This is a genomic window from Rhodohalobacter sp. (genome assembly GCF_034521535.1).
Lineage (GTDB): Bacteria > Bacteroidota > Rhodothermia > Balneolales > Balneolaceae > Rhodohalobacter.
The window spans coordinates 565,289-622,959 of the sequence record NZ_JAXHMF010000005.1; the positions used below are offsets into that span (position 1 = coordinate 565,289).

Annotated in this window: 51 protein-coding genes (2 of these 51 running past the window's edge); 28 read left to right on the forward strand and 23 right to left on the reverse strand. The window is 43.2% G+C overall.

Annotated features, from left to right (window positions below; all coding sequences use genetic code 11):
- Window positions 1-279, forward strand: the end of a protein-coding gene (locus tag U5K35_RS09450; RefSeq protein WP_322571209.1) for a carboxypeptidase-like regulatory domain-containing protein. Its footprint begins 777 nt before the window's first position; the window shows 279 of its 1,056 coding nt (coding positions 778-1,056); its start codon lies off the left edge, out of view; it ends in the stop codon at window positions 277-279.
- A gap of 59 nt (window positions 280-338) precedes the next feature.
- Here U5K35_RS09450 and U5K35_RS09455 read toward each other — a convergent pair whose 3' ends face one another.
- A complete protein-coding gene (locus U5K35_RS09455) occupies window positions 339-893 on the reverse strand; it encodes a hypothetical protein (RefSeq protein WP_322571210.1) in 555 nt (184 codons plus the stop codon).
- Window positions 894-1,579: 686 nt separating this feature from the next.
- Between U5K35_RS09455 and U5K35_RS09460 the strand changes: the two genes are divergently transcribed.
- Window positions 1,580-4,033 (forward strand): zinc-dependent metalloprotease, encoded by a 2,454-nt coding sequence (locus U5K35_RS09460; RefSeq protein WP_322571211.1) that lies wholly within the window; start codon window positions 1,580-1,582, stop codon window positions 4,031-4,033.
- 87 nt (window positions 4,034-4,120) lie between these two features.
- On the opposite strand, the gene U5K35_RS09465 is transcribed toward U5K35_RS09460, so the two are convergent.
- From U5K35_RS09465 to nagB, 4 genes are all read right to left on the reverse strand, one after another.
- Window positions 4,121-4,459 carry a type II toxin-antitoxin system PemK/MazF family toxin gene (locus U5K35_RS09465; RefSeq protein ID WP_322571212.1) on the reverse strand — a complete coding sequence of 113 codons (339 nt, stop codon included), beginning with the start codon at window positions 4,457-4,459 and terminating at the stop codon, window positions 4,121-4,123.
- Window positions 4,446-4,679 carry a hypothetical protein gene (locus U5K35_RS09470; protein ID WP_322571213.1) on the reverse strand — a complete coding sequence of 78 codons (234 nt, stop codon included), beginning with the start codon at window positions 4,677-4,679 and terminating at the stop codon, window positions 4,446-4,448. The genes U5K35_RS09465 and U5K35_RS09470 overlap by 14 nt, the downstream gene beginning before the upstream one ends.
- A 286-nt stretch (window positions 4,680-4,965) precedes the next feature.
- Window positions 4,966-6,597, reverse strand: a complete 1,632-nt coding sequence (gene pruA, locus U5K35_RS09475; RefSeq protein ID WP_322571214.1) for an L-glutamate gamma-semialdehyde dehydrogenase — start codon at window positions 6,595-6,597, stop codon at window positions 4,966-4,968.
- A 771-nt stretch (window positions 6,598-7,368) separates the two neighbouring features.
- Complete coding sequence (gene nagB / locus U5K35_RS09480; RefSeq protein ID WP_322571215.1) at window positions 7,369-9,306, reverse strand: glucosamine-6-phosphate deaminase; 1,938 nt, start codon at window positions 9,304-9,306, stop codon at window positions 7,369-7,371.
- Between the two features lie 192 nt (window positions 9,307-9,498).
- On the opposite strand from nagB, the gene U5K35_RS09485 reads away from it, so the two are divergent.
- Window positions 9,499-11,019: an MFS transporter gene (locus U5K35_RS09485; RefSeq protein WP_322571216.1), complete on the forward strand. Its 1,521-nt coding sequence runs from the start codon at window positions 9,499-9,501 to the stop codon at window positions 11,017-11,019.
- A gap of 752 nt (window positions 11,020-11,771) precedes the next feature.
- Here the strand turns inward: U5K35_RS09485 and U5K35_RS09490 are convergent.
- Window positions 11,772-12,539, reverse strand: coding sequence for an enoyl-CoA hydratase/isomerase family protein (locus U5K35_RS09490; RefSeq protein WP_322571217.1), 768 nt, complete (start codon window positions 12,537-12,539; stop codon window positions 11,772-11,774).
- 80 nt (window positions 12,540-12,619) lie between these two features.
- Window positions 12,620-14,662 (reverse strand): thioredoxin domain-containing protein, encoded by a 2,043-nt coding sequence (locus U5K35_RS09495; RefSeq protein ID WP_322571218.1) that lies wholly within the window; start codon window positions 14,660-14,662, stop codon window positions 12,620-12,622.
- Between the two features lie 394 nt (window positions 14,663-15,056).
- On the opposite strand from U5K35_RS09495, the gene U5K35_RS09500 reads away from it, so the two are divergent.
- From U5K35_RS09500 to U5K35_RS09530, 7 genes are all read left to right on the forward strand, one after another.
- On the forward strand, window positions 15,057-15,746 hold the full coding sequence (locus U5K35_RS09500) for a hypothetical protein (RefSeq protein WP_322571219.1): 690 nt from the start codon (window positions 15,057-15,059) through the stop codon (window positions 15,744-15,746).
- A gap of 5 nt (window positions 15,747-15,751) precedes the next feature.
- Window positions 15,752-16,390 carry a hypothetical protein gene (locus U5K35_RS09505; protein ID WP_322571220.1) on the forward strand — a complete coding sequence of 213 codons (639 nt, stop codon included), beginning with the start codon at window positions 15,752-15,754 and terminating at the stop codon, window positions 16,388-16,390.
- A gap of 650 nt (window positions 16,391-17,040) precedes the next feature.
- Window positions 17,041-17,577, forward strand: coding sequence for a hypothetical protein (locus U5K35_RS09510; RefSeq protein ID WP_322571221.1), 537 nt, complete (start codon window positions 17,041-17,043; stop codon window positions 17,575-17,577).
- Between the two features lie 810 nt (window positions 17,578-18,387).
- The gene (locus tag U5K35_RS09515) at window positions 18,388-18,579 is read left to right on the forward strand and encodes a hypothetical protein (protein WP_322571222.1); all 192 of its coding nucleotides are present in this window, start codon (window positions 18,388-18,390) and stop codon (window positions 18,577-18,579) included.
- 196 nt (window positions 18,580-18,775) lie between these two features.
- Window positions 18,776-19,039, forward strand: coding sequence for a FitA-like ribbon-helix-helix domain-containing protein (locus tag U5K35_RS09520; protein ID WP_322571223.1), 264 nt, complete (start codon window positions 18,776-18,778; stop codon window positions 19,037-19,039).
- A 2-nt stretch (window positions 19,040-19,041) separates the two neighbouring features.
- The gene (locus tag U5K35_RS09525) at window positions 19,042-19,446 is read left to right on the forward strand and encodes a type II toxin-antitoxin system VapC family toxin (protein WP_322571224.1); all 405 of its coding nucleotides are present in this window, start codon (window positions 19,042-19,044) and stop codon (window positions 19,444-19,446) included.
- A 417-nt stretch (window positions 19,447-19,863) separates the two neighbouring features.
- The gene (locus U5K35_RS09530; RefSeq protein ID WP_322571225.1) at window positions 19,864-20,190 is read left to right on the forward strand and encodes a hypothetical protein; all 327 of its coding nucleotides are present in this window, start codon (window positions 19,864-19,866) and stop codon (window positions 20,188-20,190) included.
- A 119-nt stretch (window positions 20,191-20,309) separates the two neighbouring features.
- Here the strand turns inward: U5K35_RS09530 and U5K35_RS09535 are convergent, their stop codons facing one another.
- Together U5K35_RS09535 and U5K35_RS09540 are read right to left on the reverse strand one after the other, a co-directional pair.
- Window positions 20,310-20,753: a methylglyoxal synthase gene (locus U5K35_RS09535; protein WP_416221622.1), complete on the reverse strand. Its 444-nt coding sequence runs from the start codon at window positions 20,751-20,753 to the stop codon at window positions 20,310-20,312.
- Window positions 20,754-20,939: 186 nt separating this feature from the next.
- Window positions 20,940-22,778: an adenylate/guanylate cyclase domain-containing protein gene (locus U5K35_RS09540; protein ID WP_322571227.1), complete on the reverse strand. Its 1,839-nt coding sequence runs from the start codon at window positions 22,776-22,778 to the stop codon at window positions 20,940-20,942.
- A 111-nt stretch (window positions 22,779-22,889) separates the two neighbouring features.
- Here U5K35_RS09540 and ndk point away from each other — a divergent pair, with 111 nt between their 5' ends.
- The 3 genes from ndk (at window position 22,890) to U5K35_RS09555 (ending at window position 26,405) form a co-directional block, all read left to right on the forward strand.
- Window positions 22,890-23,321 (forward strand): nucleoside-diphosphate kinase, encoded by a 432-nt coding sequence (gene ndk, locus U5K35_RS09545; protein ID WP_322571228.1) that lies wholly within the window; start codon window positions 22,890-22,892, stop codon window positions 23,319-23,321.
- Window positions 23,322-23,843: 522 nt separating this feature from the next.
- Window positions 23,844-25,076: a DUF1343 domain-containing protein gene (locus tag U5K35_RS09550; RefSeq protein ID WP_322571229.1), complete on the forward strand. Its 1,233-nt coding sequence runs from the start codon at window positions 23,844-23,846 to the stop codon at window positions 25,074-25,076.
- A 114-nt stretch (window positions 25,077-25,190) separates the two neighbouring features.
- Window positions 25,191-26,405, forward strand: coding sequence for an SPOR domain-containing protein (locus U5K35_RS09555; protein WP_322571230.1), 1,215 nt, complete (start codon window positions 25,191-25,193; stop codon window positions 26,403-26,405).
- A 7-nt stretch (window positions 26,406-26,412) separates the two neighbouring features.
- Here the strand turns inward: U5K35_RS09555 and rlmB are convergent, their stop codons facing one another.
- Entirely contained in the window at window positions 26,413-27,162 is a 750-nt protein-coding gene (rlmB, locus tag U5K35_RS09560; protein ID WP_322571231.1) for a 23S rRNA (guanosine(2251)-2'-O)-methyltransferase RlmB, read from the reverse strand.
- Between the two features lie 76 nt (window positions 27,163-27,238).
- Here rlmB and U5K35_RS09565 point away from each other — a divergent pair, with 76 nt between their 5' ends.
- The 14 genes from U5K35_RS09565 (at window position 27,239) to U5K35_RS09630 (ending at window position 43,448) form a co-directional block, all read left to right on the forward strand.
- Complete coding sequence (locus U5K35_RS09565; RefSeq protein WP_322571232.1) at window positions 27,239-27,583, forward strand: hypothetical protein; 345 nt, start codon at window positions 27,239-27,241, stop codon at window positions 27,581-27,583.
- Window positions 27,584-27,776: 193 nt separating this feature from the next.
- Window positions 27,777-29,417, forward strand: a complete 1,641-nt coding sequence (locus U5K35_RS09570; RefSeq protein ID WP_322571233.1) for a CTP synthase — start codon at window positions 27,777-27,779, stop codon at window positions 29,415-29,417.
- Window positions 29,414-29,890 carry an NUDIX hydrolase gene (locus tag U5K35_RS09575; protein ID WP_322571234.1) on the forward strand — a complete coding sequence of 159 codons (477 nt, stop codon included), beginning with the start codon at window positions 29,414-29,416 and terminating at the stop codon, window positions 29,888-29,890. Before U5K35_RS09570 ends, U5K35_RS09575 begins: the two co-directional genes overlap by 4 nt.
- A gap of 45 nt (window positions 29,891-29,935) precedes the next feature.
- Entirely contained in the window at window positions 29,936-31,609 is a 1,674-nt protein-coding gene (locus U5K35_RS09580; protein ID WP_322571235.1) for an amidohydrolase, read from the forward strand.
- Complete coding sequence (locus U5K35_RS09585; protein ID WP_322571236.1) at window positions 31,609-33,294, forward strand: NAD+ synthase; 1,686 nt, start codon at window positions 31,609-31,611, stop codon at window positions 33,292-33,294. The genes U5K35_RS09580 and U5K35_RS09585 overlap by 1 nt, the downstream gene beginning before the upstream one ends.
- Window positions 33,295-33,393: 99 nt before the next feature.
- Window positions 33,394-35,373 carry a LysM peptidoglycan-binding domain-containing protein gene (locus U5K35_RS09590; protein WP_322571237.1) on the forward strand — a complete coding sequence of 660 codons (1,980 nt, stop codon included), beginning with the start codon at window positions 33,394-33,396 and terminating at the stop codon, window positions 35,371-35,373.
- 18 nt (window positions 35,374-35,391) lie between these two features.
- The gene (locus U5K35_RS09595) at window positions 35,392-37,014 is read left to right on the forward strand and encodes a S41 family peptidase (RefSeq protein WP_322571238.1); all 1,623 of its coding nucleotides are present in this window, start codon (window positions 35,392-35,394) and stop codon (window positions 37,012-37,014) included.
- 2 nt (window positions 37,015-37,016) lie between these two features.
- Entirely contained in the window at window positions 37,017-37,868 is an 852-nt protein-coding gene (locus U5K35_RS09600; protein ID WP_322571239.1) for a PHP domain-containing protein, read from the forward strand.
- 3 nt (window positions 37,869-37,871) lie between these two features.
- Entirely contained in the window at window positions 37,872-38,354 is a 483-nt protein-coding gene (gene ribH, locus U5K35_RS09605) for a 6,7-dimethyl-8-ribityllumazine synthase (protein WP_322571240.1), read from the forward strand.
- Between the two features lie 69 nt (window positions 38,355-38,423).
- Entirely contained in the window at window positions 38,424-39,251 is an 828-nt protein-coding gene (locus tag U5K35_RS09610; RefSeq protein WP_322571241.1) for an isoprenyl transferase, read from the forward strand.
- Window positions 39,252-39,324: 73 nt separating this feature from the next.
- Window positions 39,325-41,772 (forward strand): outer membrane protein assembly factor BamA, encoded by a 2,448-nt coding sequence (gene bamA, locus U5K35_RS09615; RefSeq protein WP_322571242.1) that lies wholly within the window; start codon window positions 39,325-39,327, stop codon window positions 41,770-41,772.
- An 11-nt stretch (window positions 41,773-41,783) separates the two neighbouring features.
- Window positions 41,784-42,317, forward strand: a complete 534-nt coding sequence (locus tag U5K35_RS09620; protein WP_322571243.1) for an OmpH family outer membrane protein — start codon at window positions 41,784-41,786, stop codon at window positions 42,315-42,317.
- 45 nt (window positions 42,318-42,362) lie between these two features.
- Entirely contained in the window at window positions 42,363-42,884 is a 522-nt protein-coding gene (locus tag U5K35_RS09625; protein WP_322571244.1) for an OmpH family outer membrane protein, read from the forward strand.
- 18 nt (window positions 42,885-42,902) lie between these two features.
- Complete coding sequence (locus tag U5K35_RS09630; RefSeq protein ID WP_322571245.1) at window positions 42,903-43,448, forward strand: OmpH family outer membrane protein; 546 nt, start codon at window positions 42,903-42,905, stop codon at window positions 43,446-43,448.
- Window positions 43,449-43,508: 60 nt separating this feature from the next.
- Here U5K35_RS09630 and U5K35_RS09635 read toward each other — a convergent pair whose 3' ends face one another.
- Window positions 43,509-44,618 (reverse strand): hypothetical protein, encoded by a 1,110-nt coding sequence (locus tag U5K35_RS09635; protein WP_322571246.1) that lies wholly within the window; start codon window positions 44,616-44,618, stop codon window positions 43,509-43,511.
- Between the two features lie 120 nt (window positions 44,619-44,738).
- Here U5K35_RS09635 and U5K35_RS09640 point away from each other — a divergent pair, with 120 nt between their 5' ends.
- Window positions 44,739-45,371, forward strand: coding sequence for a ribonuclease HII (locus U5K35_RS09640; protein ID WP_416221623.1), 633 nt, complete (start codon window positions 44,739-44,741; stop codon window positions 45,369-45,371).
- Here U5K35_RS09640 and U5K35_RS09645 read toward each other — a convergent pair.
- From U5K35_RS09645 to mutY, 12 genes are all read right to left on the reverse strand, one after another.
- Complete coding sequence (locus tag U5K35_RS09645) at window positions 45,351-46,601, reverse strand: FtsW/RodA/SpoVE family cell cycle protein (protein ID WP_322571248.1); 1,251 nt, start codon at window positions 46,599-46,601, stop codon at window positions 45,351-45,353. The genes U5K35_RS09640 and U5K35_RS09645 overlap by 21 nt on opposite strands.
- Window positions 46,588-48,450: a penicillin-binding protein 2 gene (gene mrdA, locus U5K35_RS09650; RefSeq protein ID WP_322571249.1), complete on the reverse strand. Its 1,863-nt coding sequence runs from the start codon at window positions 48,448-48,450 to the stop codon at window positions 46,588-46,590. The genes U5K35_RS09645 and mrdA overlap by 14 nt, the downstream gene beginning before the upstream one ends.
- 2 nt (window positions 48,451-48,452) lie before the next feature.
- Window positions 48,453-48,929 (reverse strand): rod shape-determining protein MreD, encoded by a 477-nt coding sequence (gene mreD, locus U5K35_RS09655; protein ID WP_322571250.1) that lies wholly within the window; start codon window positions 48,927-48,929, stop codon window positions 48,453-48,455.
- Window positions 48,926-49,753: a rod shape-determining protein MreC gene (gene mreC / locus U5K35_RS09660; RefSeq protein WP_322571251.1), complete on the reverse strand. Its 828-nt coding sequence runs from the start codon at window positions 49,751-49,753 to the stop codon at window positions 48,926-48,928. The genes mreD and mreC overlap by 4 nt, the downstream gene beginning before the upstream one ends.
- Window positions 49,754-49,768: 15 nt before the next feature.
- The gene (locus U5K35_RS09665) at window positions 49,769-50,839 is read right to left on the reverse strand and encodes a rod shape-determining protein (protein ID WP_322571252.1); all 1,071 of its coding nucleotides are present in this window, start codon (window positions 50,837-50,839) and stop codon (window positions 49,769-49,771) included.
- A gap of 104 nt (window positions 50,840-50,943) precedes the next feature.
- Window positions 50,944-52,515, reverse strand: coding sequence for a bifunctional phosphoribosylaminoimidazolecarboxamide formyltransferase/IMP cyclohydrolase (purH, locus tag U5K35_RS09670; protein ID WP_322571253.1), 1,572 nt, complete (start codon window positions 52,513-52,515; stop codon window positions 50,944-50,946).
- A 9-nt stretch (window positions 52,516-52,524) separates the two neighbouring features.
- On the reverse strand, window positions 52,525-53,103 hold the full coding sequence (gene purN / locus U5K35_RS09675; protein WP_322571254.1) for a phosphoribosylglycinamide formyltransferase: 579 nt from the start codon (window positions 53,101-53,103) through the stop codon (window positions 52,525-52,527).
- Between the two features lie 78 nt (window positions 53,104-53,181).
- A complete protein-coding gene (locus U5K35_RS09680; RefSeq protein ID WP_322571255.1) occupies window positions 53,182-54,291 on the reverse strand; it encodes an AI-2E family transporter in 1,110 nt (369 codons plus the stop codon).
- Entirely contained in the window at window positions 54,284-54,982 is a 699-nt protein-coding gene (locus tag U5K35_RS09685; protein WP_322571256.1) for a regulatory protein RecX, read from the reverse strand. Before U5K35_RS09685 ends, U5K35_RS09680 begins: the two co-directional genes overlap by 8 nt.
- Window positions 54,983-54,988: 6 nt before the next feature.
- Window positions 54,989-56,044: a recombinase RecA gene (gene recA, locus U5K35_RS09690; RefSeq protein WP_322571257.1), complete on the reverse strand. Its 1,056-nt coding sequence runs from the start codon at window positions 56,042-56,044 to the stop codon at window positions 54,989-54,991.
- A gap of 181 nt (window positions 56,045-56,225) precedes the next feature.
- Window positions 56,226-57,065: a TIGR02757 family protein gene (locus U5K35_RS09695; RefSeq protein WP_322571258.1), complete on the reverse strand. Its 840-nt coding sequence runs from the start codon at window positions 57,063-57,065 to the stop codon at window positions 56,226-56,228.
- Window positions 57,062-57,671, reverse strand: partial view of an A/G-specific adenine glycosylase gene (gene mutY, locus U5K35_RS09700; protein WP_322571259.1) — the 3' portion only. It continues 488 nt past the right edge of the window; only the last 610 of its 1,098 coding nucleotides appear in the window; its start codon lies beyond the right edge, outside the window; its stop codon occupies window positions 57,062-57,064. Before mutY ends, U5K35_RS09695 begins: the two co-directional genes overlap by 4 nt.

A 57,671-nucleotide genomic window follows, 5' to 3' on the forward strand; every position in this document is an offset into this window, starting at 1 on the left:
CGAATGATTCAAAGCTTGAGTTCTAACGGCCTAGATCCAAAACTGGCCCTACACGGCGTTAAGGGATTTATTCTTAAGGAACCTGTAGATATCTTGATAGGAAGAAGATCATACATTTATGATAATCGTAAAAGGGCGAGGCTGGTACCCGTAAGAAATGACAAATCATTTTTTGTTATGCCAAACGGTAACGTCCTGGATATTTTGTCGCTCGCCGTTACCGGGTATTGGTCATCATATAGGATGGCAGATATGGTTCCGATAAACTTTGAACCGTAAAGAAAATAAGTACTTCCCTCCCGGTGTTGATAAGGAGGGAAGTGGGCACTACCGCCTGTTTAACGCTCAATCTTGTTGATACTCCGTATTTTTCCATCCAGAATCTTTTCCACTTCGGAATAGGTCTTTGCTTCACTCAATTCCATTGCCTTTTGATTATTGATAAATCCTGCAGGAACGTGTACAGCACGAATCAATAGTCCGGAGTACTCATCGGCTGCGCCAAGATTGTAGTTGGCATCCATAAAAATCCGCACATCAACAACAGTATAGTCAAAATTGATTAATGCCGTGCCATTGCTGTTAAACTCGGTGAGAGGGAGCTGTCGCCACACTTCCAGATCCTCGTCGGCAATATAATCTTCAAGTACATAAGCCAGAACTACATCAGAATCAAATACTTCAATTCCGGTGGGAATATCCTGAAAAAATTCAAATCCATTGGACTGCAGCAGGTCTGCCTCAAATTCAAAAGAGGTGGGTATGACTTCAGGCCCGGCCGGTCCTTGAGGTCCCCTTGGTCCTTCGGGTCCTACAGGTCCGCGCTCACCGCATCCTGAAAGCATTAAAAACATTGCAATGGCGGTTATAAAAAATTTGAATAGCTTTTTCATAGCAAGAGAGTTTACAGGTTAAGTTGATGGTTACATTTTAAACGCCCTGCAGAGAAAAGGGTTGCTGTGATCAATATTTTATCAAATAAAATAAAATCAATAACTAAAGGTTGTTTTCGGGAATCACATATTCATGTTAGGTGGAGCTTAATCTGTGCGTGAAAAGATGAGCCGTGCCTCCGGCACTTGTGAGCTTGTGGTCAACCTGTAAACCACCACAATGAATTGTGGTGTTACAATATTTTCCGTGCCGAGTGGCACTAGGATTGAGCAAGTGATAGAGGTTTTCTGTTTAAAAAAAAACTCATTTTTTAAGGGCAAACAGCAAGGTTTTCGGGTGTAAAGTTTATAGGGCAAGAAGCACTCGGATTGAGTTTTAAAATACGCGAAAAGTGCTCAACATAGAGTTATTGTTTGTGGGAGGAATGGTTCGTTAATAAACGGTACTTGCTACTAGATCAAGTCTTCGAGAAATGTATAAAAACAAATGCCGTTAGGCATGAGTAGATATTGTATCCACAGAATTTATTCTGTGGGTTGGTGAAAATACTCCCTTTCAAAAAAGTGCCGTAGGCACGAACCATTTCGGTTTTGCAATGAGTGGTAAAAATTTGCAATACCTTTGCGTCTCAACTCAGTTCTCACTATTTAGAAAGTCGATTATTCAACCAAACAAATCGACCTCTATGACTGCACTACCTACTATTAAAACACTACTCATTTATTCGTTACTGATTCTGTTTACCGGCATTTCATGTCAAACAACCGGTCAAACCACAAGTCCGGAAAACAGTGGGGTGTCTTCACAGGCCATCCCTGCTAATGCCGAAAGTGATGAGGGACTGTTTACCGTTCATCAATCCGGCGATAAAATCTACTACGAAATACCTGAGGAGATCCTTGGCCGTGATATGGCGATTATGAGCCGTATCGCCAAAACTGCTGAAGGGCTTGGCTGGGGAGGCGATCGCCTGGCCGGTCAACAGGTTGTGCAGTGGGAGCGAAAGGGAGAGAAGATCCTTCTCCGTGGCGTTACCTACAGCAACACCGCTGATGAAAATCAGCCGATTTATCAAGCTGTTCAAAACTCCAATTTTCCCCCGATTATTGAATCCTTCGATATTCTGGAGACACGTAACGGTTCAGTGATAATCGATGTAAGTGATCTCTATTTGAAAGACTCCCGTATTTTTGGATTACAAAACCGGCATCGCCAGCAGTACACGATACGGGGATTGGATCGAGATCGCTCATTTATGGAGTTTGTAAAGAGTTTTCCGGAAAACATAGAGGTTCGTACGGTACTGACATATAATGCAGATAATCCACCTTCGCAGCATAGAACAGGTTCGATCTCGATTGAAGTAAACCACAGTATGATATTACTGCCCGAGGAGCCGATGCGTCCCCGTCTGTATGATGAGCGTGTGGCTATGATCAGCATTTCACAAACCGATTATAGTGATGAGGCTCAGTTTAGCAAAACGAAACGTTTTGTTACCCGTTTTCGGCTTGAGCCGGTTGATGAGGAGGCGTACCTGCGCGGAGAACTTGTAGAGCCAAAAGATCCGATTGTGTTTTACATCGATCCGGCCACACCGGAACAGTGGAGACCCTACTTTAAGGCGGGTATTGAAGAGTGGAACGTGGCTTTCGAAGAGGCAGGTTTTAAAAACGCCATCAGGGCTGAGATGGCACCGGTTGATGACCCTGAATTTAGCATGTTGGATGCTCGATATTCGGTGATAAGATATGTTTCAAGTCCGGTTCACTCTGCCAATGCCGGACCTGATGTAATAGACCCGCGTTCCGGCGAGACGATTCGGGCACATATGAATATGTATCACAATGTTCAGAAACGACTTCACTGGTGGTCGCTGAGTCAAACCGGCCCGAGAAATCCTGAAGTCCAAAAACCGCATCTTTCCACAGAGGAGATGGGGCAGTACCTGCAGTATGTGGTTTCGCATGAGCTGGCACACGCACTCGGTTATCCTCATAACCAGCGCGGCAATACCGCCTATTCGATCGAGGATTTGCGCGATCCTGACTTCACGAATGAATTTGGCAACTCTTCATCGGTAGTAGGCCGAACACGGTTCAACTATGTGGCACAGCCGGAAGACGGTGACGTTAAAGTTCACCGCAACGTAGGTGAGTACGATATCTGGGCGGTGAAGTGGGCGTACTCTTATCTTCCTCAGTTTGATACACCCGAAGAGGAGCGAGAGCTGCTGAATGAATGGATTCTTGAGCGGGCTGATGATCCTGCCATGCAGTTTGGTTACGGCCGTGGTGATTTTGATCCCACGCAGACTACTGAATCTATTGGTGATGACTGGGTTCGCGCCAGTGAACTTGGAATGAAAAATCTGCACAGAGTTATTCCAAATCTTCTGGATTGGATGGGCGAAGAGAATGAGACCTATGATGAAGTACGCATGCGCTACATGCAGATGTTTGTTCATTGGGGGAGAATGACAGGGCGGGTGATTACAGCAATCGGCGGATCACGTGAGGAGCATAAGCGCTTTGGTCAGGATGGCCCGGTGTATACCGCCATCTCAAAAGAGGAGCAGAAACGATCGATGGATTTTCTGGATGAACATCTTTTTGCAACACCTGAGTGGTTGCTGGATCAGGATCTGCTAAGGACTTTCGAGTATGTGGGGACTGTTGAGCGAATTCGCTGGTATCAGGTTACCGGACTGAACGCACTGCTTTCACCTCACCGGATGGAACGATTGGTGGAGCAGCATGCCATGAATGGGGATGAAGCCTATGGACCGGCAGAGATGCTCGATGACCTGCGAGAAAGCATATGGAAAGAATTGAAGCAGTCAAATGGTGTGGATACCTATCGAAGAAATCTGCAGCGAGCCTATCTGGATAGAATGGAATACCTGCTTACCGAAGCTGAAGCAGATGCAGGAAACCCTCCGGCTGATTATCGCCCGGATGTGGGGATGGAGAATTTGCGAACCGATTTTCACATTCAGCAGTCGGATATTCGTCCGCTGGTACTTGAGCAGCTGAGGGAACTTAAATCTGATGTGGAGCAGGCTATGAACGGAGCCACTGACCGCTATGCACGAACTCACTATGAGTATGTTGTGAAGCGAATTGATGGGCTCATTTAAATGAGAAAGGATAGATAAAAAAAACTTGTCAGGTCTCGAAGACCTGACAGTTGAAAGTGGTATTTATAATTGAAAACCTTTGAAGGTTTACACTGTAAAAAAGTCAATCACTCTATTTTCGACAGATATGCGATCGTTATTTTGTAGACGGCCAATTTTTTTAATTACAATAGAATTCTCAATAGTTGCGAATTTCATTCGTGTCATTGATGGTTTTGGTAAACCGGACTGTTTCCAATTTTGAATTAAGTAATCCCCGGGCCGACTTAAAGCTGTAACATTACTGGTAATAAACAAGATTACAATGTCAGCACCTGAATTGTACTCATCCGGTGAAATGACTAGTGCTGGTCTTTTTTTGGTAGTCTTCAAATTGGTGAAAGGAAAAGGTACTAATACAACATCCCATTTTTCAAAGGTCATCATAGATTTCATCTTCGTCATTATCCCACTCTTCAAAAGAAGGTTCAGAGACTTTCATAATTGATTTTAACTCCGATTTACGATCGCTTTCATTTACATACTCTTTTATGTAATCATCAATTAAAGATTCAACAATACTGCTCATAGTTTTCCCCTGAATTGAAGCAATGGCCTTGAGTTTTTTTCTTTTCTCGTCATCTATCCGGATACTCATTACACTCATAAAGTCTCCATTTTGTAGGTTACCCTACAATATTACAATTTTGGAAAATAAAAAAAAGCCATCTTGAAAATATTCAAGATGGCTTTTTGATAAATACTTTATCTGCGAACCTCAGCGATTCATCTGTCCCGAAAGATCAGGACGAGAACCAAAGAAGTTTCGAATGAGTAAAAAGGACGCTGACAGGAGTTCCCAAAAGACACGGGACCACGCTGTCATGTCTGTTTTCACTTTTGTTGGGTGCTTTACCCAATCCCGACTTATCGGGGCCTTTTCACTTTTTTATTTACTCTTCTCCCATGTAAGGATAGGTCCAGTCGAGTGGAGCCTGGTAGGTCTCTTTCATGGATCTCATGGAGAGCCACTTATAAAGGTTCACCATACTTCCGGCCTTATCGTTGGTTCCGGACCGGCGCGCACCGCCAAATGGCTGCTGATTTACAACCGCGGCAGTCGGTTTATCATTGATGTAGAAGTTGCCGGCCGCTTGTCGCAGTTTATCCGCCATAGTGTTCAGTGCGTATCGATCTCTCGCCCAGATGGCACCTGTTAACGCATATGGAGAGGTTGAATCACACAGTTCCAGTGTTTCTTCAAACTTATCGTCGTCGTAGACATAGATCGTCAGAACCGGACCGAAGATCTCTTCCTGCATGGTTTTGAACTTCGGATTAGTTGTGAGAATTACGGTAGGCTGGATAAAGTAACCTTTGCTGTCGTCATACTCACCACCGGCAATTATCTCTGCATCGTCTGCCTCTTTCGCATAGTCGATGTAGCCTGAGATCTTATCAAATGCCTTGCGGCTGATGACGGCTCCCATAAAGTTGGAGAAGTCCTCCACATCACCCACTTTGATCTTATCTACTTCGGTAAGCAGTTTTTCTTTGTACTCCGGCCAAAAGGACTGCGGAACATACATTCTGGATGCAGCTGAACACTTCTGCCCCTGATATTCAAACGCGCCCCGAACAGCAGCAATAACCAATCGGTCAACATCAGCGGTTTTGTGTGCAAAGATGAAGTCCTTACCGCCGGTTTCGCCAACAACACGCGGATAGGTTTTGTACTTATCTACGTTGTTACCGATGGTTTTCCACAGGTGGTTAAAGGTTGCTTCTGATCCTGTGAAATGAAGCCCTGAAAAGTGTTCACTTTCCAAAACCGGATCACCTACATCGGCACCTTCACCCGGCAGGAATTGAATCACACCGTCAGGCAGTCCCGCTTCCTGCAGGACTTTCATCACGTAGTAGCTGGAGTAAACTGATTCTACAGATGGTTTCCAGATAGCTACATTACCGCACATTGCGGGTGCAGACGGCAAGTTTCCGGCAATGGCCGTAAAGTTGAATGGTGAAACGGCAAATATAAATCCTTCAAGCGGACGATACTCAACCCTGTTCCACATTCCGTCAGGTGAGTAGGGCTGGTCTTTATAAATCTTTGTCAGATACCAAGCGTTGAATCTCAGAAAATCGGCCAATTCGCCAACCGCCTCAATTTCTGACTGCTGAGGTGTTTTGGACTGAGCCAGCATAGTGGTGGCGTTCATGGTAAAACGCTCCGGACCCGTGATGATATCAGCGGCTCGCTGAAAGATGGCTACGCGTTCCTGCCACGGCATATCGGCCCATTTTTTACGGGCTTCAAGAGCGCCTTCAATCGCCATTTTTACCTCTTTTTCACCACAAAGGTGAACGGTTCCCAACTTATGAGAGTGATTGTGAGGCATCGTTACATCCTGCGTACGATCTGTTGTTACCTCTTTGCCATTGATGATCGCAGGAATATCAATCTCTTCTTGTTTCAGTTCCTTTAATCGTTCTTTTAGTACTTTTCTTTCAGCTGAACCCGGCGCGTACTGTAAATACGGCTCATTAATCGGCTCCTGAAAGTTGAAATATGCGTTAGACATGGAAATGTGTTTTTTGATTTACGTGCTATGGTTTATTCTGCCGTAAATATAGGAACTATGTTGCGGAGTTCCCGCATGGTTCACCGAATTTTAAAGGATTTGCGTCCGTAATAAGCATTCATATCCTGCCTTTTAGAATCTGTTTTTTCATCACTCACGCACAGAATTGGCAATAATCGATAAAAAAGGTTCAAATAGAAGAGGAGACAAAGCGCTTTTCTCTGATGGAGCTTAAAAGCTAACTGAAGGTATGAAGCGCTTTTCTGACCTGCGATCGCCTGTTATAGGGTGTATAGATAATATCTACTGAAAATAGTCACCGATAACGAATCATTGAGTTAGATTCTAAGGTTCTATAAATAGAAATAAATCATTGATAAACAGCTTCTGTGCAGTAAGAAGCTTGTAAGCTGAGGTCAATCACCTTTTAAATAAATACGAACATAATGCAATTTCTAAAAAATTATTTCAAACTACATTTCGATCAGAATATCGTTGTCTTTCACCCCAGAGCTATTGGAGGATTGAGCAGAGGTGGAAAGGATATCGCCCGGTTCAGAGACTCACACACCGAAAAACCTCTGTCTAAAAAAGGTTAAAGCCCATACTTCGGTAGTAAGGAGAAGTAACTCCTTACCGGCTTTAACATTTCATAAAGTATATAGGCTTGGAATTTCTATTGATCCGAAAAGATTTGCGGTAATCTAAGTCTTGAAATAGCGCCGATGTCAGCCTGATACTTTTTATGTCGACTTATCAGATTGTAAGATGTCAGAAATGGTATCGAACAAAACCTTCGATAGCTTCATATTCGGCCAGACCCAAATCGTCATAGATTTTAGCTGTCTCACGGTTTCGATCTTCAGATCGCTGCCAGAATTCACGGCTGTCGGTTCCCGGAAATAGCGGGCGGTCTTTTTGTGATTGGTGCTTAAATATCGCCCGGCGCTTTCGTTTTAGCTCGATCGGGCTAAGCGGTACAGCCATCTCTATTTCATTTACGTCCCACTCCTGCCATGCACCGCGGTACATCCACACATAGCAATCGTTGATCCAGTCGTCCTCGCTGCAAATCTTGAGCGCCTCAAAAACAGCTTTCAGGCAGACTCTGTGCGTTCCGTGAGGATCAGAGAGATCGCCGGCAACATAAACCTGATGCGGCTTAACCTTACGAAGCAGCTCCACCGTCAGATCAATATCTTCTTGGCCGAGCGGTTTCTTCTTAACCCGTCCGGTCTCGTAGAAGGGGAGATTCATAAAGTGCATATTTTCATCGGGTACTCCACAATAACGCCCCGCCGCTTTAGCTTCGCCTTTCCGAATGAGCCCTTTGATTGTTTTGATCTCAGGCGAGTCCACTTCTCCGGGCTGTTTCTGCCTCAAGAAGTCATTGATTCTATCCAGGAGTGCATCGGCCTTCTTATCCTTCATAGCGAATATATCGGCATAGTCGGTCACAAAATCTGCAAATCGAATCGCCTCATCATCGAACACGGCAATATTTCCGGATGTTTGATAGGCTACATGTACATCATGGCCGTGATCAACCAGCCGGATCAGGGTACCGCCCATGGAAATTACATCATCGTCGGGGTGGGGACTGAAAATCAGGCATCGTTTGGGAAACGGCTTAGCCCGCTCGGGACGATACTTATCATCTTCTTTCGGTTTCCCACCCGGCCATCCGGTAATGGTGTGCTGCAGCTCATTAAAGACCTTGATGTTGATATTATAAGCAGGTCCTTTTTGGGTGATTAGATCGGCCATTCCATGCTCGTTATAATCTTCGTCGGTCAACTTAAGAATCGCTTTGTCCAGTTTTTGACAGAGCCAGACAACCGCTCTGCGGATGAGTGGATCGTTCCAGCTGCATTTGGTCAGTAACCATGGAGTTTTGATCCGTGTCAGCTTTTCGGATGCGGCATTGTCCAAAATAATTGTAGCATTTGGATGGTCCTGGAGGTATGTAGCGGGTACGGTTTCGGTAATTTCACCCTCTACAGCTTCCCGAATCACAGGAGCCTTGCCTTCACCCCAAGCCATCAAAAAGATTTGATCGGCTTTTAATATCGTACCCACACCCATTGTAATCGCCCGGCGTGGAACGTGTTCTTCACCAAAAAAGCTGCTTGCAGCATCAGTCCGTGTGATTTTATCAAGAGTAATCAGCCGGGTTTTTGAATCCCTTCGCGATCCGGGTTCATTGAAACCAATATGTCCCGTTTTTCCAATTCCGAGAATCTGAATATCGATGCCACCCGCTTCTTCAATTTTCTGTTCATACTGTTCGCAGTAAGCCTCGACACTCTCTTCGGCAATTGTACCGTCAGGGATGTGAATCTGCTCTTCCGGGATATCAATATGGTCAAAAAGATGCTCGCGCATGAATCTCACATAGCTCTGAAGGGAGTCGGACTGCATCGGGAAATACTCATCCAGATTAAAAGTAACCACATTCTGAAAACTGAGATCCTCCTCTTGATGTAGTCGAACCAGCTCACCATAAAGTCTGACAGGAGTTGAACCTGTTGCGAACCCAAGAACACATTTCTCACCTTTTTTGGCATTTAGTGAAATAGTATTGGCAATCTCACGGGCTATGGCAACAGAAGCTGACTCACTGTCGTCAAAAATAAACGTTGGAATTTTCTCGAGCAGTTTGGTGCGTTCATCTGCAGAGTTTAAACGATCTGAAATGGTTGATTTCATAGGGAGAAGAGGAGTTGAAATTTGTAAAATCATCGAGCGCACAAATATAGTGATTATTCCGGCGCCCGTCAGATTGGATTAGTTTATGAATTTGTAAACTCTGAAGCTGAAATCTGTCTATGAATTAGGTAATGGATTCATTAAAATTAAAGAATTAAATATTCTGCAGACTATAAAAATTCATGATTGTATATGCTTGATATTCAAAAGAGATTATCGAACTCTTTTTACGCCCTGCTTGCTCTTCCGGCCACAGCGATGGGATTTGCCCTCTCCGTACAAATTGCCGCACTCAGCTGGATTCTAACCTACCAATACGGGCTGGAAATTTCGGATGTTGGACTGGTTTGGGCCACGGGACCTATTGCGGGGATTCTGGGTCAGGTCATTATTGGTATTATCAGTGACAACGTTTGGGTCTGGAATGGGCGCAGGCGTGTTTTTATTGTAGTTGGCGGTACGCTTGCTTCCCTGATGCTTCTGGCACTTCCAAACCTGGGACTGATTCAGGCCTCGCTTGGTCTGGAAGCAATACTGGGTATTGCCATTCTGATTTCGATGATTCTCGATCTCTCCATTAATGTCTCATTTAATCCAACCCGGTCGATCATTGCCGATGTGACACCGGAGGGACGGGAACGGACCAAAGGCTATACATGGATGCAGACTGTCTCCGGTACGTTCGGGGTTCTTTCCTACTTTATCGGAGCCACTTTAGGCAACATCTTTCTGATCTATTTCAGTGTAGGTTTGGTCTTCTTCTTTTCCGTGCTTCCTCCGTTTTTCGTGAAGGAACCGAAATATCTGGGACGATACGGCGAGGATGAAGAGGATATTGCAAAAGAGGCAGCGGATGAGGATGTGCCCGGCAGTATCAATGATGCTTCACTGGCGGAAATTTTGAAAAGCATTCGTCCCTTGTGGGGATTTTTGATCTACGGTATTTATGCGATCATAAAACGATTAAGCGGGTTTGAGTTCCCGGGTTATTGGTTTGAAATTTTTGCCCTCGGACTGTCTCTGTTACTTATTGCTCAGGCTCTCTTTAAGAGTGAAGAAGGGAAGAGTAAAGAGGAAGCCGGAAAAATTGGATTTCAAAAAGTGCTGGCGGCTCACTCGTTTTCGTGGATCGGAGCACAGAGTATGTTTATCTACTTCTTCGCGTTCGTAGATTTTAGAATGCCGGGATTTAGCGGTGAAGAAGTTGGGCAAGTGGTAAACTGGAGTTTCTTTTCGCTTAATCTTGTCGCGGCGATCATACCTGTTCTGGCACTTGAACCGCTTGCAAATAAATTTGGCCGGGTTAAAACTCACGCCTACTCGCTCGTAGTGATGTCAATCGGTTACGCTTCGATCGTTTTTCTCGGAGAGTCACCCTACGTTTTATATATCCTTATGACAATCGTTGGCGTTGGCTGGGCATCGATTATCAGCCTGCCGTTTGCCATTATGTCTCAGAAAATATCCCAGAATAAGATGGGGCTTTATATGGGGCTTTTTAACCTCTCCGTGGTGCTTCCGCAGCTGGTGTCCAGTTTTGCCGTAGGTGATCTGGTTCAAACATTTGACAACAAAACGGTGCTTCTGGTGATCTGCTCCATAACAGTTGCCATCTCTGCTATCTGCTGGTTTATGGTGAAAGAGCCCAAGGATGAAATGACCGAAAACCCGGTGCTGATGGACGAGAAAATTGATAAGAATCTGGAAGGATGAGAAAAAGTCCCCTCTTGAGAGGGGATTTAGGGGTGTGTAAAGGATTGTTATAGAAGAAAAATTTCATGTGTGCCATGAAAGATTTTTTTCAATAAAAATTCATAAAGTAGGGCTAAGGTTTGAAGGCGGGAAGTAGTGGAAGATGAAGAGATCTCTCCACTCGCTTCACTCGGTCGAGATGACATTGATTTGGTTTATCCTTGCGGCGTATAAGGAATTGCGATATGACAAATTTTGTATTACGCCGCTTTTGACTCACCCTCTGTTTCGCTGTCGCGTTCAAAAGATGAGTCCTCTCTGTTCACTCCGTTCACAAAGAGGGAGGACGTTTGAAATGAGATTAATGGAGTATGAATAATGAGCATTTCCTTTGTAGGACAGACCAACTATTGCCCGGGGTTTCAACCCCGGGAGTGTGAAGCTATGCAAAAATTCTCCGCCGAATAGAGGGAATGGGTTCGGAGGATGTGAAGAGTTGAGGCGGTATGACTAGAGTTTCAATAAAAATTCCTACATGAAGAGTGAATTGAAGGATGACAAGATCTCTCCACTCGTTTCACTCGGTCGAGATGACAAAAGTTCGTTTTATCAAGGCGGCGTATGAGGAATGGCGATTTGACAAATTTTGTATTACGCCGCTTTCGAATGTCTCTGTTTCAAACAATAAACCCCAAGATTTAAGTAACCTTAAAGGATTAGCAAAGTTTAAAACACTCGTGGCACGACTTGGAGGCGTGCCACGAGAGAAAAACCTACTTCTTCTTAAACTCCTGAATAAACTCCCGGGTAAAATCAGAAAGCACAAGTCGGCCACTGATTTCAGCTCGCTGCTCCAAAGTAGCGTGCCAGTGCCCGGTACTTTGCCAGAGAATATCTTTCATCTCTTTCATTGCTTCCGGATTGCTTGAGGCCAGATCCGATGCGAGCTGCTGAACGGCTTCATCCAGCTCTTCGGTTGTATTCAGAACTTTATTGAATAGCCCTTTTGAGTAAGCCCAATCGGAGGTGTACCAGTTACGCGCGTCCAGTGCCAGAGATGAGAATGCAGCGGTGCCCAGCTTTCGATTTACAGCAGGACCTACCACAAAAGGGCCGATACCCAGCGCCAGTTCACTCAGTTTGATCGAAGCATCTCTGTGTGCAAGACAGTAATCTGCTGCCGCGGCGATTCCGATCCCGCCGCCAACAGTTTTCCCTTGAACACGAACGATGATTAGCTTAGGACAGGTTCTCATGGCGTTCAGAACGTGGGCAAATCCCATAAAGAACTTCTTGCCGTCTACAAAATTATCAATGGCCAAAAGTTCATCGAATGATGCGCCCGCGCAGAAAGCTCCGTCCCCTTTACTGCGAATAACAATTAATTTCACCTCTTCATTTTTGCCGGCCAGCTCAATGGTATCGGCTAACTCTTTGAGAAGAGCACTCGGTAAAGAGTTTCCTTTCGGGTGATGAAATTCAACGGTTCCAATATTATCTGCTACAGAATAGGAGATTGATCCCTGTTCAATATTAGTCATGATAGATTTTTTGATTCAAATGGTAGTTTTTATAGATCCAATATCGGTGAAAATAAGACTAATTCTGCAAGAGTGAACCTTTAATTTTGGAGTAATTTTATCAGAGATTCTGCATTATAAACCGGTGCCTGACAGGAGAAATTACTGCAGACGTAAACCGCGGGTTTTTCTACTACCGGATAAGATTCAGTAAAGGGAGCTATAGAAGAGAGAAGTTCACTTTGGTTGGCAGTTTTGACTAGAATGACTGAACCTGGCCCTGAGCTTGACCTGGCCGTTTCTATCAATTCATTGGTTTGCTCATTAATTGTTTTTGCGGTAATGACAATCTCATGAGATGGCTGCTGCATCAGTTGATGAGCATAGAGCGCATACGTATAGCCGGCCGGCGCGTCGGAGATCTGATCAGAAAACGCTGTTATTATCTTATCACTCTGCTGTTCAAATTCTGTTTCACCGGTCAGCCGCGAAAGTTGATATCCGTTCAAAACTGCCACAGAGTTGGATGATGGAATCGCTCCGTCGTAAATCTCCTTTTGCCGGCCAAGAAGCTCTTCGGCATTTTCTGCCGTGTAGTAAAATCCGCCGTGAGTCTGATCGGCGAAGTGCTCTGTGAACGTTCTTTGAAGTTCGACCGCTTCAGAAAGGTAATCGGGATTAAATGTGGCGTTGTAAAGCTCAAGCGCTCCGCGGATCAGAAACGCGTAATCGTCCGCCATCCCTTCAATGGCAGCTTCACCGTCTTTGATACGATGGAGCAGGGTTGAGGAGTCGGTTTTGCAAAGCTTAAGGAGTTGATTGAATGCAGTTTCTGCTTTTTGAATCAGCTTCTGATTTTGCAGCAATACTCCCGCTTTGGCCAGCGCGGCAATCATCAGTCCGTTCCAGTCGGTTAAGATTTTATCGTCCAATTGTGGGCGAATTCGCTTTTCCCGTTTTTTATTCAACTTTTGGCGAATTTCGGCTAGCTTTTCCTCCTCTGCATCAGACAACGAGTGAGACAGGTGTGGGATATTCTTACCGGTTCGCTGCCGGGTGGACTCATCCAGAAAATTTCCTTCTGCGCGAATATTATAGTGAGTACAAAAGAGTTCTGATTCTTCATTACTTAAGATTGAATCAATCTCTTCTCTGCTCCAGACATAAAACTTTCCCTCTTCACCTTCACTGTCGGCATCTTCGGCTGAGTAGAAGAGTCCCTCAGGCGACTGCAGTTGGGATTCTACATAAGTCACAATATCGAGTGCCGTCTCTTTGAAAAGTGATTCCCCGGTTAGTTTCCACCCTTCGGCGTAGGCCATCAACAGCGTGGCTTGATCGTAGAGCATTTTTTCGAAGTGTGGGAGGAGCCATTCCCGGTCGGTAGAGTAGCGGTGAAATCCTTTGCCGATGTGATCCCAAAGTCCGCCAAGCCTCATCTGCAGCAGAGTTTTATGAACCATCTCTTTGGCTTGATCACTTTCATGAATCCGGGCATAATCAGCTAAAAAGAGAAGATTGTGAGGGGAGGGAAACTTGGGTGAACCGCCAAATCCGCCATAGTCCGGATCGAACCGGTCTTTTAAATTTTGAAAAGCTTCCTGCGTGATCTGCCCGGGCAGTGCCTGCTTTGACTGACCCAGCTGAAGACTTTTCGAAAAGCCCTCCTTAATTCTTTGCACGGCATCATTGATACGTTTTTGATCATTCTGCCATGCATTTTTGATCTGCGGTACCAGGTCCAGCATCCCGATACGCCCCTGCATTGAACTTTTTGGCAGATAGGTAGCGGCAAAAAAGGGCTCTTTGTCCGGCGTCATGATGATGGTTAGCGGCCACCCGCCCTGACCGGTCAGCATCTGGCAGACGGTCATGTAGGTATTGTCGATATCGGGCCGCTCCTCACGATCCACCTTGATGTTGATAAACGCATCATTCATCAGCTTAGCGACCTCCTCATCCTCAAAACTCTCATGCGCCATCACATGACACCAGTGGCAGGTGGCATACCCGATAGAGAGAAAAACCGGCTTATTCTCCTTTTTGGCTTTCTCGAACGCCTCTTCTCCCCACGGGTACCAGTCCACAGGATTCTCGGCATGCTGAAGGAGGTAGGGAGATTTTTCGTGTGCAAGGCGGTTCATAAAGCAAGGAATTTATTTGAATGAAGATGAAGTTTAAATATACGGAAAATGAAAGGAGCATAAAGAGAGGGGAGTGCGAGAGGCCGGAATGTTCAATATATTTTTTGTGAACTGTATTATTGAACTTTACATCTTGAAATCGCTCCCAAGAAATCAGAAAAGCTGAAGTTGTTTTATTTTTTAAAAATGGGTAATTCATCAAGAATAGTTATGCACTTTTAATTAATGTAGTTTATACCATAAAATTCCTCACTAAAAAAGTATTTAAAAATTTTGTGTAAGGAGTTTATCTTTACGAGATCATATTTCTGTACATCACAATAATTCATCTATAACCCATTCAGATATTCAGCAAATAAATCATTCATATTCATCAAAAGCATCGTATTCCATCATGATTAGAAAAAGTACATTATATAAACCATGGCTTCTGATTTCATTTGCACTACTTACTATGGTAATTACACAAGAAGCGCACAGTCAAACGGTCTATAAGCAACAGAAAGGGGTTTTTACCGGTTTACCTACATTCTCAGCTCAGGGTGGTACTGGAAACTTTGAATTACTCATTGGCCCCTGGATTGGTTATCGGCTGGATGAGAATTTGGATATTATGTTACATGCAGAGTATTTTTCAGATGAGGCATTTGATTTTTCATTGATAAATATCGGCTTGACTGCCGGATATACAACTCATACTCCCTCTTTCATGTGGCGAAATGAAATACGCCTTTACCGGGCATTTAATCTCTCAACATCCGAAGCTGCCTCACCAAAAGCCTTTACGTTAAGTGGTTTTACTACGGGTTATTATCCGATTGATGTTTCAAATAAAATAACATTTCTGCCATACGCTGGGCTATTTGCTTTTGCAGGAAACAAAGAAATGCCCCCAACTCGAACAAATTATTTATCGGGTCATCAGGATGGGTTTGTTTTTGGCCCAAGGTTTGGATTCGACGTGAATATTGCTTTTACACCCTCATTTACCTGGACGCTGGGTGCCGGATATGCAGTTGCTCTTACCGATCAACCAAATCAGACTTATGACGGACTTATTTTGACCCTACAGTTTAATTTTTAAAAACTGTGAAAAAGATTGTATTCCTAATAGCATTCACCGCTGGGATTTCCGCTGATGTTTACGCACAGGAAGATTCAAGAATAGTGCTTAGCATAAATAGCGGCTTTTTCCCTGAATTTCGTATTCATGAGGCTGAATATACTCCAAGCTCAGCGTATAGTTTTCAGCTTTCTTTTTACGATATGGATGATACCCGATTGAGGTATTCCTTTCATTACGCAAGAGGATATCATCGCTCAGTTTCGTATTCGGCTGGCCTTTCAGCGGGATATGTCATTCCGCTCTCTGATCGGTTTTCTTTAACACCTGGTCTTGGGGTTATGAACTATAAAATGGCAGACAGAACCTGCCGTATATCGTTTCGCTCTATTATGAATACCATTTTTGATGTGGATGAATCCTGCCCCGATGATTCGCACGGGTCTTTGAACCTTTTTTTATCCTCAGAAATAAAAATAACTGAGCCTTTTTCTATTTTTCTCCAAACCGGCTACCGCATTATGCATAATAGTATTCGCATGTTGGAGAGAACAGAAACACTGTCAGGAGGTGGTACAATTGAGCACAAATTTTATAAAAGAGAAAATTCCTTGCACGGCACCGGACTTGAATTTGGCATTGGCATAAAAATAGATCTGTTCTAACTGGAAAGTGCATAACCATTGCTTCCTGCTAACCTGTTCAAGTTCTCAGTTGAAAAAATACCTTGATCGCCCGGCTGCAGATGCACCAAACCGTTAGGGTGCCACCCTAATTCAAAACAAGTTGGTTAAAAATAATTGCTATCTCTTTCGTTTTTAATAAAATTGAAAAGAATTATCATGATTCTTTATTGTGGAACACACACTGAGCTACATGGAGCTAATTATATTAACTATATGAAAACAGAACTCATCGCTTCAATTTTGACTTGGTCGGTTTAAGCGACTACAATCATCTTCATTATTTTATCAATAGTTAATTTGTTGGAGATTGCACTTTACAATTTTCTGGGATCACTATTTGCTGCGGTAACTATTCCCATGTTACACTTTTATCGATAAATGAAAGACAAAAGTAAGCTGAAGAATCATTAGAGAAACAATTAAACATCGGATCAAACCCGAAGATATCGCACTCTGGAATATCATGGAATCAGCATAAACTAATGGCTAAATTTCAGTAATAATTGAGTTTATTATTTATGAAAAAGAACATTTATTTAATCATATTTATCTGTTTATTGCTCAAAACGGCTGCTATTTCGGCTCAGCAGATTAATTTTTAAAAGATTACTGAAATTCATCCGGATCAATTGCAGGGTACGTTTATTACCGATCTTGATGTAACAGAAGATGGTTTTATTGCGGTTGCCATTAATGATTTAGCTAAAATTCAAGTTTATAATATTGATGGCGAGCTAAAAAATGAATTTGGACGGGGCGGGAGAGGCCCCGGAGATTTTAGAAATTTAATGTCTATAGAACTTACCGACTCTCTTGTTTTTGGAATGGATAGTGGTCCTTCCGGGCGAATCAATGCCTTTCAAAGAACTAATCCTGAAAAATATCAAACATTTCAAATACCCCGATCCACAAATGGCAGTCCAGTTCGCATGTGGCTGCTTGATACCGGACTGTTTTTGGTTGAATTCAGACATGCATTCAACAATCGAAATATAAATGAAGAGTTGAAGTCCACTTATGAATTGATTTCAATTACCGGAAACGGGGAGAAGTACTTTGCATTTGATAACAAAATGAATGAGATGTTTATCAATCAATCTAACGGGGGATTTAGTGTTTCATCCATGGCCTTTGGCCGACAAAATTTCATTGTGCTTGCAGGGTAGTTTCTATTTTACAATTAGTCTGGCTACCAAAATTTTTAAGAAATTTAATATCAATAATTTCGAAGGTAAACCATTCTAAATAGAAACATCTTAGGAAAAATTTTCTATATCTGAAGATGATTGCAAAAAATATTTCCAAGTGAATTAGGAATTTCTACGGATGATGATATTGAAGAAGTATTGAGATATTTATCGACGGATCGATCTTCCAGACTTACCTTAATCGGGGTCCAAAATAAATTGGAAAATCGTGATTGGTTGCACGACTATTTTCCATATTACAAATGGGTATCAGGAGATCAGGAAAGATTGTGTTACGGGGCCTAAACAGAGTTAAGATCCGATGATAAGGTTGTGTGTTTGGATAATTAGGGGACTGTATTAGGAGAGAGCAATCTGACATCTGATGTTCATATCTTAAGTCAAAGTGCTGATTATTTGATCGGTCTTCGCCAACTTGATGATGGGTTGAACACGGCTATAAAATAGAGATGATTGAATAGAACAACTTGGGAATTGAAAATAGATATGAGACAATAAAAGTTAGTTAGATAGTAAGGCAGGGCACTTTCAGGATCAAATGGTGACGGATTAGGAACAAGAGGATTTAGCCCTAAATGAGCATAAAGAGAGGGGAGCGCGAGAGGCCGGAATGTTCAATATATTTTTTTATGAAATATATTATTGAATATGACACCTTTAACTCGCACAAAAGAAAAAGAAAAGGCGAAGTTGCTGTATTTATTGAGAAGAGGTAAGTTTATACATAATATGTTATACACATTAACTCTTAATAAATGAGAAATTAAAATGGGAGATTTTTTCATCGGTTTTTTAGCAGGTGCTCTTGCGATTTTAGCCATCATGCATCTCATTTACCAAAAAAGACTTACTACAAATGGTTGGGTGGCTAAAACAGAAAGTATTTCTAAGTTCTGGCTATCAACTTCCCTGCACTCTTTCTCAGCTGTTGTTGTAATTATATATATGTTCTACACTTAAGCTATAAGCATGTGTATAACTAACTGAGGACGCGGACGTACCGTTGTTTTCTTGAGTTGCTTGTTTTAAATTTTTAGCCATTTATTAACTCAAAATCTCCGCGCCAGTCATACGCTAGGGCGTTATGTGGCTACACCTTGCAATATTTCCTTTCTTATATTAGTTTCATAGTTACACCAAAACGAAACTTAAGACTATGCCAAGTATTACAGTCAAAAATATACCTGATTCTATTTACAACAAACTAAAGCAACAGGCTCAGGCCCAACATCGCAGCATGAATAGTGAAATTATTGCCTGTTTGGAGCAGACTGTCGAGCCAAAACGTGTTTCTCCTGACGAGATTCTTCGTCAAGCTCGGATGATGAGAAAAAAAGTCAGAGGAAGCTTGTCTGCCGAAGAGATCCAGGATGCCATTGATCAAGGCAGACCTGCCTACACTGAAGCTTCGGAAGAATAGCCATGATTGTTGTTGATACAAACATTCTCGCCCATTTTTGGTTGTCATCAGATCATACCGAACTCTGTGAACAACTATTTAAATGGGATCCGGAGTGGGTTGCTCCTGTTCTGTGGAAAAGTGAGTTCAGGAACGTTGTCATTCTTTATATGAGGAAAAAACTTATTGATCTGCCGGAAGCCATGCAAATAACTGAAAAAGCAGAAAATCAGATGAAAGAACGAGAATTTCATGTGAACTCAATTCAAGTCTATAATCTTGCAAATCAATCTGATTGTTCCTCCTACGACTGTGAATTTATCAGTCTTGCAGAAGATCTGGATACCAAACTGATAACCATGGACAAGCAAATCCTTCGTTCGTTTCCTGAACGCACTGCCAAACCAAAGGATGTCATCGCTACATAACAATACGTTTTCCCGAGTGTCGGGGCAGACCGGTTTAGGTTTTTATCTTACTTCAAGCTGGTAGCCCGGCGCGAAAACGCCAAACCGTTAGGGTGCCAACCTATTCCATAACCACTTTTTCAATTGAATTGCTTTATTTTTCCGTTTTAAGGAGATTGAATTGAATCACCGGGATTCTTTATTATGGAAGACACACTGAGCTACATGGAGCTAATAATATTAACTATATGAAGACAGATCTAATCGTTTCAATCTTGACTTGGTCGGTTTTAGCGACTGCAATCATCTTCATTATCTTATCAATAGTTAATTCGTTGGAGATTGCCCTTTACAATTTTCTGGGATCACTATTTGCTGCGGTAACTATTCCCATGGTACACTTTTATCGAAAAATGAAAGACAAAAACAGTCTAAAAAATGAACACTAAGGCGACGGATTTCAGGATCAAACTCGAAGATATCGCATTCTGGACCAGTATGGTTTCTGTTATAACGATGTCTGTTTTTTACATTACGGAAGCCGGTAGAGTAATATTGGAACTTTCATTTTTGACCATTACAACGTCCGGCCTGTTTGGACTATTTGCAGCGTTCTGCTTTGGCTTACAAGCGTCGCTAAAAGGAAGGCCCGATCATGGTGCTGCCAAACATATCTCATTTTCCCTGTTTATGGCCGTATTTTGTTTGGCCCTATACGTGGCCGGGCACACCGCTTTTGAGTTTATTACTTCATCTCTGAGTTGATAAAACCCTATTCTTTTAATTGTTATGAAAGCTGACAACTATAGAAAATTCATTTTAGACACAGAAGTGAACTTCTAACATTTGGAGTTTGGTATTTGGGATTTCGAATTTAAACTCTTCTACTCATCCACTTTCAAACTCTTCAGCCTGTCTCCGTAATCAACCAGAAAGCGGTCGTATTTTTTATTCAACAGATCCGATGTAATCAAAAAATCGGCTGAAGTGCGATCACAAGCCAGTGCGATATTGTATACAATCGATATACGGAGAAGTGCTTTCACATCAACATCGTGAGGTTGCGCCATCAGTGGGTCCCAGAAAAAGATCAGAATATCCAATTTACTTTCTGCGATGGATGCGCCAATCTGAAGATCACCACCAAGGGGTCCGCTCATAAACCGGTGGACCGGCAGATCAAGCTTATCTGCAAGAAGTCCTCCTGTAGTACCTGTGCCAAACAACTCGTGCTCCATCAGGATATCACGGTTATAATCAGCCCAGTCAATCAGGTCGCGTTTGCGAAAATCGTGCGCAACCAGGCCAATTCGTTTTTTCTCGCCCATCGGGGCGGTATGTGATGCGATACTGGGGTGGGGTTTCTTAACTTTATCTTCTTTTGTCATAAGTGGTTTGTCAATTCTATAGTAATGAAAGCATTCAGTTCTTTCATAAATATATCATTTGTGGGGCAAGTATGAAGCGTAAACTTCGGGAATCTTCAAAAAGGAAGGGGGAGGTAGCGGCTTTAGCTATACGACTAGGCGGAGCGGACTTTCTTTGTGAGACATCTGTAAGATTTCAAACGATTCGTTTTCAAACCCTTTAAATGTCACTTCGCGGAAATGTTTTTTAAGTGAATGCTCTCTGTTTCTCACATAATCTCTCAGTTCCGGGCAGTTGTACGCTTCGGATGAAATTACAACTTCTGAGCCACCCGCAAAATCAACCAGTCTTGAAGCCAGGTTCACGGTGTTGCCGAAATAGTCAATTCTGTTATTTAATGTAACGGCCATACAGTCGCCTTTATGAATACCGCCTTTCAGCTCGATAGGAGGGTCGTGATCGGTGTTTTCTTTAAATATCTGATCGGCTTTGTAAAATGCCCTAACAGCGTTGGCAGGTTTCGGGAAAATGGCCATCACGGAATCGCCAATAGTTTTTACAACGGAACCCCGCTCCTCAATAATGGCTTCTTCCAGCACATCAAAATGATTCATTACAACCCCGATCGCTGATTCGTCTCCGTCTTTACGGTACAGATCGGAAGAGTTGTAGAGGTCTGTGAATAAGATGGTCAGATTTTCAGCGTTCAGTTTCTTTTTATCCCGAATAAGCTCTTCCGGAAAAAGATTTCTGAAGAGCTGCCAGGAGCTCACCTCTGCAGCAGAAACGGTGAATTTCTCTTTGCTTACGTTTTCACACCGTATCATCATCACCTCATCCGTCTGGTTGTGGATGATCAGATTGGGTGTTGTGGATAGATAGACCTTATCCATCAACGATCGACCTTCCCTGAAGTGAATCGTGGCGTTGCTGAGTCCGTTTTCATCAACCTCGGCCTGAATAACTTCTTCACTTTTATCTGAGTAGATTCTGTATACGCCCTCACTCAGATTGATTTTTACAAATCGTTTCTGCCCCGGGTTCAGGGTTATGTTCAGGTCAAGATGATATTGATCTGCCGGATTACCAAAACAGTAAGTCTTTTTAGGAATTTTACGAACCAGCGGATGCGGCTGAAATGTTAACTCCAATCCCTGATGGAAATCGACGTTGAAATCTTCTTCACAGTGAGAACAGTAGACCGGGTCGGTAATCTCTTTCAGTTTCTTTATGTTTTTTACATTGGTTCTGCAGTGCGAACAGAGAATATTCCAGCTGAAATTCAGAATGTCCAGTTTTGATGCAAAGAGCATGACACGCAGAACAGAAGAGAGCGGCTTGTCCCAGAGAAGTGCTAACTTTTGCGGATTTAACTGCTTGAGATCCGATTCATTACCTGTTTGAATTGTTTTAATCAGCAGTGACGAAATTTCCCGTTCCCTGCTAATCTCGCTCAAGCGATCCGTAAAATGATCCCATCGTCTAGGGTTTGAGATGGTGAAACGATGCTTTTTACTTTTTGGAATGCAATTTTCAGAAATGGATTGATCGTATGCTTGTATGAGCTTGCGGAGCCGGAATTTAAATCGGCCGTTAAATCTCCATTTTATATACATGTAACCGGTAAGGCGACGTGTTTCTCCACGAAAACGAAATGTAACAACACTTCCGCTCTCAATCGGGCTGATGTCTACAGAGATCAACAGATCTTTTAAGTAACCCGATTTGTAATTCCTTTTCACGCTCAGGTGATACGGTTTTTCCCACTGGTAAGGTTCCTCCTCCCACATATCTGTCCTGTGAAGAGGTTCGTACGTGAGTTCACGATATCCTTTTCTGCTATTGTGTGTGAGGTTGGTTTGCTCTACAGGTAACTCTCCCAAATCTCTGAACAGCCGATTGGTATCGGATAGAATAGGCCAAAGCTGCTCAGGGGTTGAGCTGCTTTCTACTTGCCAGCTATGAGAGAAATCGTAGTCAATCATTGGTTAGTTAGTACCCTCAGAATTAATCGTGATTTTTATAAGTATCCCGTATCTTTGCGTGTAGTAAAAGGAGAACTAAAACCGACAATTGTTACAAAAAAGATCAAAATAATGGCAGTAGAAAGAACTTTGACAATCCTGAAACCCGACTGTGTACGCAAGAATTTGATAGGCGAAGTTACACGTCGTATTCAGGAAGCAGGATTTAAAATCGTTGCAATGAAAATGACCCGTTTAACCAAAGAGACAGCCGGCGGATTCTACGCGGTTCACAAAGAGCGTCCGTTTTTCGGGGAACTTGTTGAGTTTATGAGCAGCGGCGCTTGCGTACCGATGATTCTTGAAAAAGAGAACGCGATTGAAGATTTCAGAAAATTCATTGGCGCAACAAACCCCGAAGAAGCTGAAGAGGGAACCATTCGTGCAGATTTTGCCGACAGTGTAGGCGAGAACATCGTACACGGTTCTGACTCTGTTGAAAACGGAAAAATTGAAGCGGCTTACTTTTTTGCTGAATCAGAAGTTGTGGCAAACCAGGCTTAATTTTTTGTTAAGCAGATTTTGAAAGGGTGAAGTGAAAACTTCGCCCTTTTTTATTTCAGAAAGAAAATCTGCAAAATAGTGGCAGGATTGGCATTTTATTAAGTATCTGAACGCGTTTACCGGTTGAGGTTGTTTTTAGAGTGTCCCCTTTGAAGGGGGCAATGGGGATGATGAGTACTGATTCAAGCCATTTATCAAATATTTGGATGAAATCGATACCCATCGTCATCCCTTACTCTCCCGACAGCTGTCGGATCGTTTTCCCCTTGAAGGGGATTTTAATTTTAATCAATTGGTAACGCGTTAATTCTGAGTTCAATTTTAATTGCTTTTTATTGCATTGCCCTCCTAGTAAGGGGCAAGGGGTGGTAGATTTGGGATTTATGTCTTTAATGTGCTAAATCCACCAATTGAACCACCCCTAAATCCCCTCCTTGAAAATGAGGGGACTTTCGAACATCTAAATGGAAATTTTTTCACTGAACTCAGGCTAAGAACAAAACCAAACCATATCCCATGTTAATGAGCAGACTGATCTCTACACTATTTTCTATAACTCTCTTCTTCACTCTGTTTTCTTGTGATACGGAAGAATCCGTCGAACTTGAAACCGTTCGAACCGGTGCTGAGTTGTTGGTTGAGAACTATTTGGATGAACTGGACGGAAAACGAGTTGGTTTGGTGATGAACCCAACTTCCAGAATCGGCGAAACCCATATGCTGGATACGCTGATGGCGAGGGGTGTAAATGTTCAGGCTCTCTACGCTCCGGAGCACGGTTTCAGGGGAGAAGCGGGAGCAGGGGAAATTATCGAAGATGGGATCGATCAGGAGACCGGTTTGCCGGTTTTTTCTCTCTACGGCTCAACCCGGAAACCAACCGCTGAGATGCTGAATGAAGTAGATTTGCTACTGTTTGATATGCAGGATGTGGGAGCCCGGTTTTATACGTACATCGCCACATTGGGGTTAGTGATGGAAGCGGCTTCTGAGTCAGATATTCCGGTTTGGGTTCTCGATCGGCCTAATCCGTTAGGAGGAGAGTATGTGAGCGGATGGGTTCTTGAAGAGGAGTTTAAGTCGTTTGTCGGGCCATATCCGATACCTGTCGCTCACGGTTTAACAATGGGAGAGATGGCGCAAATGATTGCAGGAGAGGAGTGGATGGATTTTGCCAATCCACCTGACCTGAGAGTCATCGAAATGGAGGGATGGAACCGTGATATGTTATGGCCGGAGACCGGACTGAATTGGGTCGCACCATCACCTAATCTGGCTACGTTTGAGCAGGCTTATCTCTATCCGGGTACAGTCTTTTTTGAAGGTACAAGTATGAGCGAAGGGCGCGGCACCGATCAGCCATTCCTGATTTTAGGCGATCCAAATACAAATCTGCCCGCCGATTCCATTCGAGCCTTAAATGAGATTACTGATCAGCTTCAGGTCAATTCGCTGACATTTACGCCGCGTTCTATACCCGGGGCAGCTGCAACCCCGAAGCATATGGATTTAGAAAGTTTTGGTATTCAGGTGAAAGTGAATGGGTTTGATTTTGATCCAGTAAGAATGGGTCTTGAATTATTTGCAACCTTGGTAAATGCAACTCCCGACGTTGAGATCAACAACTTTCTCTATAATCTTGCCGGGACACGTGAGATTGACAAGGTGATTTCGGGAGAGCTGGATCCATTAACCTTGGATTTTAATACAGATGAGTTCAAAACAAAGAGAACGCCTTATTTGCTGTACGACTGAATAAATTGGACAAATGAATCTGTTATTCGATCAAAATTTATTATTATCACTGATAGTGGTATAGCGTTGTTTGATTTACATCTACAGGTAATATAAACCATTAAACGGGGAGTTATGATTTCAAAAATTATTATCCGCAGCTTTGCCTTAACCTTAGCCATTCTTCTCACCATATCAGTGCCTCTGACTTTACAGGCTCAGGAAGATAATGCCAAAAAAGTCAGTTTTACTTTAAACTATGGAGTTACCTATGGCTCCGGTGGAGATGGAATGATTGGTCAATTAGCCGGTAATTTCAACGTACCTTCTTTTCGTCAGCCTGTTTACGGTGGGAGTTTTCAGTATGCTTTCAATCCTGCATGGTCAATTGAAACTGCCGTTCAATTTGGTGAATTCAAAAATCAGTATGACTTTGACCCTGCTTTCACGAATGATTTTTTCTATGTAAACGTGAGAGGGGTTAGCAACATGAACGGTTTGTTTAATCTCAACTCCAGATTTATTAATCCCTACTTTTCTGTAGGAATGGGGATGCTTCGCAGCAAGCTCGAATCTGTAGACCTCGACTCAGAGGATTTATCTCTTATGATCTCAGGTGGTGCAGGTCTCAATTTTTATCTTTTCAAAGGTGCCGACCTGTTTGTTCAATACAGCTATAATGCTGCCGGAAGTGATTTGCTGGATGGATTTTCGGGAGAGGGCAGCTCCGATCAGTTTGCAGCTGTTAATGCCGGTTTACGATTTAATTTTGGTTCGAGCGGTCAGAAGCATATTTCATGGCCACCGGCACGAGATAGGATAGTGGAAGAACCCGTCCGGGAAGATGAACCTCAGATTGAAGCGGAGCCGGTACCGGAAGCTGTTCAAGAACCGGATCCGGAACAGCTCATAGAAAAAGAGCAGATGGAAGAGCGGCTTCGTGAAAGAGTTGAACGAGCTGAAGACGCCATGATGCAGGCAAGGGAAGAGGCCAGAATTTTTGCAGACAATTGGCGCGAAGAGCGCAGAATAGCACAGGAAAAGGCTCAGGCAGAAGCTGAGCGAAGGGCACAAATGTTTACCGAGCAACCTGAGGCGGGCCACTATGTACAGGTTTTCTCCTTCAGAAATCAGGAAAGTGCAGAGTCTATTCGAGAAAATCTCATAGAGATGTTACAGAATGAGATCAACAATCCGATGGAAATGGTGGTTATCCAAAGAGCGGGTGAGTACAACCGGGTTTTGGTCGGAGCGTTCTCCGAATTCAGAGAGGCGAATAGAATCATGAGAATGATATCGTCAGAATATGTGGATTCGTTTGTTATCACATTCCCACGATCTGAGGAGTAATCACATCTTAAACCTGTTGAATTTTTTGTCGGCGCCATTCGTAGCAAACCAGGGCGGCGCTGACGGAAGCGTTTAGAGATTCCACGTTATTCAACATTGGCAGGGAGAGCAGGAAGTCGCAGTGCTCTCCCGTTTTTTTTCGCATTCCTCGCCCTTCATTTCCAATCACAAAAGCCATGGGCACATCGTAAGTCTGATCCCAAACCATGGTGTCGCTATTTTGATCCAACCCGGCAATCCAGAATGAATTTTCCTTTAGCGAAAGAATAGCCTGATTTAAATTTACAGCTCTCACTATTGGGATACGTCCGGCAGTACCGGCGCTGGTTTTAAAAACGGCGGCGTTTACCGGAGCCTGTCTGTGTTTTGGAACGATAACTGCGGATATACCCGCTGCTGCGGCAGTTCTTAAAATTGCGCCAAAATTGTGCGGATCTTCAATTTCATCCAGAAGGAGCACGGCAGAGCTTGAATCCGGTTTAAAATTCTCAAGCCACTCTTCAAATTCCTGATATTCAGCCTGTGAGATCGACGCTACAATCCCCTGGTCGTTTACACCCCCAACTAAATCGTAGAGTTTTTTGCCGGGAACTTCCGTTACGGGAATGCGGTTTTTAGATGCGAGATCAAGTATGTTCGCGACCTGAGAATGTTGTGTTCCTTTTCTTAAATAAATTTTATCAACATTTTCTGCACTCTGCTGAAGCTGTTCTTCTACAGGGTTTCTGCCGTAGATATAATGATTAGAATTTTCCACGTATGAGGCGAAATATTTTGTTAATTGATTACAGTTTGTATAATGGTAAAGTGTTCTCAACTTAATAGACAATAAAATGATAGACAATTCAAATAAATCAAAAGGGGTAGAAGGTTCACAATTTGTATTAAATAGCTCAAACAGTCCATATTCCAATAAATCACAGCCCTTGGTGGGCAGTGTTGAAGCGCTTGTATCGTATGTTGCTGCAGCTTTACAAATAGTAACCGGAATGACTCTTATCGTAATCTCCATTCTGGGCATGATTGCTCCCATGTGGTTCTCTGCAATTTTAAGTATTGCTGGAAGCGTTTCCTGTATGACCGGTGTATTTCTGCTCTATTTTACTTCGGCTAATAAAGGGTCTATCGATGGGCTGATCAATCAGGCCATTCGCAGGGTAATTAATTCTCAAAATTAACTTTTTCTGAATCCGTTTCAGCTTAAATCCCCTCTTTAAAAGTTAAATTTGTCTGTGAGAATGAGTGCGCTTTATGTGAGAGGAGTGCTCTGTATAACTTTTTCAAAATTTTCGGGATCTTTTTCCTTTTTTGTTTGAATGGCATGTGGAAGCCTCCTATTTTCTGTTTTCCCACAACAAGCTCCCATCACACATGTCTACAAAATATATTTTCGTAACAGGCGGCGTAACGTCATCTTTAGGTAAAGGTATCATTTGTGCTTCACTTGGCAGGCTTCTGGTTGCCAGGGGATTGCGGGTAACCATTCAAAAGCTCGACCCATACATTAATGTTGACCCCGGAACGATGAACCCATACGAGCACGGGGAAGTGTATGTGACGGACGACGGAGCTGAAACAGACCTTGATCTGGGACACTACGAACGTTTCCTGGATGTAAAAACCTCTCAGGATAATAACGTTACCACCGGCCGTGTTTACTACGATGTAATCACCAAAGAGCGAAAGGGTGAATATCTTGGCAAAACGGTTCAGGTTATTCCCCATATCACAGACGAAATTAAATCTCACGTTCTCAGACTTGGACAAAGTGATAACTACGATGTAGTGATCACCGAGGTTGGTGGCACCGTTGGGGATATTGAAAGTTTGCCATATATAGAAGCAATGCGTCAGCTGAGATACGACGTAGGCAGGAAAAATACTCTCTCCATTCACTTGACTCTTGTTCCCTATTTAGCTGCCGCAGGCGAGTTGAAAACAAAACCAACGCAGCATTCCGTAAGGACACTATCAGAAAGTGGATTGAGCCCCGATATACTGGTATGCCGATCTGAATATGATCTGGATAACTCCATTCGAAGCAAAATAGCTCAATTCTGTAATGTGGAAAACGAAGATGTTATAGCCTCACTCGATGCTGAGTCTATCTACGAAGTGCCGCTTTTAATGCGGGAAGAGGGATTGGATCGCCGTGTTATTGAAAAACTAGGCTTGCCAACAAAAAATCCGGATTTAACGAAATGGACTGAATTTGTTGAGCGGATTAAACACCCCGAAACGCGAATTCAAATTGCCTTGGTTGGGAAATACGTAGAACACCACGATGCATATAAATCTATTGTTGAAGCATTGATACACGGTGGCGCGATGAATAATGCCGGGATCGATATTCACTGGGTTCAGTCAGACGATCTTACTGAAGAAAATGTTGAAAAAGAGCTGGGTGATGTATCAGGTATTCTGGTTGCTCCGGGATTTGGAGGCCGTGGTATTGAGGGTAAACTTTCAGCTGTAAAATATGCCCGTGAAAAACAGATACCGATGCTGGGTATCTGTTTGGGAATGCAGTGTGCGGTTATAGAATTTGCCCGAAACATTGCCGGGATGGCGGGTGCAAACAGTACAGAGTTTGACGAAACTACCGCCTATCCGGTTATAGATTTTATGCCGGATCAGCGAGATATCCAGGAAAAGGGCGGTACGATGCGTCTAGGTAAATATGACTGCAAACTGACGGAAGGCTCAAAAGCAATGATGGCGTATGATAAAGAGATGATTGAAGAACGCCATCGCCATCGATTTGAGTTGAATAATGAACTCAGAGAAAAGCTTATTGAAGCCGGTTTGATTGTTTCGGGCGTAAATCCCGAACGAAACCTGGTTGAAATCATTGAGCTGGAAAATCATCCCTGGTACGTTGGAGTACAGTTCCATCCGGAGTTGAGAAGCACCGTTTATGATCCCCATCCACTATTCGTTTCTTTTGTGAAAGCAGCTCTTGAGAATAGTGCCGTATCAACAGGCAGCCATACAGAAAAAGCTTCGATTTGAATTCAATAGATCCCTACTCAGATAAGATTAGGGTGAGATCGTGCGGACTGCTTATTTCTGATGACAAAGTTTTACTGGTTAAGCAGAATGTACCGACCCGTGAGAATCCTGTATGGATACCGCCGGGTGGGGGTGTTGAGCCCGGGGAATCGGCAGAGGACGCACTGAAGCGTGAATGCAGGGAGGAGACAGGCGTCACTCCTTCCGGTTTGAGACTCAGATATATTCATGAATTCATTGATAATCCGTATCACGCCCTAGAGCTCTATTTTTTGGCGGATAGTTTTACAGGTGAGCTAAAAAAGGGAAGTGATCCGGAGCACTCTCAAAATGAACAGCTTATTCACGAGGTTTGTTTTAAGCCTGTCGATGAATTAACTGCGCTAAACGTAGTTCCGGATTTTTTAGTGGACGAACTCAAAACAGGTCGCTATTTACAGAATCAGATCGGCTATTTTAAAAGCGATCAGTAGCCCGTTATTTCAGAAATATTTAAGCCAACCATACCAAACACAGCTATGATAAAACTAAAATTAACTTTATTTGCCGTACTGCTCCTGTTTACTGCAGCGTGTACATCTCAGGAAGACGGATTTATAATGCACAACATTAATGGGTACACCATAGCCGGTGATAATCTTGAACTGATTACATTTGATGCCATAGCTGTTCAGGATGGAAAAGTTTTGGCGACCGGCCCGCTGACTGATCTGCAGCAGCAACTGGATGGATTTAATCTCATTGATGGAGAAGGAAGAACGCTGATTCCCGGGCTGATTGATGCTCATACACATGTGATGGGACTTGGGTATCAACAACTGGACGTGGATGTTCAGGGAGTCGATTCGCTGGAGGAAACACTTGAAATAATCGGGCAATACGCAGAAGATAATCCGGATTTGGAATGGATTCAGGGACGTGGCTGGAACCAGGTATTGTGGGAAGAAAATGAATTTCCAACTGCTGAGGATCTCGACCGGGTTGTGCCCGACCGGCCGGTCTACTTATCCCGCGTTGACGGGCATGCCGCTTGGACGAACAGCAGGGCTATGGAGATTGCCGGAATTAGTAGGGATACACCGGATGTTCAGGGAGGAGTTGTTATCAGGGATGAATTTGGTGATGCCACAGGAATTTTTGTGGATGCGACCATGAACTATATTAAAGAGCACATACCATCAAGAACAGAAGAAGAAAATAATCAGGCATTTGAACTGGCGCTGCAGGTAATGGCTGAAAACGGCTTAACCTCTGTTCACGACGCCAGAGTTAATGTTGATACCTGGGAGATGTACAAGGATTTTGCGGATGAAGGAAAGCTCATCACAAGAATTTATGCCATGATTGGTGGAACCGGTGATATCTATGATGAACTGGCTCAGAATGGCCCGATAGAGAGCTATGCAGATGATATGCTGGCACTACGGAGCGTGAAAATTTCTTCAGACGGCGCACTCGGAAGTCGTGGCGCGGCTATGCTGGATCACTATCATGACGATCCCGGTAATACCGGACTGCTTTTCTACGATCAGGAAGAGCTGAATGAGATGGTAATAAAAGGTGCTTCTGACGGCTTCCAAATCAATATTCATGCAATTGGTGACGCAGCCAACCGGCAGGTGTTGAATGCATTTCAACATGCGAAAGAGGAGTTGGGAGATCAGTCCCATTTGAGACATCGTGTTGAGCATGCTCAAATTGTTCATCCGGACGATATTCCGCGTTTTGTTGAACTGGACATCATAGCATCTATGCAGCCAACACACGCCACCAGTGATATGAACATGGCTGAGGACCGGATTGGATCTGAGAGAATGGAGGGCGCCTATGCCTGGCAGACATTTTTAGACCAGGGAACGGTAATTGCAGGCGGTTCTGATTTTCCGGTCGAAGATGTGAACCCGTTCTATGGACTTTACTCATCCATTACCCGTCAGGATCACGGTGGAATGCCTCCGGGAGGATGGTACAGTGAGCACAGACTGAGCCGAGAGGAAACGTTGAGAATTTTTACCCGCGATGCAGCCTATGCAGGGCACCAGGAAGATGTTTTGGGAACTCTGGAGAACGGGAAGTGGGCGGATTTCATTCTTATTGACAGAGACATTTTTGAAGTAGACGCATCTGAAATTTGGCAAACCGAGGTTCTGGAAACCTGGATTGCCGGCGAAAAAGTATATCAAAAGCAGTAATGAAGATTCGAGTTGAACAGTTAAATCCAACGATCGGAGACCTTACCGGAAATAAATCTCTCATTTTAGAAGCTCTGCAACGGGCCGAAAAAGATAAGGTGGATCTTCTGATTCTGCCGGAAATGACTGTAACCGGTTATCCGGTAGAAGATTTGCTGGAAGAGAAGTCATTCCGGGACGCGTGCTACAGAGTAAATCGAGAAATTATTGAGTCAACCGGAAAGACCGCGCTTCTTTTTGGATCCATCACACCAAATGAAAGTGAGTACGGCAGAAAGATGTTCAATTCTGCGCTTTTGGCTCACAAGGGAACACTGCTTGGAACGGTTCACAAAACACTATTGCCAACGTACGATATTTTTGACGACCTCCGCTATTTTGAATCCAACGAGGAGTTTCACTGCCTCGAGTTTAACGGGGTGAAGCTTGGTGTCACGATTTGCGAAGATATCTGGTACAACGAAAATGAAGTGCAGTATCACACCTATTCGGTGAATCCGGCGCTGGAATTAAAAAAGTTGGGCGCTGATGTAATTATTAATGTTTCAGCCTCTCCTTACACAAATACAAAACATCAAAACCGTGTAAAAATGCTGCAGAATCACGCAAAAAACCTGGACCTGCCGTTGTTGTACAGCAATCAGGTAGGTGCGCATACCGATGTGGTTTTTGATGGTGATTCCATGGCTATTGATCGAACGGGAGAAGTGGCTGCTTCGACTAAACCATTTCAACCGGATTTTACTGATGTTGTACTGGATTTCGAGAATAGAAATGTGAAATCGGCTCAAAAAAATAACAAACAGCCAATTTATCCCGGAAATAAACAGGAGCGGCAGTTTGAGGCCATCAAGCTGGGGCTTCGCGACTACATGGAAAAAACGGGTGTTGCAGATCATGTAGTTTTTGGACTAAGCGGTGGAATAGACTCAGCTCTTGGATGTACTCTGGCAGTTGAAGCGTTGTCGGCCGATAAAGTGAAAGCCATAACTTTACCCACAGAATTTTCGAGTGAAGGGAGTATTACAGACTCTCAGAAGCTGGCTGAAAATTTAGGAATTGATCTCTTTGAAGTTCCAATTCAAACCATATTTCAGGACTACAGGTCTGCACTGAAGCCTGTTTTTAAAGACAGCACATTTGGAGTGGCCGAAGAAAATCTTCAAAGCAGAATTCGCGGAACAATTTTAATGGCTTACGCTAATAAGTTTAACAGTTTCCTGATTGCAACCGGGAATAAATCTGAATATGCAGTCGGCTATGCCACGCTCTACGGTGACATGAACGGAGCCCTAAGCCTTATTGGCGATCTCTATAAGACGGAAGTTTACGAGATGGCAAAATGGCTCAACAGTTCCTACTACCGTAAAGAAGTAATTCCCGAATCTATCATCACAAAGGCTCCAAGTGCGGAGCTCCGTCCGGATCAAAAAGACAGCGACAGTCTGCCTGATTACGAAACTCTGGATGCACTTCTCTATCAATACCTGGAACTCCAGAAGGGAAAGGCAGAGCTAATTGAGGAGGGTTTTGAAGAATCGATGGTAGATAAGATATTACGGCTGGTTGATTACAACGAATTTAAAAGAAATCAGGCTGTGCCTATACTGAAATTAAGTTCTAAATCGTTTGGCAGTGGAAGACGCTGGCCAATCGTGCAAAAGTGGACAGCAGACAGAAGTTAGCTGTACATATCAATAATTACCTGCTATTTTAATCCTGAAATTTCGAATGAAGGATTAAATCTTTAATTTAGATAATTCTGAAACATCTAAACAAATTTCATGAAGCGATCTGTACTACTGCTACTTACTTTTTTTGTTGTTCAAGCGCTCTACGCGCAAGACACCAACCGAATCGATGATATCGAAATCCCCGTAAAACTTTTGCCGTACTCAAATCCTTTGACGGATACCCGTCAGGATGAACCCGGGGTAGAGGTCGCAGCTGAACAGAGCGAACTGGATAAGGAGATTTTACGACGAATATCTGACGTGTATCGTATTCAGGTATTAGCTATAGATGCTCAGATTCAGGGAGATCTGGTTCAGGCGGAAACCTATATCAATCAGGCTTTCGGTTCCATTCAGTCTCTGATGGATGATTATCCCGAGGTTCAGAATAATCGTCGCTTCGCTGAACTTTACAGAACTGTGATGGCAGAGCACAGTGAATTTTACGGTATCACAGAAGCCAGAAGAGAGGTTGAAGGTGATGTGTTTGAAATTCAGGAAGAGCTTTTTTCGGAACAAGATGACTGGATCGCAGAAGGATATGCGCTACCCGATAACCTGACGATCAATAAAACCGAGGTTCCGCTGATTCAAAATCAGCACGTGAATCGCCACCTTATGTACTATACGCTTCGTCGTCCCGATGTTATGGAGCGCTGGCTGGAGCGATCGGAGTACTATTTTCCTATGATGCGTGAAATTTTTGAAGATGAGGGTGTTCCTCAGGAGTTAATTCACCTCTCTATGATCGAAAGCGGATTGGTTCCAACTGCCAGAAGCTGGGCCAGTGCAGTTGGTTTATGGCAGTTTATCAGGGCAACAGGAGCCGTTTATGGATTGGAAGTAAACTGGTGGGTTGATGAGCGACGAGATCCGGTAAAATCAACACGGGCTGCCGCGCAACATTTAAGAGATTTACATGATATTTGGGGAGATTGGTACCTCTCTTTGGCCAACTACAATTTAAGTCCGCGGGGACTGCGCCGCGCAATTCGCGCAGCGGGCGGTGTAGAAGACTATTGGGCAGCTTACCCATATCTGCCTCGTGAAACCCGTGGATATGTTCCGGGATATATCGCGGCCACTATGATAGCCATGAATCCGGATGAATTCGGGTTTGATACTGATTCTGATATAACTCCATACAATTTTGAAGTTGTGGAAGTAGATGGATTAATGCCTCTTGAAGAGCTGGCCAAAGCTGCCGGTGTTACACTGCAGGAAATCAAAGATTACAATCCGGAGCTTCTTCGCTGGGCTACACCTCCCGGTGGAAAATACCCGCTGAAGATACCAACCGGTATTAAAGAGCAGTTCCTGGCGGCATATCAGGAAATTCCGCAAAATACCCGAGCCTCAGAAGTTGCTATGCATACCGTAAGCAGAGGCGAAACATTGGGATATATTGCAAGGCGATACGGAACTTCTGTGAGAGCTCTGTATGAAACGAATGAGGGATTAAGCAGCACGATTCATCCCGGCCAAAGAATCGTAGTTCCTGTTGCTCCGGGTTCGCAAGAACAAATTGCTTCAAATCGACCTACAAATAGCTCATCTTCATCCAACCGTAGAAATACACGTCAACAGGTTCAGGCCCCGGCGAACACCAGCCCGGCAACTTACACGGTGAAAAGCGGTGATACAGTTGGGCATGTAGCAGAGTGGTTTGATGTACGTGCATGGCAGGTGCGTTCTTGGAATGGAATTGGAAACACAATCAGAGTCGGACAGAGATTAACGATTCACGTTTCGAATCAGCAGCGAGATTACTTTAATCAGGTTAATGATCTGACTTACGCACAAAAACAGGAATTAGAACGACGTCAAAGATCCGGAGAAAATATCTATTCCATCCGGTTTGAAGGATCAACAACCACGCCATCTGATACCTTCCGATATACGGTTCGACGGAATGACACCCTCGGAAGTATAGCCCGCCGACACGGAGTATCTGTTGCTGAGATTCAGAGAGCCAATAACCTTAGCGGAACAACAATTTATGCCGGGCAATCGCTGATTATTAAGCGATAAAATGAAAACAGGCAATTTATGAAGGCTGTGTATAAAAGACGTTTTCTACTGCTCATTGCAGCTTTCCTTATCATTTCTACAGCATTTACACAGGTAAATGACCTGTTTTTTCAGATCAAGAAACAGCTTACCATTTTTACGGATGTCTATAAAGAGATAGCCGTGCGTTATGTTGATGAGGTTGCCCCGGAAACCCTGATGCAAAACGCTATCAAGGGCATGCTGTCTGACCTGGATCCTTATACTGTTTTTGTAAATGAAGGGGAGCAGCAACAGATGGAAATTTTGACTTCAGGATCTTACGGCGGTATTGGAATAGAGGCAGGCTATCGGGGAGACCGAATCGTAGTTATAGCCCCGATGGACGGATACCCTGCCCAGGAAGCCGGAATTCGCCCCGGAGATGTTATTGCTAAAATCAACGGAGTTGAAATTATTGACATTACACCGGAAGAAGTACAGCAGTTGACCATAGGTGATGTGGGGTCGGAAATTGAAATTGTTGTAACGCGAACCGGAGTAGATCAACCCATCACATTTAACCTGGAAAGAGAACGAATTGAAGTAAAAAATATAAGTTACTTCGGTTATCTGGATGCTGAGAATACGATTGGCTATGTACAACTCAATCGATTTGGACATCAAACGGGTGAAGAACTTCGAGCCGCGCTGCTCGATCTTGAAAGTGAAAACGAAATTGAAGGGCTAGTCCTTGATCTGCGTAATAATCCCGGTGGCCTTCTGAATGAAGCCATAGAGGTTGTGGATAAATTTCTTGAACCGGGGATAACTGTAGTTGAGACGAGAAGCCGTTTTGAGAGCCAAAACTCAGCTTATGCTACCGAGGAGCCCCCACTGTTTGAAGACCTTCCAATGATTGTGCTGATTAACAGCGGAAGCGCCAGTGCATCTGAAATTGTAGCGGGAGCTCTCCAGGATCTGGATAGAGCTGTGATTATGGGTGAACAGAGTTTTGGAAAAGGATTAGTGCAAACCGTACGGCCGCTTTCTTACAACACATCACTGAAAATGACAGTGTCGAAATACTTGATTCCCAGCGGCAGAAGTATTCAGTCAGTAGAAAACAAATCTGGTACGGATGAAGGGTACAGGATGTTTAGAACGCGTAATGGCAGAGATGTTCGCGGTGGCCTCGGCATAGAACCGGATGTAACTTTGGATGAGGGAATTCCTGCTCAGCTGGACCTTGCTCTGGCAAAAGATAGTCACATTTTCTTTTACGTTAATGAAAAGCTGAATAATGGGGATTTGGATTCCGAAAATATGCCGGAAGATTTTTACAGAGATTTTGTTCAGCGATTAATTGAAAGGGGCTTTTCGTTTGATACTTCGGCTGATGAGCATCTTAAAGCTTTAGAAAAACACTTTCAGGAGAGTGTGGATCAGCCGGGTGCGGATGACAGTATTTCAGAATTAAAAGCCTTGATGCGGGATTATAAAATTGCACAGCTTTACGACAGTAAGGAATTTATCAAAAATGAACTTCAGAAAGAGTGGATATCGCAGACCAAAGAGGGAGACGAGCGTCAGCAAGCTCTTCTCCAGCACGAAAACATTGTACTCGAATCATTAGAGTTAATTCGTGACAGAACGCGATACGACTCAATTTTAAAACCATAATTTTGGGAAAAGCAGATTTACATACACATACGATCGCATCTGACGGTGCATACTCAGCAGAAGAACTGCTTGAAAAGGCAGCAGAGAAAAAACTAAAAATCATCTCTATAACCGATCATGATACCATTAAGGGGTATTTGAGCGCGAAAGATAAAGCCCGGGAACTTAATATAGACCTGATACCGGGTGTAGAAGTGAGCGCAGTTTGGAAGAGCAGGGAAGTTCATATTTTGATTTACTGCTTTGATGAAAACAACGAAGAGTTTCGCAAAATGCTCTTGAATCAAAAGAGAGCTCGTATTCGCCGTATGGAGCGTATCGTGGAAAAGCTTCAAAAGCAAGGTTTGGATGTCTCTATGGATGAAGTGCGGGCTGAAGCCGGCCCCGGAAATCTTGGTCGACCTCACGCTGCAGCTGTATTAATCCATAAAAGATATGTCGCATCTGTAGCGGAAGCTTTTATTCGATATCTCTCCACCGAAAAGCTTGGAAATATCAAAACCGAATATGTAACGGTAAAAGAGTTGGTTGGAATTGCTAAAGAAGCGGGTGGAGTGCTTTCATTGGCACACCCTGGACCACTTTACACGCAAGACGAAATTGATGAACTTACAGCGTTGGGGTTAGACGGGATTGAGTGCATACATCCAAGTCACAATTATAGCTTACAACGCACGTTTTCAAAACTCGCTGCGCGGGATAATCTTCTGGTTACCGGTGGAAGTGACTTTCACGGGAAGGGGAAAAAAGATTATGATCCATATTTTGGGATTGTGACGCTGGGAGATCAGCATGTAATGTCGCTTAAACGAATGGCTCGCCGCAGACGCGAAATAATTAACACAGATCAATAAGACATGCCAAAAATTAAACCTGATTCGGAAAGCAGTTTGAAAGGCAAAAAAGTAGCCGTAGTTGCGGCAAAGTGGAATTCATTTGTTACGGACGAAATGCTTGAGGGAGCTGTTTCGGCTTTAAAGGCTAAGGGAATAGAAGAGGATGATATTATTTCCATGCGATGCCCCGGTTCGTTTGAACTTCCTCTTGCCAGTAAATACTGTATTGATCACCTGAAAGCTGATGCGGTAGTGGCTATCGGGGCAGTTATTCGCGGCGGAACTCCACACTTTGATTATGTATGTGATGCCGTGACAAGAGGAATTACAGATTTGAATATGAAATCGGGGGTGCCGGTAGCTTTTGGAGTGCTTACAACCGATACTGTTGAACAGGCAACTGAAAGAGCCGGAATGGAAAAAGGCAACAAAGGTGCGGAGGCGGCTCTCTCAGCTATTGAGATGTTATTACTGAAAGAGGCTATGAAGCACGAGGGGAGTTAAATGCCTCTTGAAAATCGTATCATTTAGCTCTATTTTTTAAAGCTTGTAACACTTCATTAAAGAACTGCATTGGAACCACTAACACTTACAGATACTATTCAAAGCGAAGAGGATAAGAATCTCCAGGAGGAGGTTAAATCTTCCGGTTCCATACCAAACCATATCGCTATCATAATGGATGGTAATGGGCGATGGGCCAAAGATAAAGGCAATATTCGCTTATTCGGCCATAAAGAAGGGGTTGAATCCGTACGGGACATTACGGAAAGCTGTGCTCAACTCGGTGTTAATCATTTAACACTGTATGCATTCTCTACTGAGAATTGGAATCGCCCCTCAGATGAAGTGAACGGTTTGATGAAGTTGTTAGTCAATTCTTTGAAAAAAGAAGCCGACAGACTTCACAAAAATAATATTAAGCTGACGTCGATCGGCCAGATCAACCGGTTGCCCAAATCTTGTCAAAATCAGTTGCAGGAAGTCATTGAACTGACAAAAGACAATGACAGGCTTGAACTTTGCTTAGCACTTAGCTATTCGGGAAGATGGGATATTACAGAAGCTGTTAAAAAAGTGGCTCAGGATGTGGCAGATGGGAAAGTCTCTCCTGATGATATCAGTGATGAGCTCATTGGCACCTACTTGTCTACAGCAGATATTCCCGATCCTGATTTGATCATTCGAACGAGCGGGGAATTCCGGATTAGTAATTTTCTGCTTTGGCAGCTTGCATATTCTGAGCTTTACGTTACAAAAACTTATTGGCCTGATTTTCGAAGAAATGAGCTGTATCAGGCAATATTTTCCTATCAAAAGCGTGATCGTAGATACGGGAACGTGAAACACGGATATACTAAAAAGCTATCCGCATCCATTATCAATAAAATTATCTCTTAAAGAAGTAATTATCTCTCACGTGGTCATATATAAAAGACTCCTCATTTGCTTTATTTTTTCTTTCATCGGGTTGTTGTCCGTCAATCAAACATTTGCACAGGATTCAACATTTACCATTCAGGACCCGACTTCAATTACTCCCCTTGAGTACGAAATTCGTGAGATCACGGTTACCGGTCTGGTAACGGCTCGCGAAAGCTATTTGATTAGCAGCAGCGGCTTGCGTGTCGGTGATCGTATATCAATACCGGGTGAGGAAATTTCTGAAGCGATACGTCGCCTTCATCGAACCAGCTTGTTCTCAGACGTTTCGATTGAGCACGAGCGAGTATCGGGAGGCGTACGTATCCATATTAAAGTGCAGGAGCAACCTCGCTTGCAAAGCTTTGAACTGGTTGGGGGAAAACGCTCACACCGAAGAGATTTACGTGAGCGGCTAAATTTGATCTCCGGTTTTGCGGTAACCAACTCTGTGCGTTCGCAGGCATTAAATACGATTTATCGATACTACAGAGAAGAAGGGTATTGGAATACCGATGTGAATGTTGTTGAAGAGATTACTGACGACGAGCGAAATAGAATATCACTCACGTTTGAAATTGAGCCGGGCGAGAGAATTAAAGTTCGTGAAATTAATTTTGTCGGAAATGAAGAATTCAGTGATCGCAGATTGAGGAAAAGTTTTAACACAATAAAGCAGGATCGCTGGTGGAGAATTTTTAAACGACACGTCTATACTCAGGACGAGTATGAGGAAGGAATACAAAATGTCTTGGAGTATTATAGAAATAACGGATACAGGGATGTCCGTGTACTGGAAGATTCCGTTTACGTAGATGACTGGAGAAGAGACAAAGACGGCGTTATTTTTGATATTGAAATTCAAGAAGGACCCCAATATCACGTCAGGAATATTAATTGGGATGGAAACACGGTTTACACCGATCAGGAGCTGACAAATGCTTTTGGTTTCCAGAAGGGTGATGTATTTGATGAGTCGAAATTTAATGAAAACCTGGAATTCCGACGCGATGATGGAGACATTACAAGTCTATATCAGAACATCGGTTATCTTTTCTTTGATGTTTATCCTGATTTACAAATTGCTCCGGGCGATTCTTTAGACCTCAATTTTGAAATCATTGAGGGCGAGATAGCCACAATCCGGGAAGTTGAGTTTTCAGGTAACACAAAAACACACGATGATGTAGTCCGCAGAACGCTTCGAACCGTACCGGGCCAGACCTACAGCCGTTCATCAATTGTACGATCTATTCGTGAGCTGGGTCAGCTGGGATATTTTAATCCGGAGGGCATTCAACCGAATTTGCAGCCCGATCAGGAGAATCGAACCGTTGATATTAGCTATCAGCTCGATGAAACACAGGGAACGGATAATTTTGAATTTTCCGGTGGTTTTGGCGGTCGCCAAATTGGAATTATTCTGGCGGCACGTGTAAACTTTAATAACTTTTCCGTTCAAAGAATGTTTGAACCGGGCGGATGGAATCCAATCCCATCAGGCGACGGACAAAAACTATCCTTAGGCGTTCAGGTAACGGGCCGCGGATATCAGAGCTACAACTTCAGTTTTACGGAACCGTGGTTACGAGGTAAACCCACATCGTTGGGCGTAAGTCTGTCGTACGACTTTTTGAACTACAGTAATCGAAGAATTGGCGGCATTCAACAGCCGGAGCGCAGGAATGAGCTCTTTTCTGCAAGTGTAAGTGTAGGGCGCAGACTTCAGTGGCCGGATGATTATTTCCAGCAGCGTACAGTACTGACTTACAACCACTTTAATGTTGCCGGTTTTAGAGGAATATTTGAAGACGGTCGTGCAGATTTGATGACCGTAAGACATGAAATTGAACGTAATTCCACGGATAATCCAATTTCACCTCGCTTGGGATCCAAATTTAGTTTGTCCGGTGAGATTGCACTGCCGCTGCCTGAATTCCAGCAGTTTTACAAAATCATATCGAAGTATCAGCATCATCACACCATTGCCGGCAAACTTGTGTTAACTGCCGGGGCTGAGTATGGTTATATGGGCTATTTAAGCAGCAGAGGTCAAACCAATTTCCAACGCTTCTTCTTGGGTGGAACGCAAATCCAGCAGAGACAAAACTTCCTGAATGATAATATTGATCTGCGTGGATTCCCCGGTGGGTTTAACGGCGTTATTTCTCCGCTCGATGAAAATCAAAACCTGATTGGCGGCCGCGTATATAATAAATATATCCTTGAGTTACGTTATCCTGCCGTATCATCAGAACAAATACAGCTTATTCCGTATGCGTTTGTGGATGCAGGAAACACATTCAATGATTTAAGCAGTTTTGATCCGTTTGAAGTGAAAAGAGCTGTAGGATTTGGTGCCAGGATCTTCCTCCCAATTTTGGGTCTGGTTGACCTGAGTTACGGTTACAGGTTGGATGGAACGCCCGCTTCCAACGAAGGACAAGGTTTAAGACCGGGTGAGTGGGAGTTCTTATTTAATATTGGTGCACCATTTTAAAAAGTGACGAGATGAAAAAAATTCTCTGTTTCACAATAATTTTGCTTTGGGTTGGTTTTGAAGTGGCGTATGCCCAAAACCAAAAAATCGGCTTTGTGGATACGGATGTGATCATGCAGAATATTCCGGAGTACAGCGGGGTAGAGCAACGGCTTGATCTGTTGAGTGAAAACTGGCGGCAGGAGATTCGTGAGTTGGAAGAAAAAATTGCTCAGCTTCAGGAAGATTTTGAAGCCAGAGAGTTGCTTTTTACTGATGAGGTGCGTGAAGAAAGATTACAAGAAATTAATGCAAAGACAGATGAGCTTGATCGGCTGATCGAGAGCAGGTTTGGCCCTGAGGGTGAATATTTTTCAAGACAAAAAGAGTTGCTTGAACCCATTCAAAGGCGGATATTTGAGGCCTTAAACAGTGTGGCTGAACGTGAAAATTTTGACTATGTATTTGATCGTGCACAGGATTCAAGAATTTTATTCGTACGCCAGCAATGGAACCTAACTGACGAAGTGATGTTAGAATTAGGGTTAGAACCAATGGAAAACTAAAGAATATAAATAATAACTAAGGTCGCTTAATCAACTACATAATTTATGAAACAGACAATTCTGACAATACTATTCATATTATTACCTCTCACTGTTTTCGGACAGCTGAAAGTGGGTACTATGAACCCAGACGCTGTGCTTGACGCGCTTCCGGAAACTGAACAGGTTGAAACTCAAATTCAACAGTATATCCAGGAAAGACAGGCAGAGTTCCAGGATCGATACCAGGTATGGATCGAGGATCTGACTGAATTTTCTGAGCTTGCAGAAGCAGGCGAGATTTCCGGGGAAGAACAGGCTCGACGTGAAGAGCAACTTCAGGAAAGACAGGAAGAGCTCAGTAATATGGAAAGCCGTATTCAGCAACAAATCCAGCAGCGACAAAACGAACTATTTTCTCCACTGCTGAACAGAGTTGATGCAGCCATGAGTGAAGTTGCCGAAGAGTTGGAACTTGAGTTTGTTATTAATCAAACGGCCAGCTCGGGCGACCCAATCGTTTACTATTCATCGCAGCGCGGTGTTGACATTACAGAAAGAGTTATTCAAAAACTTACACAGAACTAATACGAACCCTCTATTATCATGAAAAAAGTATATACACTAGGATTTATATTTCTCATTGCAATCACAACTCTTATGGCAGCTCCTGCGGTGCAAGCCCAGGATATGAAAATTGGGTTTGTAGAGCCTAGAGCGGTTCTTGAACGCATGCCCGAGATGAAAGCTGTTCAACAGCGACTCCAGAATTTTGCCGAACGCAAGCAAAATGAACTTGTTCAGAAAGAGCGTGAACTGCAGACCGAAGTTGAACTTTATCAACAGAAAGTAGGTGTGATTTCAGAGCAGGCTCGCCAAACTGAAGAGGAACGGCTAAACGCTATGGATACTGAGTTTAGACAGATGCAGCAACAGGCGCAGCAGGAAATGGCGCAGCAGCGAGCTGAGTTGATGTCTCCATTACTGGAACAAATTCAGGGAGCCATTGATACTGTAGCAGCAAGCAAAGGCTTAGACTACGTACTCAATACCACAACATCTGCGGGTGATGTAATTATACTGTATGTTTCTCCAGAGGTTAGAGAGGAGTACGATATTACAGACGAAGTGATGGTTGAGTTGGGTATCTAAAATTTTAGATATTCAAACGAATGAATTTCAAAGGCAACTCTGTTTCAGGGTTGCCTTTTTTTATTTCACATTTTTTCTTCTGTTGCGGATGTAATCTTCAAAGATGTACCCGCCGAGTTCATTCAGAGAAGAGTAATATGCACGTCCTTGATTTGCTTCGGTCAGCTCTCTGACAAAATTTTGTAGGTAGGGATCACGGGCAATCATAAATGTGGTGATGGAGATCTGATCCCGCTTACATTTTACGGCCTCATCTAATACTTTATTCACAATTTTTCGATCCAGCCCAAAACTGTTTTTGTAGAGCTTCCCGTTTTCAATCATACAGGATGGTTTCCCGTCTGTAATCATAAAGATCTGTTTATTGGCAAATTTCTTTCGTTGCAGAGTGTGCCGGGCCATCTGCAAACCTTGTAAAGTATTTGTGTGATAGGGACCAACTTTTAGATACGGCAAATCTTTGATCTCTATATGCCACGCTTCATTGCCAAACGCGATAATATCCAGAGAATCTTTTTCGTAGCTGTTCATGATAAGCTCGGATAGAGCCATAGCTACTTTTTTAGCCGGTGTTATTCTGTCTTCGCCATAAAGAATCATAGAATGGCTTAAATCGATGAGCAGTACCGTAGCTGCGGAAGTGTAGTGATCTGTATTGTATACCTCAATATCATCTTCTCTCAGGCTAAATTGATCAAGAGTTGTATGCTTGAGTGCGTTCATCAGCGTGCCTGTGCCGTCTATATGGGCTGTATCGTCTCCGTGCTGCCACGATCGGGTCTCAGGCTGCCTCTCCAGTCCGCGTCCGCTGTAAACGGTTTTATGCCCTCCTTTGGATCCCTTTTTCAGTTGATTAAAAATTTCCTCCAGTGCTTTTTTCCGAATACTCCGGTCTGTTTTGGAGGTGGGTACCATTATGGACTGTTCATCGTCGAATTCGATGTAGCCACGTTCTTTGAGATCTTCGATGAAATCGCCAAGGCCATACCCATCTTCAAACTGATCGGTAATTTCATACTCGTCGTCCAGCTGATTCAGCCAGCGCAATGCCTGCGATACATCGCCACCTGCAATCGACAGCAACTCCTGAAAAAGGTTTAAAAGCGTATCGAAGGGTGATTTTTCATTTTTATTAAAGCGATCAGACCACTCAGAATATTTAAAATGCATAGGTAAAATTGGTTTCTCTTAAGCTCACATTTTTATAAACTCTGAATGAGAATAAATCATTGCACAGATTGGTAAATAAATGGAATTAATTAATGCTCGGCATCTACAGAAGCTATGAAAATGTACCGTTATGAGACAGAATTATGGAAAGACGGTTTCAACAGGGTGATGGGGCTCGATGAAGTTGGAAGGGGCTGCTTATGTGGTCCTGTTGTAGCGGCCGGAGTTATTATAAAGCCCGGAACCGAACTCGACCCGGCTATTACAGACAGTAAAAAACTTTCGGACCAAAAAAGGCGGTCGCTTGTTGATGAAATAAAAGCGAAATCGGCATTCTGGACAGTACAGAAGTGTTCTCCGGGAAAAATTGATGAGATCAATATTCTTAAAGCGTCGATACTTGCCATGATAAAGTGCTCTGAACAGAGTGGAGCCAATCCTGACTTTCTCCTGGTTGACGGGAATCAGTTTTCTACCACCTTAATTCCGCACAAATGTATCGTGAAAGGGGATGATAACTCTGCATCGATAGCAGCAGCTTCAATTCTTGCTAAAGTGTACAGAGATGACATAATGGTTCAGCTTCATGAACAGTATCCTTACTACGGCTGGGAGAGTAATGTCGGGTATCCTACAGCTAAACACTATGATGGTTTGGAGCAGTATGGATATACAAAGCACCACAGAAAATCTTTCAAGCTGAGAACAGAGAAGAAGTTTTCGGAATCAAACTTATCTGTAAATACTGAATGAGCGTTTGTTGAGATCCAAGTTCAGGCATACGGCTAGCATTATCGTATTTGCCAAAAATGCAGATCCGCCATAACTAACAAAGGGCAGAGGGACTCCCATGATGGGCAGTACAGCTGTTGCACTTCCAATATTTATAACAAAGTGGGTGAAATACAGAAAGGTTACAGATATGATAACCAGCTGAGCAAACGGATGTTTATGGTTACTGGCCATCGTCATTAACCGTAAAAAAAGAAAAGTATAGAGCAGGAAGAGTATGCTGGAGCCGATAAATCCAAATTCCTCACCAATAACACAGTAGATAAAATCTGTCCACTGCTCCGGTAAAAACCGAAGCTGTGTTTGAGTGCCTTCCATAAATCCTTTTCCTGTAACGCCACCCGAGCCAACTGCAGTGGTAGCCTGGAGTACATTCCAACCGGCTCCCTGGGGGTCGAGTGAGGGATTTACAAACGCTTCGACTCTTGCACGCTGGTGTGGTTGCAGAACATGCTGCAATCCGACTTCAGTACCGACTATTACAACTAGCCCCAAAACAAGTGCAGATAAACTATACCACCTGCTCTTCTGTAGAAACAGGACGGCAACCGCAATAATAACGGCAGCAGTAATACCAAAAGGGAGACCAATTACTGTGAAGTACCCAATAATTGCAGGAGAAATCATAATCAGGGAGAGCCCGTAAGGTAAACCTGACCAGAACAAAACAACGGGAATCAGAGCAAGTATTACCAATGCTGTACCGGTATCATTTTGGAGAATGACTATGGTTGCAGGTAGAAGAATTAATAAAATTGTAGTGAATGCAGTTTTTACATTATTTGCAGTCATATCTCTTTTATGAGTCAAATAGTTTGCAACCGCTAAAATGGTTGCAAGTTTTAAAAACTCACTGACCTGTAAACGAAGACCAAATATTGAAAGCCAGCTGCGGCTTCCACTAACTTCAACTCCGGCAAATACAGTCACTATAGCTAAAATGACAGTTACGCCATAGAAGAGATAAGCAACCCCCTGAAATGTTCTCGGCGATGTGAATTGGATGGCCACCAAAATGGCAAGAGAGAGACCAACCCAAACACTTTGACGGGCGAAATTATTTTGTATGTAATCAGGTAAAAATTGTGCTACCTCACCCTGAGTGGCGCTATATATAGCTATCAAACCAAAAGTAGCTAAACCCGCCCATGCAAAGAGTACCGGCCAGTTAAACTCATTAGAGTTGTGCATCTTCTTCTGCCTCCTCAGCAGCTTCTTCAGTTCTGGGTTGAAAATTCACAACGTAATCGAATATCCAGTTTCGACGAGGACTGATTTCACCGTTGATATATTTCTCAATTAAAAGTCCTGCAACAGGAGCGGCAGAAATTGAACCAAAGCCGGAATTTTCGGTAAGTACAGCTACAGCTATTTTTGGATCATCCATTGGGGCAAACGCAATAAACCAACCGTGGTCTTCACCGTGCGGGTTTTGAGACGTTCCGGTTTTACCGGCAACCTCAACGTTGGGTAGATTGGCATAAAAACGCCCGCTGCCTTCCGTTACTACACTTCTCATACCTTGCTTCACTATCTCGAGATGGTCATCTTCAATCCAGTCAATAGGTACTTTTTCAGGATTTGTGTAGCGTATGTCGTTTTCTCCATACTTAATTTGTTTAACCAAATGAGGTTGCACCCTGTATCCGCCATTTGCAATACTTGATACGGCTACAGCCATCTGAAGCGGTGATGCGGAAACGAGTCCCTGACCGATTCCAAGGCTAATTATATCACCTATACCCCAACGCCGAACCCCAAATGTTTGATCCATATAGGTACTATCGGGTATAATGCCTGACCGCTCGGAAGGAAGATCAATTCCATTCAGCGGACCAATGCCAAAGTCCTGAATCAGACTAGACCAATCATTTAAAAGGCCTTCAGTGGCCACTCTGTCCATCATCCAGTAAAAAAAGTAGTTACTTGAAAATGTAATGGCCTTTTTAATATCGTAATCGCCGGGATCGGCAGTATCACCATAGGAGCGGCCACGCATGTAATATCCGGGGCTTGTTAGAACGGTATTTTCGTTGAAAATGCCAAGATGTAAACCGGCCAATGCCATAAAAGGTTTAAAGGTGGAGCCGGGTGGCTGTCGGGATGAAATGGCTCGATTAAACAGGGGCGTTTTTGGATCTACATTAATTGTTCTCCAATAGTCCATATCCATTCGGCCTGCCAGTCTGGAAATTTCATACTGTGGAGTACTTACCATACTCAATATTTCGCCGTTTTGAGGATCCATGGCAACTAAAGCACCTGTCATATTTCCCATCAATTTTTCAGCAAAACTTTGGAGTTCGGCGTCTATTGATGTCACCAGGTCGCCTCCTTTTTGAGGAGGACTATCAAGTTCGCCGTTGTTAAATGAACCAAGCGACTGCCCGTAGGCATTTACCCGTACATATTCACTTCCCAACTCGCCTCTAAGATGATCTTCATAGACCATTTCGAGGCCGCTTTTGCCAATTTTATCTCCCAGCCGTACATGGTCGTAGTCAAGATATTCTTCTCTTGATGCTTCCCTTAAATATCCAAAAATATGTGATCCTTTAAGTTCTGAATGATAGTTTCGTTTACTGTCAACCTGATGGCCGATACCCGGCAATTGCCAAAGATTTTCCTGCACATTTGAAAAAACCTCGAATGGAACTTCAGTAAATAATCTTGAGTTGCGATGCCAGGAGTAATCCTGTGCAATTTTAATTCTCTCCAGAAGCTCACTGTTCTCAATTCTCAGTAACTCAGCAAGCAACGGAACTTTTTCCATATCAAAATTAGCGGGCGTAATTGTGATCGAATAGATGGGCTGATTATCTACCAGAATATTTCCGTTTCGATCCAGGATTAATCCCCGGGCAGGATTTATCATTTCCATTCGCAATGAGTTCTGCATGCTAAGAGGGGAGTACTTTTCGTAATCTACAATCTGAAGCTGAAAGACCCGCACAAACAGCACAATCAGCCCGATAATGATCACGGCCTGCAGTATGCGAATGGATGCTTTTGTATGTTCCGGGTTTCTTCTTCTAGCCATCTCTACCTATCCGTTCTTACTAAATGCAAGAAACTCCCGATCACGGCAGTCATCAAAGTACCGGCCAGCATCAAACTCCAGAATACATATCCTGATGCGTAGACTTCAGAAAACATTGTGAGTACTAAAAAAATAAGATTATGCAGAAATGCGACAGCCAAAATGATCAAAAATACTTGCCAGAAAATGAACCTGTTTTCTGATATACGATTTAAATAACTGTGTAGTATAAAAATGGTCAATGTTTTTGAAAACATGTGCAAACCCCAAAGATCAGAAAAAGCGTCCTGAAACAGTGCCAGGATTGCCGTGAGGATTAAACTCTCGGTTTTTCCTTTTTTTGTGCTTAACCAAATCAGATAAATAAGTACAAGATCTACCTCTCCATCAAAAATTCTAAGATTTTTAAATAGCAGTATTTGTACTGCTACAATACCAAGACCAATTAAAAAGAATCGTATAGTATCTGATTTTATCAAAACAGTTCTTCTTGTTGATTAATCAGTTGATTGATGGTAGTGTCGGGTTCAAAGGCAACAACAAAAGCTTCAGAAAGCGTAAAAAGATCTGCAAATGCTCTCAGGTAAATGGTTTGAGTTTCAACACCTCTTCCCGGCTCAACCGCTGTGATCTCGCCAATGGGAATACCCGCTGGAAATTGATTGCTCGCACCGGATGTTTCAACGATCTGCCCTACATCAACCGGAATGGTTTGAGGTACATATTGTAAAGTCAGTTCATTTTCTGAATCTCCATCCCACGATACAATACCATAAGCCCGCGAACTTTGAATGCGAGCACTTACTCTGAATAGAGAATTAGAATAGGGAAGAACCTGCGCATAGTTTTTAGCTGTGAAATTGACCTGCCCCACCAAACCGTCTGAATTCATCAACGGCATTCCCTGTCGAATTCCATCGTCTGTTCCGGCGCTTACAGTCAGTGAGTTATTCAAACCCCGCAGATCTTTAGCCACTATCTGAACGGGAATTAATGAATGTTCACTCTCTTCGCGCAGATTAAGAAGTTCACGAAGTATTTGGTTTTGCTGGTCAGCAGATCTCAACCGGCTCAGTTCATCCTGTAAGAGAATATTCTGTCGCTGAAGATAGGTGTTTGTGGTGAGAGCCTGCCGATAAATGCGAATGTTGGATAGTGGCTGCTCGAGATAGCTTAAAACCGTGACAGAAATTTTTCGGACGTTTTGCAGTCCTCCATCATGTCTGCTTACCATCAAAGCGGTTGCGATTAGCAGAATGAGCGCGGTTATGATGTAATCTTTGGCATCAGCTAAACGTCGCATTTAATTGTTCACGGCTTAAGAAATTACGCTTCGGTAGTAATCGATATCTTCCAGAATTGCTCCTGTTCCACGAACCACAGCTGTGAGAGGATCTTCCGCGATATGAACGGGAAGATCGGTTGTTTCCATGATCAGCCTATCGAGATTTTTTAACATAGCGCCGCCACCGGTAAGCATAATTCCCCGGTCCAGAATATCTGCAGAAAGTTCGGGAGGTGTTTGTTCCAAAGATTTTGTGATAGCTTCTACAATGGTATTTACTGATTCGGAAATGGCTTCACGTACATCTTTTGACGTTACCTGCCGCGTTCTTGGAACACCATTCACCAGGTCTCGTCCTTTTGTGATCATTTCAAGCTCTTCATCCAAAGGAGCTGCAGATCCAATTTCGCACTTAATTTTTTCAGCTGTACGTTCACCAATCAACAGGTTGTGGTTTCGTCTGAAGTAGCTGATGATATCATCGTTCAGTTCATCTCCGCCCAGACGTACAGACTGAGCATAGACAATACCTGACAGTGCGATGACAGCAATTTCTGTTGTACCGCCACCGATATCTACGATCATGTTACCAACCGGTTCGTGCACATCAAGACCAATTCCGATAGCTGCAGCCATGGGCTCATCAACCAGATAGACCTCTTTGGCTCCTGCATGTTCAGCACTGTCGCGAACAGCTCTGCGCTCAACTTCAGTAATGCCGCTGGGCACACAAACCACCATCTGACGGGTGGTGGAATACCACTTCATCTTCACCTTTTTAATCATACCCCTGATCATCTGCTCGGCTACTTCAAAATCAGCGATAACACCATCCCGCAAAGGCCGGACTGTTCTGATATTCCGGTGAGTTTTCTCATGCATCAGTCGGGCTTCGTGCCCTGTAGCAACCGGATCATTCTGGTTGTTTAACGCTACGATGGAAGGTTCGTTTAATACAATTCCCTGACCCCTGGCATAGATAAGAGTGTTTGCAGTTCCAAGGTCAATGGCAATATCTGTATAAAGAAAATCAAAGAGACCTTTCTTGGTTTGATTTTTCGAGTCTTTCGATTTTGTCTTTGTTGGGGTATAGGTATCCGACATCGAGATGCGTGGCTTTTTCAGTTAAATTTAAGGGCAATGGATGAAAATACGATTTTGAAGCTCTATTTGCGAATTCAACTTTATAAGATTTTAATCTTTAAAAATCAGTGCTTAAAATGGCGTTTTCCAGTGAAAATCATTGTCATCTCACTTTTGTTAGCTTCTTGAATTACTTCTTCGTCCCGTATACTGCCTCCGGGCTGAATAACGGCAGTAGCACCTGCTTTAGCTGCAGCTTCAACTCCGTCTGCAAATGGGAAAAAAGCATCCGATGCGATTGCTGATCCTTTTAGATCCAGTTTCTCTTTTTGTGCTTTATTGACGGCAATTTCCGAACTGTCTACCCGGCTTGTCTGACCGGTTCCAATACCAAGTGTCTGCCTGTTTTTTGCGTATACAATTGCGTTGGATTTTACATGCTTCACAACTTTCCAGGCAAATAGCATGTCGGCCATCTCTATGTCAGTTGGCTTGCGCTCGGTAACGGTTTTCAAATCTCCGGCCTCTACTGTTTCAGAGTCCGGTTGCTGAACGAGAGCTCCGCCAAACACTGATTTTACAGTCAATGTGTCTGCTTCCGGAAACTGAAGAATCCTGACCAGTCTTCTGTTTTTTTTCTGAGTTAAAAGATCCAGTGCCTCATCAGAAAATGATGGAGCAAGAATAATTTCAGTAAAAATCTCATCAATGGCCTGAGCCGTCTCCAGATCCAATTTTTTGTTTGAAATAACAATGCCACCGAAAGGAGACATCTTATCTGTTTCAAACGCCTTGCGATACGCTTTGGTCAGATGATCATCAGTGGCTACACCGCACGGAACCGTGTGTTTAAAGATGGCGATGGTGGGATCATCATTCTGAAAATCAGCCATCAGATTAAGAGCGCTGTCGATATCCAGATAGTTGTTGTAGCTCAACTCTTTACCATGGAAGCAATCAATATATTTTTGCTGTTCCCCATAGATACCTGCTTTTTGATGAGGATTCTCCCCGTAGCGTAAATCTGCTGATTTTGTATGGCTTACATTCAGCTGTTCCGGCAGTGCCTGTTCATCAATTTGCGTGAAATAATTGGAAATCGCCGCGTCGTAATCAGCGGTGTGCTCAAAGGCTTTTCGGGCCAGTTTTCGTCTGGTTGAGAACGAAATCGCACTCTTCTTGTTCAGCTCTTCAACGAAGCTATTATATTGACCGGGGTTGGTCAGAATACAGACATGAGCGAAATTTTTAGCTGCCGCTCTTACCATTGTAGGTCCACCGATGTCAATATTTTCTGTGGCCTCAGCGGGAGTGATATCTGCTTTTTTAATGGTCTTTTTGAAAGGATAGAGATTTACAACAACCAGCTCAATCGGTTTAATATCTAGTTTTTTCAACTCCTGATTGTCCGGCTCATGGCTTGTTCGTGCAAGTATTCCTCCGTGAATATTGGGGTGAAGCGTTTTTACCCTGCCATCCAGACACTCGGGGAATTGAGTTACATCGCTCACATCTTTTACGGGTATTTCTGCTTTACGTATTACATTTGCAGTGCCACCGGTGCTCAGAATTTCGACACCGTTCTGGTGAAGCATCTTTGCTAATTCAACAATTCCGCTTTTATCAGAAACAGAAAGTAAAGCGCGCTTAATTTTTAGCGGAGTTTCAGGGAGTTGGGAGAGAGGTTTTAAGGCCACAGCAGATAGTTAGTTATTGTTTAAAATTTCAGCGATTACGTTTGGGAGCAGTTTATGCTCTTCTTTAAGAATTTTTTGAGCCAAGGTTTCAGGAGTATCATCATCCGATACCACAACTTTTGTTTGCTTGATAATATCACCTTTATCGTAGTGCTCATTCACAAAATGGACGGTACAGCCCGATTCAGTTTCACCGGCATCAACAACAGCTCTGTGCACCTTTATCCCATAATATCCTTTTCCGCCAAATTTAGGCAGCAGTGAAGGATGGATATTGATGATTTTGTTGCGATACTGTTCGATTACTTCAGAAGGAATTTTTTTCAAGAATCCGGCCAGAACAATCAAGTTGGGGTTCCACTCTTTTAGTTTTGAAAGTAAAACTTCAGAAAAGGTGGCTTCCGAACTTTTATCCGGCAGTATGTAGTGAGGTATATTGTGAGATATGGCTCTTTCAATAGCGCCGATTCCGGGGCGGCTGGCAATTAAACCGCTAATCTGCGCTTCTATCTCACCTTTTCCAATAGAATCGATGATTGCCTGAAAATTACTTCCTGAGCCGGAAGCAAACACAACGATGTTTTTCAAAATTGAAGTTTTTCGTGTTGGACCGTTCGGCAAGAAGATAGGCAAAGATGGGTGATAATTCACCTCGATAATAAGAATCTACTCAGGAATTTTTTCCTGAATTTGAGGCTTTTCAGCAGCTTCCCTGTTAAGCCTGAAGATGTGGTAATTGTTAAAACTCCATACGATCTGGTTAATAGTGATTTTAATAATTGTGGCAATTGGAATGGCAATCAACATTCCAAGAATCCCCGCTGTTTGAGCACCGATCATGATAATAAAAAGTATGGCCACCGGGTGTATGTCGGCTGACTTGGAAAAAATCAGTGGCTGAAGAACTACGTTGTCTAAGATTTGAGCGAAGAGTACAGCCATGATACTTGGCAGTACCAAAGAAAAATCACCGGTTTCGATAATGGATATGGTAATCGACAAAATATAGCCGATTAGCGGGCCAAAGTATGGAATTGAATTGGAGATACCGATGGCAATACCTACCGAAGCCGCGTTGTTTAATCCCGCAAAAGACAATGCCAGCCATGAAGCAATTCCGACAATTGTACATTGCAGAGCCACGCTTCTGAAGTAATGCCCCAATCGGGTTTCGATTTTGTCAATCAGGGTAAGGATTGATTCAAAATATTTATTGGGGACTAACTCGAGCAGATCGCGACGAATTTTAAATCCGTCTTTCAGGAAGAAGAAAGTTGCAAAGGGAATGATCAGGAAAGCAGCAAAAAGGTTTGTGAATATGCCAATAAGATCACTTAAAATGTCAGAAAAACGGCCAATGTTGAAAAAGTCTTCAGCGAGTACCTCAATGTTTTCCCGTAAATATCCCGGCGGGATAAAATCGAGGTATTCTCTCAGCTGCAATTCTACCTGATTGGCAATAAATATCATGTTGTCTGTAGTGAGCTGCCGGGTCAATCCCGCCATTTGATTGGCTACGATTGGAATGACACTGGTGGAAATCCATGCAATCAAAAGAATCATGGAAGAGAGAGTAATTGTGATTGCGAACGTGCGGTTCATTCCTGCGGCTTGCATTCGGTTCACTATAGGATCAAGCAGATAGCTTAACAGCATTGCGATGATTGCGTAAGCAACAAGATTGATGTAATTGAAAACGATCAGTGCTACTATCACTAAGGTTGCCAATCCAATAATGGATTTGATGATATTTTCGAATGTCAGATTTTTAAACATCGAAATCGTTTTTAATCCTATCTATCGCTTTGGTTACTGTGGATGCGGTAAAGCCTTTGCCTGCAAGATAGCGATACATTTTCTGTTTTCTTTTCAAGGTATCCGTCTCACGAAAAAAATGGCGCTTTCTTTTGGTGAGTAAATCTACACAAATCTGAACTTGGTCCAAATCGTTAGTTATACTTCGAACAGCTTTTTCTGCGACAGGTTTACCGACTCCTTTTTTGCGAAGGGCGGCTTTAATTTTTATCGGACCCCAATTTTTAAATTCGGCTTTGTCAGCTGCAAACTTTTTAGCAAAAGATTCATCATTCAATAGCCCTTTTTGATCGAATTCATCCAGGACATTATCAATGATGTTTGCCGGATATCCTTTTTTTAAAGCTTTCTGCTTAAGCTCAAATGAGCCGTGATCCCGCCGGCTCAGATAGTCATAAAAGGTATCTTTTATTTTTTGATACTCTTCTGCCTCGAGGATTTTCTCAAATAAAAAAGGCGTCAGTTCAACGCCTTTTTTTAGTGACAGATCGATTAAAGTTTGGGATGAAACCCCGACGAGAAATGTGTCATCATGGAAAAGCGAAAAGCGATCTTTCCGCTTTTTCTGAGTAGAAACAGAGGTGATTTTCAAAGGAAGCTTCTCTGAAATATCCTGTTTCTCCCGAGGGTTTCCGTCCCGCTTTTTATACATCCGTTTTTATTTTTCTGCTTTAGCCGTTTCTTTTTCTTTCTCTTTGGACTCATCCTCAGCAGGATTTTCATCCGGCATCAATTTTTTACGAACCGTTTTTTCAATTTTGTTTGCCAGTTCTTCATCCTCTTCGAGGAACTGAATAGCCGCATCGGTTCCCTGTCCGATTGGCTCTCCATCGTACCGATACCAGCTTCCGCGTTTCTCAATAATATCATATTCGACGGCAAGATCGAGAACTTCGTTGATTCTGGAAATTCCCTGTCCGTACAGAATATTAAACTCAACCACTTTAAAAGGAGGAGCAACCTTATTTTTCACAATCTTAACCTTTGTTCGGTTACCCAGAACTTCATCACCTTTTTTGATCGATCCTATCCTGCGTATATCAATTCGTACTGACGAGTAAAATTTAAGGGCACGGCCACCGGTTGTGGTTTCAGGGTTTCCGAACATTACACCGATTTTCTCCCGTACCTGATTGATAAACACACATGCAGTTCTTGTTTTACTTACCACACCCGTAATTTTCCGGAGTGCCTGAGACATCAATCGCGCCTGAAGGCCCATATGGGAATCTCCCATTTCTCCTTCAAGTTCTGCGCGCGGTACCAAAGCGGCAACGGAGTCAACTACAATCACATCCAAAGCTCCTGAACGAATCAGTGTTTCTGTAATTTCCAGCGCCTGCTCACCGCTGTCGGGCTGAGAAACTAACAGTTCATCCGTGTTGATTCCAAGGTTTCGTGCATACTTTGGATCAAATGCGTGTTCCGCATCTATAAATGCTGCGTAGCCGCCTTTCTTCTGCGCTTGCGCTATAATCTGAAGCGCAAGCGTGGTTTTACCACTTGCCTCCGGACCGTAAATTTCTGTAACTCTCCCTCTTGGAATTCCGCTCACGCCGAGCGCATAGTCAACCATGATGGAACCTGTGGAAATGGCGTCTACTTCGTTGTAGGGATTGTCGCCCAGGCGCATCACAGTTCCTTTACCATGCTGCTTTTCTATCTGCCCGATTGCTATATCAATTGCTTTTGCCTTGTCGTTTTCTTTTGCCATGGTAATGTAATTATAGGTTGTTTTATTAATTCTGTTACAATCTAAGAAAAACCGGTGTCAACATATTGTCATCCTTATTCAAAAAACTTCAGTATATGTTCGATTTATATGTATGATACAAATTCGAGAGGTTCCTTACAGAAATAATTTAAATTTTTTTAAGCGCCTGAAATCAAAAGACTCAAACTTTATTTAAAATGAACCGTACGGGTAACGAGTAATCAAGCGCACCAATACCGAAAAGCGCGTAATCATATCTTGCAGGATCATCCGGGTTCATCAAAGATAAAGTCTCAGTAAGTTGATTGACGGTTTTCCAATCATCGCTCCTTCGCGAAATCAAACCATATTTTCTGGCTTGGCGTGCCACATGTACGTCGAAGGGTATTAGCAGTTCAGATGGTTCCATGAAATTCCAGATTCCCACGTCAACCGGACTATTTTTACGAATAGTCCATCTCAGATACATATATAATCTCTTGCAGGTGCTTCCTTTCTCAGGATCGGAAACGTGCTTTCGGGTACGGCTTGCAAGATCACTGCTCATAGAGAAAAAACGCTCATGAAAAACAGCGAGAAACGGTCGCTTTTGTTCGAATCCAATATCTCTGCATCTTTTCCAAAACGACTCAAAGTCAGAATATTCATGATAGATATTCTGTAATGCCAGGATCAATCCGTGAATGTCTATCGGTTTAAATGTGCGATGTTTGAATCCTTTTAGCGCAAAGTAGTCTTTTTGTTCATAACTCATCACGAATTCGTGCGGCCGGTAATTCATCCGTTTTAGCAGATCATCCACTTTTGCCACAACAATATCACGTCTGCCCCAGGCCATTGTGGCAGCAAAGAAACCGGCCAGTTCAATATCCTTCTTATCGGTGAACATATGCATGAACTGGACCGGATCATGTTGAATGTAGTCCGGTTGTTCTACCTCATCATTAATCTCGTCCAGCAATGGCTTCAATTCCATTAATGAGCTGTAGGATCTTCTGCGAAGGGGAGGACGAATATTCATGAGGAGATAAACCTGGTTAAATCAGAATTTTCCATCTGTTTTAACTCATCAATCAACGTCTTGTTCGCTTTGGGAAATGGGTATTGATCTATCTCTGAGAGTGATACCCATCTCAGCTCTTTTCCGCTGATCGGTTTCGGAGTTCCGTTCGCCACGCTACACCAATAGGCGTGCATGGTGATTTTGAAATGAGAGTAGGCGTGTTTCAGTTTTTTGAACTTTTTGTAGACATCAACTTTCACATCGAGTTCCTCATTCAGTTCGCGACTTACGGCTTCGGGTAAAGATTCACCGTTTTCCTTTTTTCCGCCGGGAAATTCCCATAATCCACCCAGCATCACATCATTCGGTCTTAACGCAATGAGTAGTTCATTCTTTTGGTTCACAATAAGTCCAACCGCAATTTGATGATGTGGTACTTTTTTAGCCGGTGATTTATAGGGAATGGTATCGGTTTTAACGGTCTGATAGGCAACGCAATCCAGTGAGAGAGGACATTGATCACAAAGAGGATTTTTGGGTGTGCAGACGGTTGCTCCAAGCTCCATTATAGCCTGATTGAAGTCTCCGGGTTCGTCAGCAGAAATGAGGTCATCTGCAAAAGAC

Excerpts from the sequence above, each read along its gene's own strand:
- U5K35_RS09455 (WP_322571210.1), bottom strand. The coding sequence starts at position 893 with ATGAAAAAGCTATTCAAATTTTTTATAACCGCCATTGCAATGTTTTTA.
- U5K35_RS09460 (WP_322571211.1), top strand. The coding sequence starts at position 1,580 with ATGACTGCACTACCTACTATTAAAACACTACTCATTTATTCGTTACTG.
- U5K35_RS09465 (WP_322571212.1), bottom strand. The coding sequence starts at position 4,459 with ATGATGACCTTTGAAAAATGGGATGTTGTATTAGTACCTTTTCCTTTC.
- U5K35_RS09470 (WP_322571213.1), bottom strand. The coding sequence starts at position 4,679 with ATGAGTGTAATGAGTATCCGGATAGATGACGAGAAAAGAAAAAAACTC.
- pruA (WP_322571214.1), bottom strand. The coding sequence starts at position 6,597 with ATGTCTAACGCATATTTCAACTTTCAGGAGCCGATTAATGAGCCGTAT.
- nagB (WP_322571215.1), bottom strand. The coding sequence starts at position 9,306 with ATGAAATCAACCATTTCAGATCGTTTAAACTCTGCAGATGAACGCACC.
- U5K35_RS09485 (WP_322571216.1), top strand. The coding sequence starts at position 9,499 with ATGCTTGATATTCAAAAGAGATTATCGAACTCTTTTTACGCCCTGCTT.
- U5K35_RS09490 (WP_322571217.1), bottom strand. The coding sequence starts at position 12,539 with ATGACTAATATTGAACAGGGATCAATCTCCTATTCTGTAGCAGATAAT.
- U5K35_RS09495 (WP_322571218.1), bottom strand. The coding sequence starts at position 14,662 with ATGAACCGCCTTGCACACGAAAAATCTCCCTACCTCCTTCAGCATGCC.
- U5K35_RS09500 (WP_322571219.1), top strand. The coding sequence starts at position 15,057 with ATGATTAGAAAAAGTACATTATATAAACCATGGCTTCTGATTTCATTT.
- U5K35_RS09515 (WP_322571222.1), top strand. The coding sequence starts at position 18,388 with ATGGGAGATTTTTTCATCGGTTTTTTAGCAGGTGCTCTTGCGATTTTA.
- U5K35_RS09520 (WP_322571223.1), top strand. The coding sequence starts at position 18,776 with ATGCCAAGTATTACAGTCAAAAATATACCTGATTCTATTTACAACAAA.
- U5K35_RS09525 (WP_322571224.1), top strand. The coding sequence starts at position 19,042 with ATGATTGTTGTTGATACAAACATTCTCGCCCATTTTTGGTTGTCATCA.
- U5K35_RS09530 (WP_322571225.1), top strand. The coding sequence starts at position 19,864 with ATGAACACTAAGGCGACGGATTTCAGGATCAAACTCGAAGATATCGCA.
- U5K35_RS09535 (WP_416221622.1), bottom strand. The coding sequence starts at position 20,753 with ATGGGCGAGAAAAAACGAATTGGCCTGGTTGCGCACGATTTTCGCAAA.
- U5K35_RS09540 (WP_322571227.1), bottom strand. The coding sequence starts at position 22,778 with ATGATTGACTACGATTTCTCTCATAGCTGGCAAGTAGAAAGCAGCTCA.
- ndk (WP_322571228.1), top strand. The coding sequence starts at position 22,890 with ATGGCAGTAGAAAGAACTTTGACAATCCTGAAACCCGACTGTGTACGC.
- U5K35_RS09550 (WP_322571229.1), top strand. The coding sequence starts at position 23,844 with ATGAGCAGACTGATCTCTACACTATTTTCTATAACTCTCTTCTTCACT.
- U5K35_RS09555 (WP_322571230.1), top strand. The coding sequence starts at position 25,191 with ATGATTTCAAAAATTATTATCCGCAGCTTTGCCTTAACCTTAGCCATT.
- U5K35_RS09565 (WP_322571232.1), top strand. The coding sequence starts at position 27,239 with ATGATAGACAATTCAAATAAATCAAAAGGGGTAGAAGGTTCACAATTT.
- U5K35_RS09570 (WP_322571233.1), top strand. The coding sequence starts at position 27,777 with ATGTCTACAAAATATATTTTCGTAACAGGCGGCGTAACGTCATCTTTA.
- U5K35_RS09580 (WP_322571235.1), top strand. The coding sequence starts at position 29,936 with ATGATAAAACTAAAATTAACTTTATTTGCCGTACTGCTCCTGTTTACT.
- U5K35_RS09585 (WP_322571236.1), top strand. The coding sequence starts at position 31,609 with ATGAAGATTCGAGTTGAACAGTTAAATCCAACGATCGGAGACCTTACC.
- U5K35_RS09590 (WP_322571237.1), top strand. The coding sequence starts at position 33,394 with ATGAAGCGATCTGTACTACTGCTACTTACTTTTTTTGTTGTTCAAGCG.
- U5K35_RS09595 (WP_322571238.1), top strand. The coding sequence starts at position 35,392 with ATGAAGGCTGTGTATAAAAGACGTTTTCTACTGCTCATTGCAGCTTTC.
- ribH (WP_322571240.1), top strand. The coding sequence starts at position 37,872 with ATGCCAAAAATTAAACCTGATTCGGAAAGCAGTTTGAAAGGCAAAAAA.
- U5K35_RS09620 (WP_322571243.1), top strand. The coding sequence starts at position 41,784 with ATGAAAAAAATTCTCTGTTTCACAATAATTTTGCTTTGGGTTGGTTTT.
- U5K35_RS09625 (WP_322571244.1), top strand. The coding sequence starts at position 42,363 with ATGAAACAGACAATTCTGACAATACTATTCATATTATTACCTCTCACT.
- U5K35_RS09630 (WP_322571245.1), top strand. The coding sequence starts at position 42,903 with ATGAAAAAAGTATATACACTAGGATTTATATTTCTCATTGCAATCACA.
- U5K35_RS09635 (WP_322571246.1), bottom strand. The coding sequence starts at position 44,618 with ATGCATTTTAAATATTCTGAGTGGTCTGATCGCTTTAATAAAAATGAA.
- U5K35_RS09640 (WP_416221623.1), top strand. The coding sequence starts at position 44,739 with ATGTACCGTTATGAGACAGAATTATGGAAAGACGGTTTCAACAGGGTG.
- U5K35_RS09645 (WP_322571248.1), bottom strand. The coding sequence starts at position 46,601 with ATGCACAACTCTAATGAGTTTAACTGGCCGGTACTCTTTGCATGGGCG.
- mrdA (WP_322571249.1), bottom strand. The coding sequence starts at position 48,450 with ATGGCTAGAAGAAGAAACCCGGAACATACAAAAGCATCCATTCGCATA.
- mreC (WP_322571251.1), bottom strand. The coding sequence starts at position 49,753 with ATGCGACGTTTAGCTGATGCCAAAGATTACATCATAACCGCGCTCATT.
- U5K35_RS09665 (WP_322571252.1), bottom strand. The coding sequence starts at position 50,839 with ATGTCGGATACCTATACCCCAACAAAGACAAAATCGAAAGACTCGAAA.
- U5K35_RS09680 (WP_322571255.1), bottom strand. The coding sequence starts at position 54,291 with ATGTTTAAAAATCTGACATTCGAAAATATCATCAAATCCATTATTGGA.
- U5K35_RS09685 (WP_322571256.1), bottom strand. The coding sequence starts at position 54,982 with ATGTATAAAAAGCGGGACGGAAACCCTCGGGAGAAACAGGATATTTCA.
- recA (WP_322571257.1), bottom strand. The coding sequence starts at position 56,044 with ATGGCAAAAGAAAACGACAAGGCAAAAGCAATTGATATAGCAATCGGG.
- U5K35_RS09695 (WP_322571258.1), bottom strand. The coding sequence starts at position 57,065 with ATGAATATTCGTCCTCCCCTTCGCAGAAGATCCTACAGCTCATTAATG.